The organism is Nostoc sp. UIC 10607, assembly GCF_047228265.1.
Classification (GTDB): Bacteria; Cyanobacteriota; Cyanobacteriia; order Cyanobacteriales; family Nostocaceae; genus Nostoc; species Nostoc foliaceum_A.
The window spans coordinates 1-49,027 of record NZ_JBIQNW010000047.1 but is presented as its reverse complement, the minus strand read 5'-3'; the positions used below and the strand labels follow the sequence as shown (position 1 = coordinate 49,027).

The window sequence follows — 49,027 nt, the reverse complement described above, 5'->3', positions numbered from 1 at the left end:
TTAATAAATCCTCAACATTTAAGAAACTGGTTTGCTATTTGTTGCTACTGTACCTCATAACAGCCGCAAATGCTGTATTGTTCTCGGGCCATGAAAACACTCGAATCTGACTGTTGCTGTTGTGGCTCCCAAAATGCATCACGTCCCTAGCACCCTGCGCGCATCGAAGTGAAAAGTTGTCGGTACTCTGGAAGTAGTTGTAGTTGAGTGCGCCGCCAGCAGCCAGGGAATCAAGAGGTAATCGAAGCACTACTGAACGGGTCCAATTATCACCCCTGAATACGTTCGTCGCTACGTACAGATAATTGTTGGACAAAGCTGCATGATTGTAATCAAACCACTCGCCCTGCCATTGCGAATTAACCTCCTGAGGTCGGAAGTCCCACCAGTACCATTCGTTGTTCCCTAAAGTGCCGCTCGTATTAACGGCTACACGAAGCGTATTCGTGCCGTTCTTCTCAACGTACTGTAGAAGCCAGAACATGAGGTCATGGCTATAGTCATATAGTACTGTCTGATCGCAGCAGAAGCCGTCGTCAACTGGCGGAAGCGCATTAAATGGACTGATGAAGTCCCAACTAACACCGTTGTCCAGAGATCTCGTTGCATACCAGTTTCCCGTTACAAAGATCCGCTGACCACTATTGGCAATACTGGGCTCACCTACGGTTGAGGTCTGTCCTCCTGTGGCTGCATCGGATAGTCCGATGTTTTGGAATATCAATAGCTCAGGCATTAAAATTTGCCTCCTCCATGGATCTAGTTTGCTAGCATGACCTAGTGGGAGTCAGATGGAGCATCTGCGCACTCTGTCGGCGGAACATCTGGAGGCGCAGCAGGAACTTCCTCGACTTCCTCAACGGATGGACCTCTTCGCTTTGCTCTCAGGTTAGACTGCCGCTCATCAAGACGCTGCTGTGTCAAAAGATTCGGAACTTCGGCTCGCGCCCGAACTGCATTGGGATCCATCCGTTGAGCCTGACCTGCAGAGGCTTGTTCAGCTTCTATATATGTTTCGTTGTTATCTGGAACATTGGCATTAGACATCTCAACCTCCTTGTCCAATTAGAATAAAGCTTCAGTAAGCTGTCCTCGATATTTCTTAATTTCATTTTGGTAGCTTAGGAGAAACCTAAATTTTTTGTAGAATAATTAATACCTACTCCTTCTTGACTCAAATAATTTAGACAAATTCTGAGCACAAAAATCAAAAATACCCCATGTAATTAAAAAAGCGAGGCATTCTAAAGCAAAGCTATGAAACTTGTAAAATTGATTGGCAATTATAAAAGCTGCTCCTCCTGAAAAGATTTGCTGTGGCATTAATTTATGTACCAAGGCGTGGCGAATTAATTCATACATGAGGAACTCCTTAGTAAATATTTAATTAACTTAATCAATATCTTTGCCAATTTACGAGTATTGATATAAAGAGAAACCTGGATGATGCACGTCTTTTTGCCGTTGAAATACCTATGCTTTTATTTCTAAACATAATTATCAAAAAATAAACCTCTCCTAAAGTTAGAAATTAATAAGTTAATTTTCTGACTTTTGACTTATGCCAGTTGGTAGGTTGATACTGAAGAGAGTATAGGAATCCTATTTAATTTTTGAATAAGCTCCGTACATCTGTAGAGTGTCAAAATCAAAGGTAGTGTTTCTAATAAACCACTCAAATATCCACTTTAAATGTGAAAATGAAGGATTGCTTGCGAAGCGGGTCATTTTTTGCCTGTTTCCTACCTCAAAGAATTCATAATACTTTGGGGTAGGAGAGTCATGTTATAGGCTATAAAGCTCTACCACAAGAGTTTTAGGGAGCTTAACTTCAAAAAGACTCTAGTTTTTAGCCAGAAAAATTGTAAATAAAGTTAATAAATACTTGTACATTTGTAGCCATACACACCAAAAATTTGCACTCTTGTGTGATTTATACTGAAAAGTTAGCCCTAAACTCTGACGCTCATTTGTCCTTGAGAATTTGTACTCTTAATGTCACAGTAATAGTAATTTTGGTTTTGGCTTGCTCGTTTCAATTAAAGTATCTAATGAACGAGTAAGCTTTTTCTACCTCCAAAAATTTTTGAAACATCTCTGCTTTCTGGCACTTTCCTTTCTGCTGCTTCTTTAAAATACATAAACGCGCTTATTTGTGCTAATTAATACTATTACTGTGGACTTGGGCATCCCAAGCCGTAGCCCTTATTCTGTAACACTTTGAGCTTTTCTTAGTGCCATTCATCCATAGACTGCATGGGCAAGCACTTTATTCCCAACTTGAAAGTTACCAAAATTATTTTTGAATTGCTCGAAATTGGCGATCGCAACGGGTGTATTAACTGCCGCTAGTACATAGGATTCTTCTACTGCTCCAGCAGTAGGTTTTATTGGCATCACGACTGCATTATCGACAATGCCAATAAAAGCAGCCGTACTCGTCCCCACACCTGTGATCGGGGGCGAACCGAGTTTTTCCTCAACATAAACGCCAGGGGCTAGGTATACGGGCATAATTTACTCCTTCATCTTTGCCAAATCAAGAAATGATTGCGATCGCGATTCAAGTTCAAGTCTCGATCTCTAAGTCGGCAGCGATATATCGTAAGCAGTTACGCTCTCACCAGGAACGATGATCGCTTTGGATCTGGCGGTAAATCCTACTTTGCTGACTTCTAGGGTATAGTTTCCTGCTGCTAAGTCAGAAAAGATAAATTGACCTTGAGCATTGGTTTTGACAATTTCATTTTTCTCTACCAGCTTCACTTGTGCTTCGTCGATCGCATTATTGGGATCGGCTGCTTCGGAAACTCTGCCACCGATATGAAACCAACGCTGTAAGCTGGCAGGTTTGTCAATTTCTAAGAGACGTATCTCGCTGGTGACAACGGGTAATCCTTCTGGTACAGCAACTCTTAAATCCATTGCGATCGCTACCACAAGATTAAAGGTAGGTCGAGGTGAAATTCCCAATGCAGTCCAGAATTCACCTGTGGCATTCTTATTACTATCGACTTGAGCAATCATCGTCGGCGGCGGAAAAGGTTGATTTGCCAAACTCCCTTGCAGATAATTGTTTGGAATTGTAGGAAAGCGACTGAGCCACAAAAGCGCTTGAGAGAGCAATAGATGTTCCTGTCTTACTTTTTCTGCCCTGGTTTGATCCGACCAGGCAGAGACGATGTAAGAGCAATCTACCCTGAGCGGGGGTTTTCGCCGAATAAATTCATCCCCAACCCTTTCGACAATCGGAACAGGATCGCGCAATTCTCGATTTTCTTTGACTTCATAAAGGAAGAGGTTGACCGTTAGTTGGCTGGACAGCGTATAGTTTTTATCGGGTGTCTCAAAGCTAACACCAGCACGGTTAAGTTCGGGAAGTTCGTTAGATGGAGCCTCGTTGAGAAGCTTTTCTAGGGTTTTGTCTAAGCTATCGAACATGACAGTTTGCCTGCTGCTGCGTCAGGATTGCAAAAACAGACGTTGAGATATGCGCCCATAGCATGATCGCTAATTTAAAGCGATCGCATTCAGTAACACATAACCATGCTAAATAAATACTGATTTGCACAGTTTAAATCTATTAGGATAGCTGGATTCAACTGTTTTATGCTTTCCTCTAAGGAAATATTTTGTCTCATTAAGATAGATTGTCGATTACACTTTATGTAAGTTAAAAATTCACCCAGCCCAGCAATATCAAAGATTTTAGCCTTCGCTTTAATCGTTAAATATCGCACTACGAACGAGACTATGTTATCTCAGCCTCCCGCTCACATAAGCCGTATATTTCTCAACAGAATTTATCTATTTTTAGCTTTACCACCCTAATTAAAAAATGGTTTCAGCAGTAACTTGGAAGAATTAACTTCTAATGTTAATTAAGACCTGAATTGAGTTTTAAAACTCTTATCATCTCGTAGGGAATAGTTTTAACAGCATAATTTTGAACAAGTCTCAAAATCCTATGCTAAAAAATATTTTTAATTCACATCAAGTGTAGATTGAGTACGAGCAGATTAGCGAACAAATTGGCAAGCAGATTATTGTTAACTAATTTAAATTTATGTTATATGGCAAATAAGAGAATTTATCTCCCTCTTGCGATAGATTTTATGTAAGCTTTAGAGGATCATTACGAAAATTTTTAACAGAAATAAATTCTCAGATTAACTCACTATATAAAGTAAAACAATGTTTTTCTTTTCTGATAATGATTAAACTAGAATAATGCTTTGAATGTAAAAAAATAGTCTAGTTTACAAGTAAATATTCTTACTAGAGTCTATCTTAATCAATACTGATTAGATGAGAAAATTTACAAAAAGACTGTTGCCCTTGCACGCACACTCACTCTCGAATTTTGCTAAAAGTGCTATTTTATTTTCTTTTTATCGGAAGATTTAGATTTTGGCTTTGGTTCGGGAGGCAATGGGCAGCCTGGATTAGATTTCATCGTTTTTTCTTTGGAAAGAAGCCAGGGCTTTGTTGGTGCTTTGCCACTAACGCTTATTTTGGTCTTTTTATTAACATTCAGGTTAATTCGTTTTGCCAACGCATCAGCTTGCGCTCCTTTGCCAACGCGAACGCATCCATGAGAACGGGGGTTTCCATCTGCCGTTTGACTGTTGTGAATACCGATGCCTCGTGAGGAAACAAACTCTACATACCAAGACATCGGATCTCCCTTACTGTTCTTATAGTCACCGTCTCCCTTCTTGCCAACAGAAAATTCTCCCGTCGGCGTGCAATAAAGGTTATCTCCACTCTCACATGGATTTTCTTTTGTATTGGGACATCCTTTGCCACTGGAAATAGTTATCGTCTCTAGTTTGCGATCGCCGCTCCAGATCAGCTTCATTCTTTGACTGCTTAGGTCAATCTCTATCTTTGTAATCCAAGGAGTTTCTTTCTTTTCTTTTTTCTCTTCTCCTTTTGAAGGAGATTTCTTGGCTTTTTTATCTGCGGCAGCAAGTAAGACAGTCTCGTTCTCTTCCTCAGCCTCACTCTTCTCAATAGCCATACTAAGCAAATCGCTTTCCAGTTGTACATCCGACTGTTCGCTAACTGCTACCGTGCTACCAGAAGGTGAGTCACCATCTCGTACGTCAAGGTCGTTCTCGTCTACTGATGCGACTATTTCTTCCTCAGTTTCCTCGTCAAAATCCATCTGACGTTGTAAAACCGAGGTGCTGGGCGTTTGTAATGATAATGTTTGCTCGGTTAACTCTGACATCGCTTTTCTAGCCATATCATCAGCTTCTTGTTCTTGCAAACTGTTAGGCGAACCCAAGATTAGCTTTGGCTGTATAGTGGTTTCCTGCTGCTGTACGACGTGCGTTAACTCATGTGCTAATAGTTGCTTCCCTTCATCGGTTGTCGGTGCATACTGCCCAGTTCCAAATACGATATTTTTCCCGACCGTGTAAGCTAGGGCATTCACTGCCCGCACAGACTCTGCTGCTTTAGAATCGGTATGTACTTGTACTTGGCTAAAGTCATGTCCAAGGCGAGATTCCATAAAGGCGCGAGTATCAGAGTTTAAGGGTTGCCCGGACGAACTCAATACCTCATGGACAATTGGCGGTACTTGAGAAGATTCGGATTCTCCAGTTCCATGACGTTGTAGAAGCGTCTCTTCTTCGCTGCATTTAGCACATTTTCCACTCGCTCCTGCCGCACCACCACAAGCGCATTTTCGTTGCAGAATAGCACCCGTGCCTAACGAGTTAAGCATCCCAGAGTGCATCATTTGTTCTACAGCACGATTACCCGCTATGCGTTGTAGGGAGAAAACTTTGCTGTAAGGATTTGATTGTTGGTTTTGTGCAGGCGATCGGTCCCTGGCAAAAGCAGCCTCTCTATCTTTTGAGGATTTGATGGATAAAACTCTAGCCATAAAACGATTCTCCTATAATATTAAGTTCCGTTCTTGATAACGTACTATTTTTTGTTAGTAGCTTTAGAAATCGGATTATCTGGTTATCTTTTGGAGATTTGGTGCGTTACGCTGAATGTTTACCACTTCTAAAAGTGTGATCGCGCTGGGTAGCTCAAGGAATAGGTTTTCTGGGTTGATGTCTGTATTATTCTTACTTCACTAATTTTTGTTTCATTTAATTAGTTTTAGCTTGTTGGGTCTCATGCTTCGACAACCTACAAGCGCGGCATCGCACTACAAGTAAGTGTTCGCTAAAGTTTCATGCGCTTTTCCATGAATGGTGTTTCGATCAGTAATTCAACGATACTGTATAGAGAGCTTCCGTATTGTATAGCGGGGATCGTGCTAAACTGAGCGGGCCAACTTCCGCCAAGTGGTAAACTAAGAGGTCGAAAAGTGCGATTTTGACGGAAAGCATAACCTTTATATGCTTGGAGCGACCGAGCAGCATCCCAGGCATCGCAAATTTGACGCACGTCGTCCTGGGAATAACCGTACGCTGCCCTGTAAAAACCGATGAGATTGGAGGGGAGATCCTCTTCTGAGAAAGAGGACTTCTTGATCCGATCCGTCCAGGACTGGAGGCTCTCAAAAACATAAGACTGGAACATAAAGATACCCAGTGCAACTTGCAGAACCTCTGTTTCGCTCAAGGAACGATTCAGTTGGATCGTTGGTGTTACACCACTTATAACGACACCAAACTTGCTTGATTTCATTTGTGGAAGAGTAACCCGTTCTGGTGCTGGGGTTGCTGGAGCAACATCGGGAACAAACTGGAGACGCACACCACGATTTACTCGTCTGCCCTGTCTTGTGGCATTGGATGCGAGATACTGATTCAGTGGGGCATCTCTAAACTCTACGAAAATCACTGGATCTGCCCCCTGAACCCTAGCGGAAGCAGTAGCCAGTCGAGCTGCAATTTCGTTGCTACGATTGCGACGCAGCTTTTGGTTTTGCGATTCTGCCCCGATGCAGTCTGAATATCCCGTTAGAATGACCTTGAACGGTTTGTTATGCATAAGCGTCCATGCCTGGAGCGTTGCTGGCAAAATGTCAGTGAAAGGCACAAACTTACTTGAATCATCGCTGTTTACGCCAAAACCTCCTAGCCAAATCACAACTAAACCGGAAGGGAATTCTTGTGTTGTCATGACTGGTTGCTCACGCGCCGAATCAGCTACCTCGTTTTTCTCGTAAGTACCCTTGCATTGAGCCTCAACAAATGGTGAGGGGGATTCGGCAGCAACTTGCTTGGTTAGAGCGGAGGCTTGTGCCGCTTGTTGGGTTGTTAGTGTAGACTCTTTACGAGCCATCCGTTGGGAGGCTTCCCGTACTATAGCAATCAAATTTCTAGCCAAACCTGGATTTGCATGTCCCCAGTCAATCCACCCGCAGTGAGTGGAATAAGAATAACTTCCATCTTCAATATACGATTTCTCTGGAACGCGCGAGATGCGGTTGCTATCAAACCTTGCCCTCTGTTGCTGTACAATATGGGTCAATTCATGGGCAATCAATTTTTTCCCTAAACTGCTCTCAGGTGCATACTGCCCCACCCCAAAAACAATGTCTTGCTGCACCGTGTAGGCAAGTGCTTTTACTGCTCGTGCTGACTCTGCTGCCTTAGTATCTGTATGCACCCGCACCTGACTAAAATCCTGCCCAAAATGGGATTCCATGAAGGTACAAGTTCCTGAATCAAGAGGTTGACCGGGAGAGTTGAGGACTTCGTGGACGATAGGCGGGACTTTGAGAGATTCTTGTTTTGTATTAAAAGGGGCAACTGGATTGCCCATCGCTTTCCTCTGAATCATCTCCTCGTCTTCCTCTTCAGGTTCAGTCTGACGTTGAACAGATGGCTCTGGAATTCGCATCACCTCGTCAGCAATGCGATCAGCTTCTTGTTCGTAGCGATCACCTGGCTCGCTAATCTTAAGTTTGGTTTGAATCCCCAGTTTTTCTTTACAACTCGGACAATCACCGCCACAAGCACATTTGCGCTGAAGAACTGCACCCTTACCTAGGATTTGCTCTACAGCCCGATTGCCAACAGTACGTTGTAGGGAAAAAACTCTACTGTAAGGATTGGGTTGTTGCTTTGATTGTGGCGATCGCGCTTTGGTAAAACCAGCTTTAATTTCTTTTGAGGACTTGGCAGATAAAGCTTTAGTCATAAAAATTATCTCCTTGTCTGGCGATCGCCAGATCTTTGCTCGGACGGAATAATAGCTGATATATCAGCTAAAAAATCTTCATTTCAGAGAGCATTTGATAGCTTTGTAAGAGTTTAATAGCATTAGGAAACTCTCCTTTTTGAATCCAATCTGAAAGCTTTCGCTTGCCTTTATATTTTTCTCATTGCTCTTTTCCTCCAAATTTTCCTGAATTAAAGTAAACATAAGTCCAATACACTAACTCATCATTAGTTGGAGTAGTATATTCGTTTTGTTTGGCATCTTCCAAAAATAATTTTCTCCGACGCTTCAGCATAGCAGCTAGGGCTTGTATTGCCATTTTTAAGTTAGGAAATTTCCCAGAGTGAACTACTCGTCCTTTTTCATTGGTTCTATCCAATGGACTCACTTGAGTCAGATCGAAGCCTCCTGGTAGAAATCTTCTAAGTGGTTCTCTAGAAGCATTGAGTTCGGTCATAAAATCGTCTAATCCCAGATAATCAAATCCTGAGATGGCTTTGTTAGACTGCACTCCTCTAAGTTGGGACAGACTCGGTTCATCTGTAGAAAACAAGCCAATTTCATTTCTGACATATTCAATTAGACCTTCTTTAGCTGCATAAGCGTATAGTTCCTCAACTGGCAGCGTCGCATCTGCTACATCATAGAGAATATCTACGACTTGTGGTGGTGTATTTTTTAGCCAAAACTTAGCCTGAGACTTCGGGTGTTGATCGCTAAGTTTGGTTAATGGGCTTTGCATTATCCTAAAAAAGGCTTGCTCTTTTGTTTGATAGGATTTCTTACCGCTATCTTTGCGATTGCGAACCAACCAAGCCCAATCAGTTTTTAAACCTGCCGTTGCCTTTGTAGTGAGTCCGAATATCTTGACAAGATTGTCAATTCGCTTGCCACCTTCTTTTTCATTAAAACTGATAGATTTTCCAGCTTTTATTTCCCACAATGCTGCTTTTAAAACATCAACTTCAGTTTTGATATTAGTATCTTTCAAAAGCCAGGACTGAGCTTGATTAAACATCTGCTCCCCTTTACTCGGTTGCCGATGTATCTGCGTGCCTGCATTAGAAGCAATCGGCGAAACAGTTTTGCCTAGAATCACGGCTTCTGCTGCTCAATCTGCCTCCTGTTCGTGCAATTCGTCAGGTTGAGAAATTTTTAAGGCTTCAAACGAGCCGATAGGAAGCTTTTTTTGCTGCAAAGTGTGGGCTAGTTCGTGAGCGAGCAAGCTCTTCCCTTTTAAGGTCTGCGGTTTATACTGTTCGGCTCCAAATACAATATCTCGTTCGACTGTATAGGCTGAGGCATCTAAGGCGCAAGTAGACTCGGTAGCGCGAACATCAGTATGCACTCGAACTTGACTAAAATTATGTCCGAAACGAGATTCCATGAACTGCTGAGTTTCAGGATCTAACGGTTGACCGGGCGATCGCAAAACATCTTTTACTACTGGCGGAATTTGTCCCTCAGAGTGCCTGTCGCTTCGCACCATTTGCTCTACAGCCCGATTGCCAGCCATGTGTTGCAGAGAGAATTTTGCTGTAAGGATTGGTTTGTTGCTCTTGTTGGGGCGATCGCTCTTTACCATGCTGCTCCCGCTTCTTACTCTGAGATTGTTTTGTTGCAACAGTTCTAGCCATTCTTTTCTTCCTCCAGACACTGGGGCCAATCTGGCTCGTTAATTTTGGGATTTACAACCCCATTATCAAAATCCAGCCAAATCCTTTTATCGTTGCGGCATCATAGCCCCGGCAAGGCAAGGGACGATGAGCATACACCGAACAGCATTTTTTTTCCCGATCTAAATGCTGGCAATACCCATCCTTGCTGTGAGCAATCAGATAAGGAGTAGAAAACTCCCAGCGCACAATCCCCTCTTCCACATCTTGCCGAGAGAGGGCAAAGGGAAGCTTACAACAAGCCGCATGACACAGATTAAGGCGATTTTCGCAATCAATCGCCACTCCATCTGTAAAGGCATATTTGTCTGCCTCTGGCTTTTGGTAGACTACGCCCATACCGCGATCTCTAAACTTTTCCTTTAAGTTAGCAGCCGCCTGCTGTTTGCGATTGTCTAATTCGGCAATATCTAATAAACCTTTTTCACTCAACAGGTTGATCGCTGCGTAGAGAAACGAGGCAATCTCCAACAACTTGCCCGTGTTGGCATTAGCCCGAAAGTGAGTATAGCAAAGACCTTCTTCTATCTCTTGACGAAACTCGGCTTGATCGTATTCATTATAATTCATGGCAACATTTCAGCATAGTTTCCAAAGTCGTTTTTGCTGATTGCTTGCCCTATTTTTTGAGATTCTCGCCAAGTTGCTCGTACTAGTTCCCTCATTGTAATACATCCACCTTCAGCCGCAGCGAAAAATGCTGCCTTTAGTACAATATTCTTAATGTTTCCCCCTGAAAACCGAAACTGTGTTGCCAAAAACTCATAATCAATTGCTTCGTCTTGTGGAGCTTCTTTTGGGATCAGAATTTCCCAAATTTGCCGCCGTCGCTCCTCATCGGGAAAGGGAAACTCAATGATAAACTGCAAGCGTCGCACAAAAGCATCATCGATATTTTGGCGCAGGTTGGTCGCCAGAATCGTAATGCCTTCATACTGCTCCATTCGCTGCAAAAGATAAGCAATTTCAATATTGGCATAGCGATCATGAGCATCACGCACCTCAGATCGTTTTCCAAATAGCGCATCTGCCTCATCAAAAAAGAGGATCGCATTAGCATTTTCTGCCGCTGTAAAAATCCGTTCTAAGTTTTTCTCCGTCTCACCGATATACTTGCTGACCACAGTAGATAAATTAATCTTGTAGAGATCCAGTTCCAGTGCCTTAGCAATAATCTCGGCAGACATAGTTTTACCCGTGCCCGAAGGGCCAGCAAACAGGGCGCTCACACCGCGACCATAAGCAAGCTTGCGTCCGAATCCCCATTCCTGCAAAACTTTATGGCGATGTACAACCCATTGATACATTTCCTGTAACTGAGTCTGAGTATCGTCGAGCAAAACTATATCATCCCAAGTGTAGAGTGGTTCGATTTTGTGTGCTAATCCTGCTAAGTCATGTCCTGATTGCGAGCGCGCTGCTGAAAATAAATCACTAAGCATCATCGAAGACGCGCTAGCATCTGAATTAGAAATCGCTGTTCGCCAACGCGATCGATTGCCAGCATCTACGATGGCAGTCGCAATTTGCCCTGGCATCAAACGAAAGCGATCAGCTAAAGTATTGATATTTCCTTGTGACAGTACGATATCGGCTTTATTTAAATGGCTCTGCCAACAAGTTAGTCGCTCAGAAAAGTTAAGACTAGTAAATGAAACAGCAATAACTCCGTTAGGGTCTTGCCCAGAGGCTATCCAGGGCTGCGTACCTGCAAGGACAACAATTCCTGCATAATAGTTTAGCTTACTTAGTAAATTCTGGTAAGAAAAAATCTTTTCATCACTGCGTAATACATCCATTCCTTCCAGATACAAAATTGCTCTTTGCAAACAAGCTTCTCGCACTAAAAGTCGCACGATTTGCTCAAATTCTTCTTTATTCGCTACAATCTGAGCCATATTTGCACTGATTAGTCTAGCTCCGACTTCTGAGGCCAGTGCTTGAACGGTCAAATCTTGATAGATATTGTCACTACCCTGAAAATACAGTCGTAATGCTTGGTGTGTCTGCCAGCTTTGTATGGTTAGAAATCGCAGTGCCTTTTTGATCTTGATATTTAAAGGTAGCTCATCTAGGGATATTGAAGGCTTAACCATTTGGCAGTACGGCAGTAGACGCAAGTCCAAACCTTCCTGTTCTAGTAACAAACGAATGATCTGCTCATCTAGCTTGAGGTAGTAAGCAAGGAGCGGCGGTTGACTTTGGTTGGTATCGGGAATCAGATGGAGTAGTTTGTGACGGATTAACGGTGCATTAGAGGAAAAATGAGCGCGGTGCAACAGCTTGGCTTCTGCTGACGAACAGAGTAAATTCAGTGCTAGGTCTACACTAGGACGTTTGCGGGTAACATCATCTTGAAGATAGGCATAGAGACGCTCGTAGCGCAGATCGATTTCAGGTGCTAAAGCGATGAAAATTACATCGATATCGAATTCTGAAAGGTCAAAAGTATCTTTCAACCAAGCCAAGGGACTGCTATTGCTAATTGATTCGAGAGAAACTTGCTCTAATGCTTTTTCCTCAACTTGCAGTGTAGGAATTCCTGGTTGGCGACTTAAAAGACGCTCCACTTCTTCTCGACTAATGTAAAGACCTCGATAAGCATCAGTTGCCGCCTCTACTCCATAAACAGTTGGCGCTGTAGCTACTGCTTGCGCGATGAGAATATCTAGTCTTTTCAAAGCATGAAGCAGATCGCCAAGACTTAAATTACTAGCTTCTGGCACTAGTCGCATAACCATATGAGATCAGGATTATAGTTAGATTAGATAAGCTGTTTCTATCCTTAACCGAACAAAATTTAAGCTTTCAAGAGTTAAATCGATTATGCATCAACGGGACATCAAAAAATTCAAAAGTACGAGTAAATAAGGGTTTCGGCGTATGTGATTCTAATGAAGAACAAATAGATTTTCATTTTAAACGGGTTTCTGGTATTGTGCCATCTCACCAAATTTTATAAACCATCGCTGAAAGTAGTTTTTCTCCCACAATGCTTGTATCGTTAGCAAGCAGCATCTTAAAGTGGTAATTTGCGTATTGGAGAAACTGTCCGTTTATGGCGGCTATAAAAGGACAGTTAGTTCACTTACCCAAGATTTGTAAACATTTTCAACAATTCACCTCAGTACCAAGATTGAGAAGCATTCTAGTGACACGCTAGCCAGATTTTCCCTAAAGTCACATACAATTTTGGGTGTTAGTTCCACACTGCTTCTAGGCGATCGCGATCAAGATGGTAAATAATCCTCAGTTTGACAACCTACCACCAATCAAGTTGATCCACATACAGGATCAAGCACCATCAACCCTACAGGGAGAATCTAGAAGCAGGGCAGGAAAAATAGCTGCACCCACTGATATCCGGTGGGTAAAAGTACTGGAATTTTTACGCAGCAACAATCTCGCACTCAATAGTCGCAAGCTTTATGAACGCGAACTGAAGCGGTTTTTGGTTTGGAGTGAGCTACACTATCATGAGCTACGCCCGCGTCACTTCGCACTATATAAAGAGTATCTGCGGGATGAACTGCGGACTGATGCAGGTAAACCGCTTTCAAAAAGCAGCATCAATGCCGGAGTTGCTGCACTCAAAAGCTTTTTTAAATGGATGTGCTATACGTATCCTGACATTATTGCTACTAATCCCACACTGGGGATTAAACTGGAAAAAGTACCTCTGCCACCAGCCCAGAGTTTAACGACTCAACAGATGGAGCAAGTATGGTCAGCATTAGAGTTATTGGGAGAAACAAAGCAACGGGATACAGCACTCGTTCACATTCTCAGTCATGGACTCCGGGCTGGGGAAGTTGTACAGCTAAATGTTGGGTCATTTGATGGCAAGCTGCTGTTTTTACCAGACACCAAAACCAATGAACCACGCTTAGTTCCACTGCGAAAAGAGAGTCGGGAAGTTTTAGCAGAGTATTTGCTTACGCGCATGAAACTGGGTGAAGAACTAAATAGCCTTAGTCCATTGATGATTTCACACCATGCTTCATACAAGGGTGAACGCTTGAGTTATCACGGTATTTACTTTGCTGTAGAAAAAATTGGTGAAATAGCTCACATTGAGGATTTACATCCTCACTCCTTTCGACATACTTACGCTACTGACTTATTGCTATTGGGAGTTGACCCCAGCCATGCCCGTAAGCTAACGGGACATCAAAGCGAGAAAGCGTTTCGACGGTATACCCTTCGTAGTGAGCAAGAAGCTGCGATCGCTGCTTATTATCGGGCAATCGGTGAGGAGGCAGAACAGTAGAGGATGTTTATCGGCTAGAGGGGTACGTTGAATTAAGGAAATACAAACTATGTCTAACTCTGAAAAAATTATTCACTTTGTACCAGAATTAGGGCATGATCTTGCTCATGTATTAAGTTTATGTGGTCAAACAATTAGTTGTTCAGATGCTTCCAATATGTTTACGAACTGTCCTATTTGTCAAGAAAAACTACGTAAGACAGTAGAAAAACGTATAGAACAATTTTATCCGCAACCAGATTTTAGTAGATACAACAAAAAGTGATATACTCGCATACCCAAGCCGCGCTATAGGTGTGGAAGTATGTTACCGAGGAATCAATAGACTAAACGATGCCCAAGCCGTTAGATCCTAAATGTCAGCTATGCGCCAAACTACCCGCAGCTAAGGCTAAGGTGCTGCATGGGCCAGAAGGTGATGGCTGCTGGAATCCGAAGGTTTGTCACAATCGCCGTTCGTTTTACCGCAACAAAAGTAAAGATGATTCGGCACAAATTGATGCAATCGCAGTCGAACCACCAGCAACATATTTTGCAGTACTGTATTTGTATAAAGAACCGGGGGATAAACCATTACACGCTATGTCAGCAGAACTCTGGCTGGGGCAAAAACCTGTTTGCCGCTTAGAACCAATTCACTGTTTTGGGCTAACGGCTGGCAAGATCCGCGCCTATACAGATCAGGTGTTGCAGGCTTTTGCAAAACAATATAGTGTTTCACTATATCAATATAAGGATATGTTTGAGATTACCTCAAGCTACTGCCCAGTGCGCCCTTGCCCCTTGCATCCAGAATCGTAGAGATGACCGAACAATTCGCACTCTTGCTAACGCCCCGCTCCGCTAACGCAGTGACGCTCGAAGACTCGCTAACGCAATTCGCAATTGTGAACGTAATTGATAATTGATTCATCTTTGGTGTCAGAGCAACTAATTTCAATTATGAAAAGAAACAAAACACGTAGTATCAATATTCAACGGAACGCATTCATGCGTGGGGTATTATTAATTGCGAATGGGCGAAAAAGCGAATTGCGAATTGGAAATGACCACATACCGCCAATTAACCATCTGGGATGTATTAGATGAGTTGTCTGGATCTCCACCAACTTCTTCCCTTGATGCTATGTGGGATTGTTTGGATGCCGAGCTAGAGAATTTACCCTTGGAGGCACAGTTATCAACCGCAGCGCTTGCCTTCAGTCAGATTGCGGATATTCTTAAGTCTCGCGCCGAAGTGCTGTTGCAAGATACCCGCGATCGCAATAGTCTTTTGGGGCCAATTGTTAGCACCGATCTTTTTGCTGGTCTAGTGCGGACAACAATGCACCTAGATTTAGGTGATTTGATTGAACCGGAAACACCACAAACCTTTAAACCACACGGCCCACACCAATTTTCATATTCTAACCAGGAGGGCGATTCTGTAGTAGCACCCGTTGAGAAAGCGAGTGTTTTGGCAATGCTCGATGAGGTGACAACTTTAGAAGATGTTCGCAATTTGGCATCAGATGAGGATGTGGAAAAATGGCAGAGTGCGATCGCTAACTATCTGATAAATGTCAAAGATGAGATTTCTTTAGTTAAACTGCAACGTGTGTTGCAAATGCCGATGGTAGAAGTATGGTTAGGACTATTGCTGGGTGGGTTTACGCTAGAACAACGTGGTGATTTTTATCACAACCAAAATGTCTGGGTGAAAAGCTCTCCTTCCTACTACCAATAACAATACATTCGCCATATAGGAGTGACAATAGTTTCAGTCAGATTATTACAGTTACGCCAACTTAGTCGCAGCAATCCTCAACTCTTGGCACAAGAGTACGTGCCTTCAACAGTTATCAGTTAAAAATTGTAAGTCAATTGAGAGTCAGAGTCCCCCACTTCTAAAAAGTGGTGTGTTTCAGTCGTAGTCAAATCCTAACTGTTACTGTGATAACTGATAACTGTTGACTATTCACTGATTTAATGATGTTAAAGGTGTTAGTTGCTCGTCTTAAGTTGACAAGTTGCGAGCTGACTCTGGGTGAATTCTTTTTAGCGATCGCTCGTTTGGGTGGTTTTCTTGGCCGCAAGTCCGATGGTCTACCTGGTTGGCAGACCTTATGGTGAGGTTAGTTGCGATTACAGGATATGTGTTGGGCTGCCGATTTTATCACCCAGTCACTCTAAAAGATGTTGGTAATGACAAGGGCTTCAGCCCGGAGAGTGTCAATTAGCAAGTTTTGAAAGGAAATATCTTTGTTCTTTCAAATATATCGTCCTGCAATTGATTAAAACAGGCAGCAATTGTTATGCTCTCCAAACTTAGCCTTAGCTTTTGAAAATGATGTCATACAATGACAGCAAAATTTCCACCACAATCAGAATTACCACATACCACTCCACTCGCTGGCTACTGCTATGCTGCATGAACTCCAGTACTGTTTGTGCGGTTTGGGTAATTAGCTCTAGTTTGCGTTCTAGGGCATAGTGACGCTCACGGATTTCGTATTCATCCTCCAAGCGCAGATATAAGTTTTCTAGCTGTGGGGATTCCCAGAGCAACTCTGGCTTATCGATAATCTCTACTCGACCCACAATCTTATGTTGAACTAATAGGGTAGTCCCAAGTTGACGCAGTAATTCCCGGCTCTGGCGTCTTCCCCTGTTTTCACGCTGGAGACTAGCTGCAAACGGTTCAATTTGATCAAATACAGTCGCTAGGCTGGTTTCATAGTGAGACAGTACAACACTCTTGGCGAGAATATCAGCCACTATCTGCAAGCGTTCTATGCTAAATTCATGCAGCAAAATTTTTCCTTCCTTAGCTCGTTCACTCTCTGCAACTTTGAGATGAACTTCCACTTCTTCTGTTTCCGGATCGGCAAAAGTGCCACTAACTTGAGAGGATAGTTTGGTTAAGAAGGCTACCTTTTCCACAGGCTCAAGGTTAAACAGCACAACTGCACCATAGTTCAGTAATACCGCACAGCCGTGTTTCCCAACTGAAACCATTAGCGGCATAGTCGCCAAGCAAACGTAATTCTTCAATGTTTGTAAGTTAATATCCTCACCAAGGAATAGGGCCTGTACTCTAAAATTATCTCTGTCATTAAAAAGGAGTTTTTGCATTGTCACCCTATTTGCTTTTATACCTGCTGAACTATGGGGGTAGTGATAGCAACCAATGCCTGTTATCGGAGATCACTACAATCTCAGCTTATCAATAAAGCTATCCAGCAATCTCAGCGCAGAGAGCTATTCCATTGATTGCTGAATAAAGTTAGAGTCATCAATTTTAATTTACTTGTGTAAAATTAAAAATGTAGCAGTTTTAATTCATGCATAGCAAGCTTTATAGCAATTATTTCCGCTGAAAACGCATATTAGAGGTGAAGCCGTGATTTCTGAAAATGATGATTCAATCGATGCAGTCAATGAACTGTTGAGGAAAATATTTAATTTTAGAAACTCAGCTAAAAATAGCCCAAGAGTCGAATCTCATTCAGACTGCTGAAGCGTTAGAAAATCAACTATCTAAATTGCGACAAGAATTAGGGGCTATTACGGTAGCGAGAATTACTAAATTTTTCTCTTTACTCCCCCTGCTTAAGAACAGCCTATTTCACGAGGATCTCATCTCACTTTTCGGGTTGCCCCCATCCGATGTATGTCTCTCGTAAATAGCCCAAAATATGATACATATTGGTTATGAATAAAACAGCTTCACCTTTGGGTGTTCAAACTTACTCCCAAGGTAAAATCACAATTGACCTAGAACCATGCATCTATGAGCAATTACAGAAACAATCTGTCAGCCCTTCTGAATTCATCCGCAGGTTAGTTCATTTCATTGCTACGCTAGAAAACAATAAAGAGAAATACAATATCAATCCTTACACCGAGAAATTCCATAGAGGAATCCACATCTTAGGTTGCCATGATTCTAAACTAGGAGTTTTTCCTGATTCAAATCTAGCATTGAAATGTTCAGAAGGTCGCCTTGGTGCGGAAAATCCCAAAAAACAATTTTTTAGGAGCATACGATTAGCCTGGGAATTTGAAACCAAGTTAAACGAGCAAGAGAAAGTGCTACTCCAGATTTGTCCCGCTTACTTGCATTTCCAAACTGACGTCAGGAGTGCCTTTTTTAAACGAGTACTTTTTATGCCAAAAATTGAGGGTATTCCGTTGGGGAAAACAGAAACTGGATTTAGTCCTGAATTCTGTCAGACATTCAACATTCCTGAGCTTCAGGAAATCCTTTGCAAATTCAGGTTCTCGCTACATCGTTTCGTCGATCACGAACAAAAACGTCAACTGCTCAAAATTCAGACTACATACTTATTTCAACGTCTTTTTCAAAGAGGAATTAAAATTTTTAGTTTGAATCAGAAAAACATTCTAACCACATTAAATATTACTGCTAACTCTGCTCAATACGTAATTATCGATCCGATCGCAGATTATTGTTTACCAATTTCTCCTGTCTATAATCTCTTAACAGCCCAACTGTGCAAATTTAATTAACTTTACTTTTGGAGCAGAGGTGTACTGTTGTAGAAGTGATAACTTACCTATATCTCAATACAGTTCAGATAAGACCAAAAAACTTGTAGAGACGGCGATTTATCGCGTCTCAAAAAACCAAAATTTTTGCCATTAGCCCTTAACCCAAGCGTATTGACCTATGTCTTTGTTGCATTAAGTTATTGTTTCCTAGCTGTATCGTCACTTCTGCTGTCTCCAAACTCCAAACAAGCTTGTACTCTGGTTCGACAGCCCTCAGCAGTTTCGCCTGCAACGATGAAAGATAGGGTTTGGCAAAATCCCCAATCCCTGCAACTGCAAAATGCTTGAAACCCTTGGTTTATCGTTACAATAGTATTAGAAATTAATAACCCCCAGAGGGTTAGTCTGAGCGCTATTGAGCTTACTCGTCGTCAGGAGATTCCTTATCTTCTTCGTCATCCTTGTCAAAATCTGTATTGTTGAGGGGACTTATGGGTGAATCGCAACGCCGAAAGGCAATATTAGGCAATCACTATGGTTTGCCTAATATTTTCAATGAAGTCCAATCAATGTGGAGGCAGATTAATTTCTCGATCAAGCGAGTCAAAGATTCTGATAATGCATGTTTACTTGTTCAGTGTTCTAACAACGACCGAGGATTCCATCAAGACACTATTGCCCAACTTCAAAAAGAAATAGAAAATTGGAAATGTGATTTGGATATTCCTATCTTGATCCAAGTTCTCCCAAGGGGAGTTCAAAATTCAGAAACTAAACTTTTTGATGGGTTCGTTACCATTTGGTGCAATTGTCCGGAATTTGAATTGTGGCGAGAAATATTTGAAACTAAACGAGTTTAGTGAACTTTGTTGGATTAACCTCTTGTTTCCTAGCTATATCATCACTTTGGCTGCTTCCAAACAAGGTTGTACTCTCTCTCAACAGCCGCCAGCAGCTTTGCCTGCAACGAAGATAAATAAGGTTTAGCTTGTTTCCCCAACCCCTGTAACAGCCAATCCACAGCCTCGTCACGGGTGGCCACTTGATTTAACTGCCGTAACCTCACACATAACTGTTGCATGAATCTACAATCTTCATCAAATAGTTCCAGTAATTTCAGGTGTTCGAGTTTTACAGTGTAGTCGCCGTCCCATGTCTGGAGTGTACAACTGTATTCGCCAACATGAGTTACCACGCCCCAATAACCTGTTTTACCTCTCAAGTCGGGGTCATCTTTGGGCAGAAGAATGCATATTTCCCCGATGTGGTAAGGATTGGGTACTTTCGGACTTTCGCGTATCCTATCCACTACGTCTTTCACTATGCGACCAGATGGAATCTTATTGCCAGCTTGCTCTACTGCCTGCTGCCAGACATCCGCTTGCACAGCCGGTTCCAACTCGGCTTTCGCCAAAAAGCGCAGTTGTCGTTCGTTGGTCGGCATTGGAATTTGCCGACCATTGGTCGGCAAAAACTTTTGAAGATTCTCATAAACCACAGTAGCCGAAATCTTCAAGTACGCCGCATCACGACTATAATTGAAGCGATCTCGGCAGTATTCTTCAAAAGTACGGTGCGTGGAACGGTACAGCCGTCTGTCTCTCAACTCCATCAGCGCCTGACCTGCTGACAAAAATGCCCTTTCTACCTGACGTTCCAATTGCAAGCGTAAGCTTTGTTCTTGGTCGGTCAACTCTCTTACTTCAACAGCCGTAACCGTGATAGTTGCTGAAGCTGGGTTTTCGTGCAAAGAAGTATTTTCCTGAGCAGGGTCGGTTGCTAGCTTTGGTTCCTCAGATGTCGCAGGGGTAATTTTCTTGCGTCTAGATGGTGGTTTGTTCATTATTCCACCTCCAAGACAAATTGGCTTTTAGCAATATTGAGTTGTGTCATCATAAAAATAGAGTTTTTCATTTATACCCCCATCCTTCAAGTAGGCTGGGGTTTTTCGTTGCTTTTTATATTTTGCAGTTTTAAAGCACTATTAAATATGAAATATCTAAAAAGAGAACCCCCTAAACCTGGAGTCGCCCTACCCTAGTAGTTCGCTTTCGTGACGAAAGCGGGGTAAAGGGAAAAGGGAAAGGGGGAAAGGTTTTTAATTCTTTACCCCTTTCCCCAGCCCTCACAAGCGCATCTTTGGGTTGGCAGACTACTAGAGTTTTAAAAGCGTTCGCTGCCGAGAATTTCTGTTAGTGATTCCAGCCAGACAAATAATCGTAAAATCTATCGGATTTGCAAATAATTTGCTGTATCGTAAAATATCCCTTCCTTATAGCAACTAAGTAATTCCTATGGATATGCGAGAACTCATTCAGAAAAGGTCTAAGCTAATTCGCAAAAAAATAGATGTTACCCCATCCTCTACTGAATCAATTGCCCACGCAAAGGTTCAAGAAACAGAATCAGTGATTGAGTCCAGCCCATCTTACAAAATATCCGAATCTGACTCTATAAAAGAACACTATCGCCCTCTACGTTCCGTTGGTAACTCCGGTTGGCAACCGTCTGATGTTTGGCGCGAGTTGAGAGTTGATGATTTTTGCGGGTAAATTAAGCTCTGACTGAATAAAAATTAATATATCAAGTTGATTGCTAGTTGTAATATATCTTCGTCACAACAGTGTAGACCCGAATCTGCATGAATCTAAAACTTGCGTGGACAGTAGGACTATTAACAGTAGCGATCGCTATCGCTGGTTTAGCTTCGGTATCTGCCCAGCATCCTTACACAACTCAATCAAAAGAACAAGAGAAAATATTTTTCGTTCCCCGCGACCGTCCTAAGTCTGGAGTCGGCTGGGAAATTACTACCACTTCTGGCGAAGCAGAGATAGCGCTGGCACAGCATCTGGTGAACATTGGAGCAAAGGAATATGTCGCATGGTGGTGTCCCCACTGTCATGAACAGAAGTTGCTCTTTGGTAAGCAAGCATATCAAATTATCAGCGATAGTATTAAGTTTGAGTGCGACAACAGAGGTGTTAATGCTCAACCTGATTTATGCGAAGCCGCAAATGTCTCTGCTTATCCCACTTGGGTCATCAATGGCAATCAATATAGTGGTGTACAAAATCTCAAAGACTTAGCGAGAATCTCTGGTTATAAAGGTAGTAATAATTTCAAGTATGTTCATGTGCCTCGATTTTTTTTAGCGGCTCAATGCCCCATACATAAAACTTGAAATGTGCAAAGAGCAGGTTAAACGTTATTAATGCCAATCTTTTACTATCTCTTTTCGATAGCCTGATTGTATGGTGTTAGCGTTACCCACGTCAGAACATGACCAACTGCATAATTGTAAATAATTTGTTTATTTTTATCATTCTCCCAAAAACTTAAATCTCTATCAATCAGTTTTTGACTATTTTCTTCAGATTTTTTATCTATGACTAATTCGGTTCCATCTTCACCTTCTAAGCCTAATAATATCCCTTGATATAAGTATTCGGTAATGCAGTAGGTAGCTAGCGTAAACAGGCGAATACATATTTCCCAAGAAGACTTAGATTCTCTAATAAATTTTAAAACATCTGAGCAGATTAAGCAGTGTAGTTTTCGGTTTAATTGACCTGTTACTTGTTCAATAAAATGCTTTTGGATACTAGAATTGGGCAATATTCGCCGCTTGTCTCCTAAATATATATGAGTTAACCAGACTGGCACTCCACTAAAAACGTAATCGATGATCTGAAAAATTTGTGAAGTGTAATCTTCTTCTAAACGAAAGCTAGTAGCAAATAATTCCCCAATCTCTCTGTATTTGGGATCTAATGTTTCCAGAATCTCATTCATATGAAAATTGGATACTTCGCAATGGTAGTTAGCCATTAACCTCCAAAATTCTCGGCGGATATATCGTGAACGAGCTTCTGTAATACTCTTTTGCAAATTCTTAACTTTTGCGCTACTATATCTACTCACTCGTTTCTCACAATACATCGCCAATTTCTTATCTACACTCCGCGGATGGCGAAAATGCGCTGACCTTTTTCTTAATGCCTCCGGTGAATTGGCAGGTATCCAATCTACAAAATTTCCGCACTCTATGCATTGACATACTAAGTCACTTAAATCACTTGCATCTACATCGATAGCTTGCAATAACTCTTGGTATTGATTATGCCTGAATACCCGCAGCGCTATATCCATACTTACCCTTGATACATTTCAATTTTTTTGTTATTGCAGTGAAATACTTCACCAACCAAGCCAAATGCTCAACTCACTTCAAACGATCTTGCTCCCAGAAAATTAACCTTGGCAAATCTATTCTTTCATGATCTAGCAAGTTTAATATGGTCTTCAAAAAGCGTTGTACTGAATAGAAAATAAAACCCCGTTCTCCTGCCAAGTTCTTACGTCTGAATCTACCCTAATCAACGGAATACCCCAGTCCAAACGCGCACTGAAGTTTTCGCCTCCACGCCACTGCAAACCTAATCCCACGCTAGCCAACATATTCGATTCGGGATTTTCTGTACCTGCGTTCCACCCAAATCTGAAGTCTGCAAAGGGAATCATTTGCAAAGTACCGCCAGCACGCAGAACAGTTGCACTTCAGCCGAGGCGATTGCCGCAGGAATCTGAAGCAAAAACGTGATTTTAAAGTTTTTTTAGCCTTTAAGCGTTTAATATCAAGCAAATAACTATCATTAACTTAAGTTCAAGGTTAAAATCATGATTTTAACTTGAGAAGGAAGTCCTAAATTAGTAATTATGGGAAAAGACTAGTCTAAAGTTTTTGAAAAGCTTTTTAACTATTAAATACTAGCCTTTTAATTACTAGTACTTTTGAATAATAGAGCAAATGGTCTAATCAAACTGATAAATCAAACCCTATTATTAAATGTCAAAAGCTAAGTTCTTGTAGCGATTGTTAATTTTGAATTATTAATTGTTGATTATGACAATTTATCTTTATCCTTACGAACCATCTTATTAAAATGATGCGTCCGCTCTGGGGCAATCACTGCTGGTTGTAAAATGTAAGTCATTTTGACAATTAACTGTTTTGACATATCTTAACCTGAAACAAAATTATTTAAATATTGTTAATTATCACCACAAGGGCTTATGGCGCGCATCTATAGCACTATCCGGATACAAAGACCAATTGAGCAAGTTTTTAACTATGTAACTACACCAAATTATTGGACAGAATGGCATCCCTCATCACTCGGTGTTAGCGGTGCAAAAGACCATTCATTAGATGTGGACGAGCAGGTAGAAGAAGAGTTTTTAGTAGCTGGACGTCGTGGACGCGTTATATGGACAGTACGTGAGCGAAAACCTCCGCACCAATGGGTAATTGATGGTGAAGTAGGAGCAGGGGGTAGGGGAACAATTACTTACACACTTACACCTTATTCAAATGAAGAAACAACCTTTGAGCGCGAGTTTACTTACTTCACTCCCAATTTGCTGGCAAAGATGCTCGATTGGCTAGTGCTGAGTCGCCGGATTCGATCAGAGTCTGAAGAGTCATTGAGACGTTTAAAGGAAGCAATCGAAAGAAAAGCATGATGCTTAGATATTAACAACAGTCCTTGTATAAGAATGAAACTTAACCATAAGACGAAACTTAAAATCAAATGGCAGACAAGGATCTCCTGGATTTTTAAAGTTAGCGCACTATACTGCTTATCATTCTCAAGCCCAATCGCTGCGCAAATTGTTCCTGACTCTACTCTCCCTAATAATTCTCGCGTTACAACTCAAGACAGTACCAATACAATCAAAATCAATGGGGGAACTAAAGCAGGAAACAATTTGTTCCACAGCTTCAAAGAGTTCTCTGTTCCAACCCATACTACAGCTTTCTTCGACAATACCCTGAATCTTCAAAATATTATTAGCAGAGTTACTGGGAAGTCGGTTTCTAATATCGATGGATTAATCCGAACTAACGGTGCAGCCAACCTATTTCTCATTAATCCAAATGGAATTATTTTTGGTTCTAACGCTCGACTAAATGTTGGTGGTTCTTTTTTAGCAAGTACTGCTAGCACAGTCAAGTTCCCAAATAACTTAGAGTTTAGTGCTACAAACCCTCAACCTTCATCATTGCTAAGTATAAATACACCACTAGGCTTGCAATACGGAAAAAATCCTAGTGCAATTCAGGCTTTAGGCGATGGTCAGGGAACAAGGAGAACATCTGAACTGATTGATACAGCAAATGCTTTACGGGTGCAATCAAATCAGACCTTAGCGTTAGTGGGCGGCGATATGAGCTTGGAAGGAGCAACACTCAAAACTACTGGAGGCCGGATAGAGTTAGGTAGTGTTATAGAAGAAAGTTTAGTCAGACTTATCCCTATAGACAAAGGTTTTGCTTTAAATTATGATGCCGCTGCACAAAATCTTGGGAAGATTGAATTATCTCAACAAGCAACAGTGGATGCTAGTGGCGAGGGAAGTGGAGACATTCAAATTCGAGCCAGGCAAATAACTATACGAGATGGTTCTCAAATTGAAGCTAGTGCCTTGGGAGTAAAGCCAGGAGGAAAAATGGAGGTGAGTGCTACAAACTCCATAGAACTGAGTGGCACTTCAGCAAACGGTCGAGTTCGCAGCGGCATTGCTTCTACCGTCTATCCAGGTGTTAAAGGTAGCAGTGGTAATTTAATTTTGGAGACTAGGCAGTTGAATGTTCGCGAAGGAGCATTGCTAGGAGCATTCACATTTGGTGCAGGACGAGGAGGCGATTTGATAATAAAAGCTTCCGACTCTACAGAGGTGACTGGTTTTTCATCCATTAATCCTCGGACTATCAGCACCATTTCTACTGTGACTTCTGGTACTGGAAATGGCGGTAATTTTATATTATCAACAGGGAAATTAACTATTAAAGATGGAGCAACCTTAGGCGTTGCAATTTTTGGCGTAGGACAAGGAGGGGACGTAACCGTAAATGCAACTAATTCTATTGAAGTTACTGGAGTTTCATCAAGATTCTCCCCTAGTTCTTTGTCTAACACAACTTTCTCTATTGGAAATGCAGGTAATTTGAAAATCGATACTCCAAAGTTAATAATTATGGATGGAGGTTCAGTTAATACCTCTACTTTAGGGACAGGTAATGCTGGAAACCTTTTCGTTAATGCCTCTGATTATATAAAAATAAGTGGCGAGGTACAAAGATCTGAATCGCCCATTGTGAGTAATCTATCATCATCGGGAGTCATTACAACTTCTCCTATTCAACAAGTGTTTAATGTATCTCCCCTTGCGTCTGGTGACTCTGGAGAAATCAGAGTGAATACTAAAACAATAAATATTGCAAATGGTGGTATTTTTAGTATTAGAAATGACGGTTTAGGTGATGCAAAATCTCTTCAAATTAATGTAGAATCTATCAGTCTAAATAACAGAGGTCGCATTACAGCATCAACGGCTTCCGGTGAGGGCGGGAATATTGTTACAAATGCACGAATCATACATTTACAGGATCACAGCACCATTACTACAACTGCTGGCAATAACGGCAACGGCGGAAATATCAATATTAATACAAACATCTTAATTGTTCAAAGAAATAGCCATATCAGCGCAAACGCTTTTGGAGGGCGTGGTGGAAATATCCAAATAAATGCTCGTGATGGATTCTTCTTCTCCCGTGATAGCGGAGCTGATGCAAGCTCACAGTTTGGAGTCAACGGTACAGTTCAGATCAATGGGAATTCCATTGATTCTATGAGTATTAAAGCATTGCCAGGAATCATTCAGGAAACTCCAACATTTGCTTCTGCTTGTGAGGGAGGTTCCGGTGCAGTTGCAAGTTTTGTCAAGACTGGAACTGGTGGTATTCCACGTAGCCCTAATGACATGCTTTCTAGTAAATCTGTCTGGCATGACAATTCTGTTTCAGTCCAAGATAGGAATTCAGAACAACCTAAATTATCAACTAAGCAAACAACACAAATTGTAGAAGCACAAGCTTTGGTAATAGATTCTAAGGGGAACTTCGTGTTGACAGCAGAAGTTAACTCACCAACGCCTTACGTTGTGTCGTCCTCTAATCTATGTTCGTAAGATTGTCAAACACAATACATGTGTCAGTCGTCAGAATTCAGAATTTACCTTTCGCTACTGGCTGATGAATAAATGGTGAGACACTACACTAAATCTTTAATGAGCGGTGCTCAACAAGAAAGCACAAAGTCTCTTACCGATCTTAGGCGATAGCGCGCAAGTCTCTTCTCTACGAGAGGCTTGTCTGCGACACACTTTTGCGAACGCCTAAAAGTCCGTGAGCGTCTGGCTTTGCTTTACTCCAAAGTCGAACAAAACTTTCTAAGAGAGTGGTGGTTCTAAATCTCTCGCTGATTGATTCTGAAGCCTTGGCGGAGCTTTCCTTACTCCGCTCCTATATTCTGACAAATGTATTCTTCTTCAAGTATCAAAAAATACTGTATCCACTAGCCCCCAGCAATGATTAAACGTCGAGATTGCTTTAAGTATCTATTATCAAGCGCTCTAGGGCTGTTTGCGGCTGTAGGTAAACCATCTCTTCTAGCCCAAGCTGCAAGCAAAGAAGCACAAAAACGGAGTCAGGCACAACTGTTGACCCAAATAGGAGAGAAATATTTCAATCAAGGGCAAGCATTGCAGGCTCTTGAGTCCTGGCAATCAGCTACTAAAATTTATCGCCAACTTGGTTATCAAGAAGGTATTACAGGCAGCTTAACAAACGAAAGCCTTGCCTTACAAGATTTAGGCTTGTACCCTCGTGCTTGCAGCACACTTGTTGAAGCTTTAAAGCTGAATGGGGATTCTTCAATTTGTGCCACCTTACTAGAACCATTTACTGACTCTGAGGCTATTACAATATCGTTGACAACAGCCATTGATAAACAAAAACCAATGCAAGCTTACTTGCTTGGATTGCAGAATCTAGGAGATGTCTTGAGGCTAATTGGTAAACTAGATATTTCTTATGCTGTATTAAAAAAAGCCTTTGAACTTCTTAAAAAACTTCCTCCAGAATTAAAAGCCTCAAATGTTAAAAACCAATTATTATTAAGTCTAGCTAATACAGAAAGATCGCTCTATTATCAAGCTAAAAATAAATATCAATTAACAGATGAGCCTAGTAGTAAGCAGAATGCACTTTTAATAGCCCAATCAAAACTTACATCTGCTCTGACAATTTATCAAGATTTGAGTACAGCAGGGGCAAATGGAACCGATATTCTAGCGCAGGTAAATCTCATAAGTTTATTATTAGAAATAAAAAAATGGTCAGATTTAACAAATGGCAGTACTCAAGTGATTACAACAGAGCAATCACTGCAAATTTTAGTCGAAGAGTTATTGATTGGACAAGGAAAATTTCAGCAGTTATCACCAATTGAATCTGTTTATATTCAACTTAATCTTGCTCAAGCTTTAATACAAATTAATCAAGACGATCAATTAAAACAACTTCTATTCTCTGGAGGTAATTCATTATTAGCAGCTCTGTCCATTGCTAAAGCAGCCTCATTTTTAGCTCAAGAATTAGATAATAAACGAGCAAAATCATACGCTTTAGGAACTCTCGGCAATATCTATAACTATTTGGGACAAACACTAGAGGCAAAACAATATCTGGAAGCAGCTATGAGACTAGCTCAATCAGTACAAGCCTGGGATATCGCTTACCAGTGGCAATGGCAACTAGGACGCTTATACCAGCAAATACAGGAGTCCAATAAAGCAATACAATCATACGCGGCTGCTATCAATAGCCTTAACCAAGTTCGAGGTAGTATTCTTGCAGTTAATCCAGAGATTCAGTTGGAGTTTAAAGAAAAAATTGAACCTGTATACCAAGAATATATGGAACTACTTTTATCTCAAGATCAACCAATTTTTAAACAAGTAGTCAAACTTCAAGAACAACTTAAATTAGTTGAATTGGAAAATTTTTTACAATGCGGTCAATTTTCAAAAATCTCTTTAATTAATAGTGAGAAACTAACAGAGTTACCATCTATAATATATTTAATCAAATTAAAAAATCGAGTAGAGATAATTGTCCGAACTTTACAGGGTACTTTTCATAAAAATACAGTTGAGTTCTCGTTAGTTAGTGATATTATCGATAGTTTAGTCGCTGGCACACAAAAGCAGGAATTTACTGGAATTCGAGAATCTAATTTACTAATTCAGACCCAAAGCCTTTACAATTCCCTATTTGCACCCATTAAAAAGCATCTACCAGATTCAGGAAATTTAGTGTTTATACTAGATACTTATTTTCAAAATTTACCTCTCTCTATACTGCACGATGGAGAGAATTATTTACTAAAGCATTACAGTATTTCAATATCTTTAAGCTCTGACCTTTGGCAAAGTCAATCTTTAAACCCTAAAACTTTAAAAGCTTTAGTTGCAGGAATTTCTGAGATACCTCCTAGTTTTAAAAATTCATTAGTCACTAAAAATTTTGAGGCATTGCCCGAAGTCAAAACGGAAATCGCAAACATTAAAACAAAAACTGCTCCTGGATCAAAATTACTACTCAATGCTGAATTTACTAGTGACAACTTTCGACAAAACATGGAGGACGATCAAATTACGATTATCCACCTTAGTACTCACGGTCAGTTTAGCTCAGATGCCGAAAAAACTTTTGTTTTAGCTTGGAATGTTCCGCTAATTGCTAAAGAATTAAAATTCTTGTTAAAAACCGAACGTTCTGGAATCGATCTACTCGTCCTAAGTGCCTGCCAAACAGCAAAAGGAGATCGGCGTTCGGCATTAGGAATTGCTGGCATAGCAGCACAGGCAGGTGCGGGCAGTATACTTGCCAGCCTTTGGTTAGTAGAAGCAAATTCTACTGGTTTGCTAATGAGCGAATTTTATAAAGGTTTGATAAATGGCATGACTAAAGCAGAAGCATTGAGACAAGCACAATTAAAATTGATATCTAATCCTAAATATTCTCATCCTTATTTTTGGGCAGGGTTTATTCTCGTCGGTAATTGGCTTTGACGTGACAATTCTAATCCCGTTTGCGCCTTAGCTAATTCAACTGAATTACCTCTAAGTTTTGAATATTGAATCGCTATTTTATATTTATGACTTGCCTCTATTGGTAGACCTACTTCCAGATAGCGATCGCCTAGTAATCGATAAATTGTTGGATTTTTAGTTTTTGCTTGAATTCGCTCTTTCAAAACCTCAATCGCCTCAGAAAACAAATCTTCTGCTTTGTATATATGAGTAAGATCCACAGCTAAGGAGTCTGGAGATAAATTAAGACTTTGAACACGCTCAATAACAGCTTTGGTACGCTGTGCTTTAAGAGAGGGCATTACCATCAAGATAGAAGATTTGGGAATAAACTTTTGTTCCGCCATCTTGGCAAGTACATTTACCTGATAGATAATCCCAGGTTGCATAGCTGGTTGTTCTTGAGGGTAAAGTAATGAAGTTGAATTGACATCCATAGACCAATCAACTCTTGGTCCTTTAATTTGTACTATATAGCCCATAGCACCCATAGCATTAGAAACAGGAGTCCAAGACAGTACAGGACGTGGATTCAAGATTAAGGGACTATAGGGAGTAATCAGTGTTGGTACATTTTCATCTTCGCCTGGGCCTTTTACCTTAAAGCAACTAAATCTATTTTCACGGATACAAACCTGAGCTTGATTATTGGATCTCTGCAAGCATCGTTCATTGATAGCGCCATTCTTCAGTTGTAAAATTTTTCCGCTTTCATAACATAAAACCTCAACTGTAGAATCGTTTGCCGATTGCAGATAATCTTCTTTGCAGACTTCTTTCCCTGCTGCCAAGCGAATATCACCACTAATAATACGAGCTACAAACTCACATGCACCTGTTTGCCCTGCTCTTGCTGCTGGTCGGGATTGTCCTAATGCACTGCCAAGGTTTGAGAAAACAAGTACTGATGCTATTGCTGCAATTTGGATTTGAAAGGCTTTTCTTTCTATTTTGGTTGTTGATTCTGTTACAATCAGCATAAAACTTATCAAGCTACTTAAAATTTAGTTGACAGCATAACGAAAATGACGTGCCTAGGTCAATTTTTCTGAAGTAGTCGTCGTAACACTTGCTGTCTCCATTCTTGTACCTCTGGCAAACTAGATGTTGCTAGTAGGCATACTTCCCAATATATTTTGGCTTTGCTCAAGTTGCCTAATGCCTCGTATGTTTGTGCTAGCAAACAGTAAGCATCTACTCTTTCCGAGTCTAGCTTCACTGACTTTTGCAAGTAATCTTCTGCTTCTACATAACGCTGCTGTTTGAATCTTGCCCAACCTAAATTTTTATATAACCCAGCTTGCCATTCACGATTTTGAGTCCGATTTAAACCTTGAAGTGCTAATGCTGCCGCCTCAGAGTATTTTTCTTGCAAGTTCTTTAGTCGCGCTAAATTGCTAACAGCATTCATTGCTTGGTTATTACTGTACTTAATCGCTAATCTATATTGCTGCTCTGCTAGATCGTATCTCCCTTGCTCTTCATAAAAATTTCCTAGTCCATATCGCGCTTCCCAGGTATCAGGCTTAAGCTTGAAAGCCTTATCATAGTTTTCAGTTACACATTTGATATCTCCAAGTTGTTGACAAGCTAATGCTAAATTACTAAACGCAGCTACATCTTTTTGATTATACTTAATTGCTGATTCATAATATTTTTTAGCTACTTTAAGATCATCTAAGTTACGGGAAGCTTCATTAAAGTAGTAATTAAACAAGAGCAAATTATACCCTTTATAAGTTCCATAAATTCCTAGTAATAATAAACTAGATAAACCAAATCCAAATAATTTTGATTTAACTATCCGATTAATCTTTAATTTAAATGGTAAGCGTTCTAACCGCTGCAGAATTACTTCTGTTGTTTGCGGACGTCGCCCTGGAGAAAGAGACATTAAATCATCGAGTAAATCAGCAAAGGGCTTGTCAATCTGCCGTGCTTTATCTCTCCAAATTAGTCGTTCTGTTTTTTTATCTGTTGGCAATTGCATTAAAGGAATTCCAGTAACTAGACGAACAAAAGTTCGACCTAAAGCATAAAAATCGGATTGAGGGACAGCTTTACCATAAATTTGTTCTAATGGAGTGTAATAATGAGAGACTACAGTTGTAATTTCATAATTTCCTACTCTTGTATCAGTTCCTCCACTTGCACTAACTTTAGCTAAATACGTATCAGTTATTCGTCGTGCAGTTCCAAAATCAATTAACGCAAGTTCCCCTTTTGGTTGAAGAATTATGTTTGCAGGTTTAATATCTCTATGGAAAAATTCAGTATGGTGTACTACATCAAGTATTTCAACTAATTGGCGTAGCCATTCTAATGCTTGAGCTTGGGAAATCGGTTCATTCTCTTTTATCCATTCTTCTAAGTTTTGTCCCTCAATTTTATCCATTACTAAGCAACGTAGTTCTAGAGGGCTATTATTAGGCACAAAACTGAAAAAATCTTCAACATCACATTGAGGAATATTTGGATGTTGGATTAGCCGTAAAGCACCGAATTCCCGCTTAATTAACTCACGAAGCCTAGTCGAATTCCATTTGAGAACTTTCATGACTCTTCGCTCACGAACCGGATGCCATTTCGTACCAGCGTCATCTACCTCAAAAACTTCAAAGTAGCTTCGAGGGTCATAAGTAAGCTCTCTCAATGGCTTAAGCAGTCGAATACGGTTATTAATCAGCAACGGACTACCACAAGATAGACATGTTTCAGTATTGTCAGGATTTTTACGTTGCTCACAAAGGGGGTTTATACAATAAAACGACATGCTTGCCAAGTATAAATTTATGCCTTAGGCAGTTGGTAAAGAGTGTTTATGTCTTACTGCCTGAATACAGATACAAGTAACCATGACAATTTATGCTAATTACTCTCCCTTTACATTGCTTGAATTTTTGTGATTTGTAAAAAATTTTTTGAACACACGGATGCAATTTAAAAATTCCCCCCTCGCTTTGCCAAAAGGCAGGGGGTTTTCATACGAAAAAAGAAAAATAAATACATAAGTCTTGATTTCTCGTTTAGCATAGCTTTTTACCCCGCTTTCATTCCTCTTCCTGAAGTGGAGAGAGGCTTTGAAACCCAGTTTTAGTTTTTCCCTGGTTGTATGAAAACACCCTGCCTCTCGCTTTACCAAAAGGGGCTACAGCGCCAATATCTGTATGATTGGGAGTTTTTTCGAGAGCTAACGCCAAACAGACATGAGTGCTTTCCTGTCCACCAAGAACGCAGCAACTACGGGGAGAGGTAGCTTTAGACCCGTATCATAATAATACTTTTAGTACTTTGGATGAAAAGCAAGTTACTATAACTTCGTGGCTCTTATCTTTCCGTAGATGCCCTAAATTCAAGCAAACCTATATAATGTTTAACTTAGTACTTTTTTGAAAAATTAACCATAAATAGTAAGATAAGGTATGATTGATTACAATTTAACATACTCTAAAAACTAAACCTCATTAGCGGAGAGCCTCTTAACGAGCATTCACTGTATCAGAGGTACTAGCATAGCTATGGATTTTACTGCTGAACCGGAACTTCAATCTCCTCTTTCTTCTTCTGTCACTTTTAGAGAGCAGGAACTTTCATTGGAACAATCATCATCTCAAGGCATATTTCCAATAACAGAGACTTTTAGGCTACCGCTGGTCGTAGTAAATGACTTAGTTTTTGCCAAAAGAGGCAAGTACTTATCTGAAACTGAAATGCTCGTTATCAAAGGGGCATTGAATGATCGAGAATATGAGGAGATAGCAAGCCACTCAACTTACAGCTTAAACTACATACAGCGCACAGTAGCACCTCGCCTATGGGACATACTTTCAGAAACCATAGGGGATGGCGAACGAGTGGGTAAAAAGAAGCTTTGGTATTTTTTAGAACAAGTTAACAAAAAGTATCATATTCAATCCGCGTCAGGCGAAAAAGAAAGACTTACTGTCAATAATTTGACACCAATCATTAGGGGAAAACTACCTGAGATATCTAGCTTTTATGGACGAACACAGGAACTAAACTCATTAAAAGAATTGATAAGTAACGAGCGTTGCATATCCTTAATAGGAATTGCAGGTATCGGTAAAAGTGCATTGGTTGCAAAATTGATAAAAGAAGTCAGTGGAAGGAAAGAATCAACATTTAATAGCTTAATCTGGAAAACAATTATTCATGCACCGTTACTTCAAGATTTAGTAGCCGAGCTGATAGAACTAACGCAACCTTGTAAGCCTGATTTAGGTTTACCTGAATATACTCAGGGAATGATTTCAGTATTAATTAAACACTTGCAATCACGCCGTTGTCTGCTGGTACTAGATGGTTTTGATTCTTTATTTCAGAAAAAAAGCTTTCAGCAAAGGCTTGAATACGGAGCCTTCTTTCACCGATTGATAGAAGAAGAACATAAAAGCTGCATACTCTTAACTGGTCGAGCTTGGCCTGATGAACTTGATGATGTTATAACAACAAAACAACATCTTCATTTCTTAAAAATCCAAGGTTTAGACGTAGATGCTGCAATGCAACTTTTATCTAGCAAAGGATTGACGGATAAAGAAAAGTGTAACCAATTAATTCAAACGTATCGCGGAAATCCTTCAGAACTCGAAGCAGTAGCTAATCGAATTAACCACTTCTTTGGTGGTAATACCCAAATGTTTTTTGAGAATCCAACTACGCTTGTTAGCAGTAATTTTGAGGTAATCCTTAATCAACTGTTTGGAGAATCATTAAGCAGTACTCAGCGAGAAATTTTAATTTATATAGCAGAAGAGATATTCGGAAATCAACAATCAATTAGTTTTACTAAACTCTTGTCGGGTATTAAACATAAAAGTCCAGAATGTGTATCAACTTTAGAGTTAATCAAAGCGTTAGAAAAACTTGAAAATCAGTCATTAATTGAAAGTATCAAAGACCCAGTTACTAAAGAAATCAGTTTTACTCTCCAACCAGTTATTAAAAAATACATAAAGACAGATCCACAAGGGTTGGTGCATACATCTCATGGTTCACCATTAGCGTTCGCATCTTAACAGAGGTATGTATGATTTCAGGAAAGCTAGAAGTAACAATCAAAATCAATAAACTACCTGAAGCAAAAACGGCAGAGAACAACTGGCAAGAGTTCGAGATTGACTGTGATGAACGCATCATTAACATCACAGTCAAGCCTAAGATTTGGAAGAAACTGACCGATGGTGCCAGTAATTACCCCCAGTGGGTAGCAGCAATCGCTGGTAAACTCGGTCAGCAAACAGAAAATGGGTTCATGTTAAAGGAACCCAGCATACAATTTTTCGAGCGCAAGCCCAAGGCAGAAACGACCTCTGCGTTAGGTGCTGCTTCTTGAAAAAGTGATTACCCAATCAGGGTAAGCTAGAACGAAGACTGGTAAATATGGAGGAGTCAAACAAAGAAAAATCAGAATCTCGTTAGATACCGAAAGACCACGAGTTATGTAAAATCAAGCTAATTGATAGGAGGTATGGAGGTGAAGATACAACAGTACGAAAATTTAACGCACAAAGCGCCACTAAGGAGTAGCGCTTTGTGCGGGTCTTAAATTCCATATAACCTCAGAGCGGGGTTATCTCACGAAAACCAAAGCAGTGGTACTTAAAGTTTGACCGCTTTTATCCACTGACTGGTAAGACGAGATTTAATCCGCTGCTTCTCGTATTATACGAGAAGCCGCACGAAACTCACCAGTTTTGTGTGGCAATTTTTGTTGTTGAAATTCATAAGTTTCTGTAAAGTTAAGTTTGATTAAGAAATATCCCGAATTTTGTAGCAAAAAATAGTAGCAGCGCGAATAACAGTTATCAGTTGGAATTCACAGTCCTTGATAATTGTCAACTGTTGACTGATAACTGATGCAACCCCCTCTGAGCTTGTCAACCAAGTAACCAGGGGAAAAGATCGTGATAAATAGCAAACCCAAGAACACTTACGTTCAGTCCTTGGGATCAGAAAGTGTAGCTTTCCCACGGCAACTTAGTGCTGTGGCATCGTGGAATTTCAGGAATATCCTGCCTAGTAGTTCGCCAAGGAAACTTGGCGGGGTAAAGGGCAAGAGAGAAAGGGAAAAGATGTTTATTCCTTTAACCATTAACATGAACCCTTTTCCCAGCCCTCACCTAACAATTTTGGGTTGGCAGACTACTAGTGGTCTACCAACTCAAAAATGCTGGGTGAGGATTGGGGAAAGGTTAAAGGGAAAAGGGAAAGGTATTTTATCCCTTTCCCCTTTACCCCTGCCCCTTTACCCAGCCAAGGTAACTTGGCTAACTACTAGAGCAACAGATTTGTTGCTGCTGATTTCTCCAGCGTTGCTTTTGGGCATCGACATTACTTTAAACCCATCTCTCTCCAAGGAATTCCAAGGGGAGAGCCGATGAATAGCACGACAATTGAATATCCCAACAACCTCACGGCTGGTGAATACCATGAGCTAACAGTTAGTAGCGCCATTCATCCAGCGCTGGTCGAGAGCAACTTCTTCCACATTGAGGGAGAAACAATTTATGACTACCTGTTTATCTCTAATAAAATCCCTCGGAAAAATGCCGGTCGAGTCACGGATGGATACATCAAAATGTATCAGCATCTATTACTGGGTGGGACGTGGATTCAATCACTTGACCCCTTTAAAAACTGGCAACCAATGGAATGGGGAAGGATTAAGCCAAACTTCCCGCGCTTTGATTGGCACTCCTGTAAACCAGTAAAATACGAGTCACCGCCCAAAACCCCCAACCGCGTTACCTACTTTGATGTCGCTAACCCCATCTGGGACAAAGTTGCAAAGCGTTATTTAATTAAGCGCTATCATTCACTTTTAGCATTGCGCTTACTGGATCAACTTAATCCACTAATATTCTGGGAGTGGGTTCGGCAGCATCCAGAGATTCCGATTATCTTATGCGAGGGTGAGAAGAAAGCCGCTTGCTTGCTGAGTTTAGGGTTTGTAGCGATCGCACTCCCTGGAATCTGGAACGGGCGCGTGGGCAAACAGGATTTTGATGAACGGTTGCATCCTGACTTAGTACCAATGGCTCAGGCGGGGCGCAAGTTCATAATTCTTTTTGACTACGAAACCTCTTCTAAAACCAGGTGGTCGGTGTTTCAAGCCACTGTTCGCACTGCAAAAGCAATCGAATCGGCTGGTTGCTTATGTGAAGTTGCATTACTGCCGGGGCCAGAAAAAGGCGTTGATGATTTTGTAGTTAGTCGCAGTGAAGATGCCAATGCTCTGCTGACTGCAATTATAGACGATGCCAAATCACTCAAAGATTACCAACGCTCGTATCGGGCTAAGAAATGGGGACTTAGCAAATACAAACCGGATGTCACTATTAATGTCAAGTATCTCTCTGAAGCTTTGTGCATTCCTGAACTTGAAGAAAAATGCAATTTGCCTGAGCTTTATGAGCTTGAAAAGGAACAACTTTTCACGCCATCTATAAAAGGACATTCTCGAAACAAGGAGTCTACGGATTCTGGCGGAGTTGATTCAGACAAATCGAAGAAATCCCCTAGCTTCAATTTCCCAAAATCAGGACTAGTCGTACTCTGGAGCGACATGGGCACTGGTAAAACTGAACTTATGCGCTGGTGGCGTGACCAAAACCCCGACGCGCGGTTCCTCAACAATGGGCATCGCGTAAATTTGCTGAAAAATCTTGCCGAACGCTTGCGGACGGCGATGTATTCAGACTTGGGTTACACAGGTTTAGCCCAGGCCCAAGCCCTTAGTATTACTATTGACAGCTTGCACAAACTCAATACCCAGTCTCTCACTTACGGCTGCATATTTATAGATGAAGCCTGCCAATACCTCACCCACCTACTGCACAGTAATACTTGCAAACAGCACCGTGCCGCCATTTTGGAGGTACTGGAATATATAGTATACAATGCGCCACTGGTCGTCATCGCTGATGCACACATGGATGATTTAACGGTAAACTTCTTTCTTGCAATGCGACCAAAAGGTGAAGTACCTTACATTATCAAAAACGAGTGGCGAAACGGTTCACGCACAATTTATTGGTACGAGGGGGATAATTCTAGCGCCCTAGTCGCCCAAATCTCGGCAGCGCTGATGCTTGGTGAGAAAGTCATGGTTGCCAGCGACAGTAAGCGTTTTATCAAAAAACTCGACAAATCCTTTACAATCAACTACGAAGAATCTAACTCCGAAAAATCACATACACCAAAAAAATGGCGTATATGGTCGGTTCACTCTGACAATTCTGGCAGTGATGAGAATGTAGCTTTCATCAAAGATATCACCAACGCCGTCAAAAACTTTGATGCCTTGTTCACCTCTCCCAGTCTCGGTACTGGTGTCGATATTTCTGAGTATCATTTTGACTTAGTGTTCGGGGTGTTTCACGGCGTTTCCCAAACTGCTACTGAGTGTGCCCAACAACTGTACCGCTATCGCCCGAAAGTTCCGTTTCATATTTGGGTGGCCCCGCGTCCTCCCTTTGGTTACAAGGATACAAACGCATCCAAGATTAAAGAGCGCTTGCTCCAAACCAATGAAATGACTGCTTTTCTGTTGCGGATTGACCGTCAAACAGGCAAACGCGGAGCCGAGAAAGATTGGGCGCTTGAGGCTTACTGCCAAATTATGGCTAACCGCCACTATTCTCTCAATAATCTGCGTGATGATTTGCGATCGCTCCTCACCGAAATGGGCAATACATTTATATATGTGGGCAGTGATTCAGATCCTCAGTCTCTCGAAAGTCTTAAAGCAGCAGCACAAGCTTTGGATCGTGCCCACAATTCGGCTGTTGCCAAGGCCAAGAATATTACTTTGAGCGAGTACCGTGCCCGTCAGAGCAAAGATTACCTTGACCCTAATGAAATTTTTGAATGCGAAAAATTCCGCATTTCTGATTCTTACGGCATCGAAGTAACCGAATCACTCATAGAAATGGATAAAGGTGGTCGCTTAATTAGAGCAATTGCTGGACTTGAGGCCATTTTAGCCCCACCCGAAGAATCGTTTACTGACCCTAAAACCGGGCAAAGTTATCCTACACCACCAACAATTGTCACCCAAAAAGACCGCACCGAGCGCGACAATCTACCTTTGTGCATCGACTGGGGCAATTACTCGGCACGGTGGTTGGCTAGATTTAACCTGGGACTGCATCAAATTCTCACTTCTTTAGTTGCAGGTGAGGAAGTTACTGCCGACGATTCCACCTTACTCAAGATGACGGAGATCGCTATACATTGTGCTGCTCACGTCAAAGCAATTCTTGGGTTTACTATTCCCAGTGACTGTAAACCTATTTGGTTGCTAGCCACAATGCTAGAGCAGCTGGGGCTAAAACTGACTTTCCGCAAGCAGGGCAAGCGCGGTCAACAAGTGAAACTTTTTTCTTTAGATAAAGAGCAATTGGAATTTGCAATGCATGTAATTGCTCATCGTGAAACGAAGCGTAATCAAAAAGAAAATCGAACCTATTATGCTGCCGAAACCCCTGCTGTGTATAGTGCAAACCCAAATCACCAGCCCGTATCCATCCCCCCCCTTGATGCTATAGGGAACTCCCATTGCCAAGGGGAGGATACTACCGAATTTGAGTCGCCTCCGACCGATCGCATTACGCTACTCCATTGTGTGGAAATGCTACGCTCTGGCATTAAGCAGGGGGTGGACGCGATTAAGGGCATCCTTAAGCGATGGGTTGAGGATTTGCGCTGGGATACGGTGCTGGAACTTGAAGCGATCGCAGCGAATGAGCTGCGGCGAGTCGAGGCTCAAGTCCCGGAATTTTATGCCTTGCTCTCTGAAGATGTGTTGCCTGTTGAGGGGTAAAGTCAGCATCACATGCACGCAATTATGAGACAATTACTTATTAGAATCTAGCAAGCGAGAATTGCTGTTCTGATAAGTAAATGCCTCAAACCATTGAAAACACCGCACCCTCTCCTCTCGCTCTGCCTTCTCCCATCCCGCTAGTCGAACATCCGGCTGCGGTCTATTTGGCAACCCTTTCCCCTGGTTCCCGCCCCACAATGCGCCAAGCTTTAAATGCGATCGCGCGATTGTTAACCAACTCAAGTTGTGATGCGATGACCCTGAACTGGGCAGCACTGCGCTACAAACATACGGCGGCAGTCCGCTCTGTGTTGAGCGAAAAATATGCACCAGCTTATGTCAACAAAGTGCTGTGTGCTTTGCGGCGAGTTTTAAAAGAAGCCTTGCGGTTAGAGATAATGGATGCTGTTGATTTTGCTCGTGCTGTAGACATTCCCAACGTTAAAGTCACCAAGCAATTGCGGGGACGTGTTCTCACGGCAGAAGAAATCGCCCAATTGATGCAAACTTGCTTTGATGACCCTACCCCCACTGGTTATAGAGATGCTGCAATATTTGCAATACTCCGAGGTTCTGGAGTCCGCCGCTCTGAAGTGGTGAATTTAGACTTGAGCAACCTTGACCTGAGTACTGGGGCAATAGAAGTGCGCGGTGGCAAAGGTGGTAAAGACCGAACTGTGTACTTACCCGATGCTGCTCTTACTGTCGTCTTGGACTGGTTATCGCTTCGAGGCTACGAGGCAGGCCCTTTACTATGTCATGTCAACAGAGGCTCAAGGATAGTGCGGCGACGACTTACCTCTCAAGCAGTGCTGTTCATCTTGCAAAAACGTGGTTTAGAGGCGGGAGTAACTAATTTCTCCGCTCACGATTTCCGTAGAACTTTCATCTCTGATCTGCTCGATGCTGGTGAAGATATTTCTACAGTTCAAAGGTTAGCTGGACACACGAACAGTGACCAGACTGCCAGATATGACCGTCGCGGTGAAGAAACTAAACGCCGTGCTGTCCAAAAGTTGATTATTCCAGGACAGAGGAAGAAATCTCCTCTACGCTGATGTAGTTTCTACACTTTTTCTACACGTTCCTGGCTCTGAAATGCGATCGCTCTTCTTTTCGGTTTAGTGATCTGTATGGGTATTTTCAGCAATTAGCGTCATCACTGAGGATATTTAATACTCAGTCTCTGGCGAAGAAGGTTGATGCTGGAATTTCTACGGGGTGATGTCTATATTTATTTGCTCCCAGCGTAACCGCTATGAAGAGATGCTATCGCCAATGGTAGCTATTGGCGATAGCATTTCTTCATAAAAGGCATTGCTTGAGGAATGCGCTGAGGCATTTGGCGATGATACTATCAAGGTAATTCATCATGACAAATTACACGATTTAATAAGCGTGGACAGTCCGAGTTTACCTAGATGACACGTGAACATGAGCAAGACAGGGCGTAATAAAAAACTGGCATCTTTCAACTGCGATCAAAGGATTTGGGAGCAATTTATCGCCCGATGCAAATCGAAAGGCACAACAGCAACAGCCACGCTGCTCGAATTTATCGAACTCTACTTAGACGATTCTCAAGATCAGCTTGATGCAATAGGTGGTAATAATTTAGACAAACGCTTAGATTCTCAGATTAAGGCAAGTGTTGAGAAGTACTTAGTTACGAGTAACAATAGTAACGCCAGTCCGACCAACGAAACAATAATAGCTATTTGCGAAAGACTTGATAAGCTGGAGTCAGAGTTTTCAAATGAATCTAATGGATCTAATAGCAACCAAACCACAGTAATTGATAATCTCGCCAATTTAGAACAAAAAATTGAAAAGATGACAGCCCGAATGACACAGTTGGCTGAGGCGATCATTAAAATTCAAGACTATCTCAACAACCAACAAAAGCGGGGACAGAAATCGCACTACAATAATTCATCATTCAAAGTGCATACTCCCAGAATGCAACCGTTAACTGAAGAAGGTTTGGCCAAGAGGCTTGGTGTAAGTGAAGAAAGTGTACGCAAGGAGCGAATTAAACTCCCCCCACCGCTTTTTGTAGCATGGTGTAAGGGCAAAGATAGATCCGGTATTGGGTGGGAATTTAACGAAAATACGGGATTTTATCATCCGGTAAGTTAGTAATTTTATTCTTTTCAAGAATTTCGGAATTTACACTGACTCGCCCGCCGAATAGAGTGATTGCAGATAATGACAATTAGGAGCTTTAGGTGCAGCGAAAAATCGAATTAAAAAGGGGTTTTGATAATACAACTGTTGAAGCATATTTGGTTGATTTAGAACAAAGACATGTTGATGATTATGTTAATGAGTGGGTCGAAAAATTAAGGTTATTTAGTCAAGAAGATAAATACTGGGACTGGATATTTAAATTAAGATATATTGGCAATCAACAAAATCTTGAAGGTTACGCAGTTGAGTGCGAAAACAAAACTCAAGGATTGATGATAATAGAAACACAAATGCACGGTTCTCGGTTGAATATTGGTAAGAGGTTAGTTTATATTGATGGCATTGCCACTGCCCCCATTAACCGAATCGAGATTCAACGCCCACCTCAATTCAAAGGTGTTGGTCAAGCACTGTTAAATTTCGCAAGAATTAGAAGTGTTGAGTTAGGGTATGAAGGTAGAGTTGGATTGCATTCCTTACCAAGGTCTGAAGGATTTTACGAAAAACAAAACATGTTGAACTGCGGTTCGGAAGAAGAATATGAGAATTTAGTTTACTTTGAGTATGGTGTATTGAGACGAAGATAAAGTTCGAGCGGGTAAAAATTTATGAATCATCAACAGCAAAAGGATAATTTTGAGGCAAACGAGTCAATAACAACCCAAGAAGCTATAGATTTACTTTTTGGTGAAGGATGGCTCGAAGAGGCTGTTTGCATCGAAGATGAAGCAAATTGCACTATTGGCGCTGGTTTGGATTGGGGTAATGCATTACCACCTTTAATGCTCAACCTTCCTTTATTTGGTCGCCTATCAACGCTGCGTGTATCTCTCAACCGCGAAGTCAGGCTAATAATTGAAACATGGGATTTAGGTATAGGTACAACTTCTGCAACAGAAACTGCAAGGGCACGCATTAAAGAGCGGTTGCTATCCCCTTCGTCTGAGCTAATACCTCACTTGGAAGCTACTTTGTTGCAAGATGATTTATACAATGAAGAGTTTATATCTAACCGAGAAGCTCTAAAATCCTTACTTGCAGTAGTTCTTACTGATTCTGATAGAGAAGAAATTGCAGAGAAGGCTGCGAATTCAATACGCACACAAGTTATGTCTCAAGTGGATTTTTCCGGAAAACTTTCTGCGTAAATATAATCACAATAATATCGTGTCAAATTCAATCAAATTTATCAAAGGGGCGAACGCGGGAGCAGAGGTTACTCTACATTGGTCTTAGCCGCATTACTCTTATTCAATAGCTGGGAATTAAATGGCAACGCATTTTTATAATGAGGAAACGCCAAGAGTGAATCCTAACCTGAAAGTTTTAAAAGTTGAATTTCAATAATTTTGCACAAGTCTTTATAAAAATCATATAACATCAGTCATGTTAGAAAATGTTACTGTTTGGGAACCCTAAAATAGTTTTGCCATGAGGCTATTGATGGGATGTGGGCGCAATGAATCTTACTAGCAATTCTAGGGTTATGGGGCGGCTTTTACAGGAACTATCGTGGGTTGGTAGTACGATTAAAGAATATCGAGATGGTGGACGAGGGTTTGAAAACGTTCTCACTGCTGAAGTATTTCTTGCATTAGACTTTCTTCCTCGTCAATTTTTCTTGGGTGCTGTACTTGAAGCATCGCATGGTGCTACAAAAGTGCGTACTCTACTTCAACGAGAGATTGAACAAGCTGAGTTTACTCTTTTACCAGGCAACTTCTACCTAACCCCAAGTGGTAGAGTGCATCAAAAAGAACTTGCAGTACAGCCCGACGGAGTAATCAAAACACCAAGTTGTTTTGGGCTGATTGAGGCAAAACGTATTAAACCAAGTTCATTTCAGCCAGAGCAACTCTCCCGCGAGTTTGTACTGGTGATGCAAGAGGCGTTAAATCGAAACCAAGAGCCAGTACTATGGCTTGTTCTAGGTGAAGAACCTCCTGTATCAGTTCAACGGCATGGGCGGTTAAATCCTATAGATGCAATTGAGCTTTATCTTGAATCCGTGTTAAAGCGTACCGAGAACCATAATTTTGAAAAATCAGTACTTCTACAACAGGTTCATGAAGTGGTTTGTTGGACTACTTGGCAAACCATAAAAGAAGTAGTTCACAAGCAAGTTTGCGACATTACTATTCCTGAACCGTCGGCGAAGGGGTGTGTACAGAGGCTTGCGAATTCAGTTGTTCAATCGATTACTTGGCACTCATAAAGAACTGACCAGACACCACTAAAGTAATTCTTCTAATTACCTTTCTTCCACTCATCAAATGATTGACAAGCTTTCCCTGTAGGAATTAGCCCATTGGAGGATACACCAAAATTTGTAAGAGTTGCATTTTCTATTTGTGCATTTGCGACAGCATCTCGCAATATATTCTCTTTTTCCTGTTTTGGCACGATTTCTATTTTCGCATCTTTAGGTTGAGGATTACTGCCTTTCTTTAGTGGAAATTCTCTGACAACATATAATTGCTCTTGTTTAGCAGTACCTGATGCAAGACATCCCCTAGATTTGACAAAAAGAGTTGAGTCCGATGAAATATCAGCAAAGAAGCTAGGCTTAGTGATAAACTTTATTTCTCCAGCAGGGCCCCATACATAAATGGGTGTTTGGAAACCTTGAGTAGGAATATCTTTAGTTTCATCACAGCCCAAATTTATTTTTCTATTTAAATCTACGCCAGCATTCCCACAAACTTTCCAAGTTACTTTGTATAAATCAGGCGTACTCTCGACAAACTGTTTGAACTTTTGCTCTCGCTCTGCTTCGACTGCTTTTTGAGCATAAACAGCTTTTTGTTTTGGTGATTGGCATGAAGACGCTCCCAAACTTAACAGTAAAGCAAGTACATAAATCTGGTTTTTGTTAAGATTGAATCTCATAAAAACACCCAATACAGCATAATTTTTCGTCACTATTTTAGCAGTTAACTAAGGTTAAAAATCAATTTCATTAAATATATTTACTTGATTTATGGATAGATATAGCAAATAGTAAATATGAAAAAAAAGTTGAGATTTAAATAGTAATATAAATTGCAGTTTACTGATCATATAGCAGTGAATTTAAGTAAAATTGCTCACTTAGACAATGCGGATAAGTTAAGAAAGAATGGCATATTGTAGTCAAAAAGCAAGAGGTAAAAGTACTGTATTTTTCAATACTTTTATCTGTAGAAAGAATTTTTCACAACTTTTATGATCTGGATGAACTTCACCTAAAAAACTGATGAATACTGGGCTGATAGAGCAAGTGTTTGAGCTGATAAAACTAAACAATCCTTTGATTGCGGTAGAATCTCCACTGCAAGAGAGGCTTAGATTTTTAACAAATCTGGCGAGGATGTGTGCTTACCAGAATATTAACTGTTATTTGTGGACACTGGAAGATGACCATCTGCATCAGTTGCTTTGCAATGGGCAAGACTTAAACCTTTTGCCAGTAGCTGAATATCAAGCCAACGCTAAAAATAGGCGAGAAGATTATTTTGAGATTTTGCGGTTCTGGAAAACTACCCACTTAGAAGGAATTTTGATAGTAGAGGGTATATTTCCCTGGATTGGTACAGGAACAAGCGATCCTGATTTCTTTTTGACTAGCGAGTGGATCAAGTCTGCCTTGATTAATTTAAAGCTTTATAACACCAGTTCAAACAAAACAGCCCTATTACTGGGGTCAAATGCCAGCCTGTCATCTGACATTGCAGCACTTGCGCCGACAATAGTTCAACAACTGCCAACAGAGGAGGAAATCAGCGATTACTTTGCATCAATACTTTCCACAGAGGTAAGCGAAGAGGAAATCAAGGAAATAGCTCAAGCATCTGTAGGGATGTATATAGCAGATATTGAGTTTCTGATCAAAAGCGTGAGTAGGCTAGATAGTGAAAGTCATGGTCAAGAGTTGGTTAAAAAACTGTCTGCCTACAAAATCAACTTACTTAAGCGAGTTTACAACATAGAATTTTTGCAACCAGTGACAATTGCAGTCGGGGGTTTAGAACTGATGCAAGAAGCATTTAAGAAATACAAGCGGCTGCTCTCACCACTGGCGAGAGCTTATAATTTGCGATTACCCAAGGGAGTGTTATTAATCGGGCCACCAGGCACAGGTAAATCTCACTCAGCTAAAGCTTGTTCCCAGCAGATGGGAATACCATTAATGATCGTAGAGTGGGGTAACTTTCGCAGTTACGGCAACATGGCGGAATACAAACTCAAAAAATTATTGGCACTGGCAGATAGGATTAATCGTATAATATTATACTTTGACGACTTCGATAAGGGATTTGCGGGAGATGATGATTTATCACGAAGACTAGCGGGGATGCTGTTAACCTGGATGCAAGAAAGGACTAGTGATGTATTAATTATTGCTTCTGCCAACAACATTGAATGGCTACCACCAGAACTGACCAGAAGCGGGAGATTTGACGACATTTTTAAGGTGGATTTACCCAATAATGGGGAGCGACACTCAATTTTTAAAATTCACCTTGCCAGATTTGATTATCGGTTCCGTGATAGAGATGGGTTCAGTGATGAAGAATGGCGTAGACTGCTCAAAGCGACCCATCGCTGTGTGGGTGCGGAAATCCAAGCAATTGTGGAAAGGGCGGCTATCTCTACTTTTTGCCTGATGTTCACAGACGATGTTCCACCTGTGGGTGAACTGCCGCCGCTAGAAATTAGACTTGAAGCATTATTATCAGCGAGAAATAATATGAATCCTCTAGCAATCCGGGAAGCTGAACGGATTGAGGGTATGCGAAACAAAGCTGATTTACAAGGTTTACCATCTAGTCAGCTTGACTCAAGTGTATATAGTGTCGGCAATGTCAATATTTTCGGATAAGGAATTTTATTGAAACAGAATACATGCGTCAGTCGCCAGAATACAGGAAAGGTATTTTGAACTTCATAGTGGATGAATCCAGGGCGTTTTTGCACCCCCACTAAATTTGCATATTTAGTGGTCAATAAGACAGTGGCGGGTCTAAATTCTCCACTGATTCATTCTGACTTCTGAATTCTGACTTCTGAATTATTCTTCAATTCTTGGATCTTCCTAATTATGCAGTTAATAAAAATTCCTAACCAAAATGACTTATATATTGCGGGTTTGAAATTCTTAAACATCCTTGGGCCAATTGCGGGAATATCAATTATTGTTGCTTCAACAACTATTGCCTACTTGCAAACTCGTCCCCAGGATTTACCCATAACCCAGACCCTCACTTACAACAATCGCACATTCAAGTTAGAAGTAGCTACTACACCTGATGAATTAAAGAAGGGGTTGAAGTTTCGCGATCATTTGCCCAGCGATCGCGGGATGTTGTTTAATTTGGGCAAGGAATATAAAGCTGTCCCCTTCTGGATGGAGGGGGTTAAAATTCCTTTGGACATCATTTTTATAAAAGACAATGTGGTGACGACAGTTATTTACAAGGCTCCACCCTGTGCAAAAAATCCTTGTCCAATTTACAAGGGTAGTGTTGCTACTCAGGTTTTAGAACTGCCCTCTGGTACTGTTAAAATTCAAGTCGGCGACAAGCTCAACATCCAGCCGTTATCGGTTCCATACTGATGAGAAAACCAACAAAGGGAAAAAAGTCAATAGGCAATCTGGTGCTTATTTCTCTAAATTTCATTAATGAATATAAAATTGTATACCTATATAATTTTAAATACTGATAATAAACAGCTGTAACATCTATATAAGCAGTCTACTTGCTAGATTTGCTGTGAAGCAGATTGTATTAAATATTCTATGTAGGCAAAGGTACGGTTTTTTTTAGTACTTTGGTTTGTAGGTTTTGTGGGTGAAAACCCGAATAATATGCGTATCGTTTCAGGAGAACGAAATGCATACTTACCACGACGAGACTGAAAGCTTTGTCAATAATGTTGCTGTACTGACTTCAGGAAAAAAGAACAGCACGATAACAAATAGCACACTAGCGCTAATGGGAGCGACGGGTACGGCAATGATCGTGTCGATGTCAGTCCATAACATCCTCTTAGGTGGATTGATGATTGCTACGGCGATCGCCATAGCACTACCAAAGCAATCTCAAGCTCTGTTGACTAATTTTGAGCAGATACAACGCAAGTATGGAGTCAATCTTTATGCGGTGTTGTTTACGATTTTGACGGTTGTTTGTCTACTTGACTTTGCTTCCTCGCCAGCCGATGCACAGTTTTTTAACACTGCTCAAACCTGGATGACTAATACCTTTGGTAATGCTGGGAACGGACAAACACAAGCAGTTGTAGCATTGTTCTTCAACGTATTAAGGGGTCTGTTCTTACTCTACGTAGGCATCAGCCTAGTCCGGGTTGTTCAAGCAGCCCGGAATGATGAAGATTGGCAAACATTAGCCAGAACTCCATTAATTATAGTACTTGCAGTCTTTGTAGGAGATTTAGTTACTGGCTTGATTGTTGGTGGAGGTGCGGCATAACCAACAGTAAACAGTTATCAGTAGAGAGTGATGTATTTATCTGCATCGTCAGAGTCCCCCATTTCTCACTCATTAGTAGGTAACAGTTAGGGTCAAACTATTTGACTGAAACTGTGATAACTGATAACTGATTTAATACAGTCTTTTCATGCTGAAATAGTTTGAGATCATGAAAAATGAAAATAAATTTCGGACTGTAAATAGAATTTTGGGAGACAGACCCAGATTAGGCCCATTTCCCGCCGACCAAATTTTTCCTTGGTCAGTAATAGGAGTAGTGAATGTATTTGTTGTTTCTTATACATTTCAAGCTGGATGGTTAGCAACTGGATTAAGTATTGCTTGGGGATGGGCAACATGGTGGGTAGTTTCTACGAATAAAGATTTTTTGGGAAAATTTATCGGCGTACCACGAATTAGTAGAGGTTATATGCCTTTTAAAACATTGAAAAAGAATACAAAAATCAGAATTAAAAGGGAATAGGGAACAGGCAACAGAGGAATCCCCAGAATTAAAGAAGTAGGTTGAGAGTCAAAATTCACTCCGTCAAGGGCGATGCCCTGAGCTTGTCGTAAAGCCTGCGGCATAGCTACGCTTAGGGCGTAGCCTCTCCAAGAGTTGGGTCATAATTCAGGAATGTAATAGACCGAAAAAGCGGTGCTTCGTAGCATCTCCGGCTCTGCTCCTGAATTCTTCTTGAATCTCTCATTTTCTACCGTTCCCACTTAAGAGTTAAGAGTTCCCTGTTTTGTAACAGTAAATAATTTGAATCATCCACCAATCGTAGATAATTTGTGCCTTCATAATGAAAACTCCGAAACAATCTAAATATCCAGATAAATTAGGTAAGAAAACGTAAGGATTCAGGCCTAATATTTAGGAAGCAAAGACGGGCGAGACTGAGAATCAGCCAGTAGTGCTTGTACA

At 41.1% G+C, this 49,027-nt stretch carries 42 protein-coding genes; 24 read left to right on the top strand and 18 right to left on the bottom strand.

The genetic code is table 11. From position 1 onward, the window contains the following. Nucleotides 1-429: 429 nt before the first annotated feature. The 11 genes from ACEYW6_RS27145 to ACEYW6_RS27095 all read right to left on the bottom strand — a co-directional run bounded on the left by ACEYW6_RS27145 (nt 430) and on the right by ACEYW6_RS27095 (nt 12,559). Complete coding sequence (locus ACEYW6_RS27145; RefSeq protein ID WP_412982198.1) at nt 430-609, bottom strand: hypothetical protein; 180 nt, start codon at nt 607-609, stop codon at nt 430-432. A 168-nt stretch (nt 610-777) separates the two neighbouring features. Beyond that, nucleotides 778-1,047: a hypothetical protein gene (locus ACEYW6_RS27140; protein WP_412982197.1), complete on the bottom strand. Its 270-nt coding sequence runs from the start codon at nt 1,045-1,047 to the stop codon at nt 778-780. A gap of 1,194 nt (nt 1,048-2,241) precedes the next feature. After that, nucleotides 2,242-2,514: a hypothetical protein gene (locus ACEYW6_RS27135; protein WP_412982196.1), complete on the bottom strand. Its 273-nt coding sequence runs from the start codon at nt 2,512-2,514 to the stop codon at nt 2,242-2,244. A 69-nt stretch (nt 2,515-2,583) separates the two neighbouring features. Then, entirely contained in the window at nt 2,584-3,441 is an 858-nt protein-coding gene (locus ACEYW6_RS27130) for a Pvc16 family protein (protein ID WP_412982195.1), read from the bottom strand. Nucleotides 3,442-4,375: 934 nt separating this feature from the next. Further along, nucleotides 4,376-5,899, bottom strand: a complete 1,524-nt coding sequence (locus ACEYW6_RS27125) for a DUF4157 domain-containing protein (protein ID WP_412982194.1) — start codon at nt 5,897-5,899, stop codon at nt 4,376-4,378. 293 nt (nt 5,900-6,192) lie between these two features. After that, nucleotides 6,193-8,121, bottom strand: a complete 1,929-nt coding sequence (locus tag ACEYW6_RS27120) for a DUF4157 domain-containing protein (RefSeq protein ID WP_412982193.1) — start codon at nt 8,119-8,121, stop codon at nt 6,193-6,195. A gap of 181 nt (nt 8,122-8,302) precedes the next feature. Continuing rightward, on the bottom strand, nt 8,303-9,241 hold the full coding sequence (locus tag ACEYW6_RS27115; RefSeq protein ID WP_412982192.1) for a hypothetical protein: 939 nt from the start codon (nt 9,239-9,241) through the stop codon (nt 8,303-8,305). Nucleotides 9,242-9,253: 12 nt separating this feature from the next. After that, complete coding sequence (locus ACEYW6_RS27110) at nt 9,254-9,631, bottom strand: DUF4157 domain-containing protein (protein WP_412982191.1); 378 nt, start codon at nt 9,629-9,631, stop codon at nt 9,254-9,256. Continuing rightward, on the bottom strand, nt 9,606-9,779 hold the full coding sequence (locus ACEYW6_RS27105) for a hypothetical protein (RefSeq protein WP_412982190.1): 174 nt from the start codon (nt 9,777-9,779) through the stop codon (nt 9,606-9,608). Before ACEYW6_RS27105 ends, ACEYW6_RS27110 begins: the two co-directional genes overlap by 26 nt. 51 nt (nt 9,780-9,830) lie before the next feature. After that, nucleotides 9,831-10,388: a YkgJ family cysteine cluster protein gene (locus tag ACEYW6_RS27100; protein ID WP_412982189.1), complete on the bottom strand. Its 558-nt coding sequence runs from the start codon at nt 10,386-10,388 to the stop codon at nt 9,831-9,833. Further along, complete coding sequence (locus tag ACEYW6_RS27095) at nt 10,385-12,559, bottom strand: ATP-binding protein (RefSeq protein WP_412982188.1); 2,175 nt, start codon at nt 12,557-12,559, stop codon at nt 10,385-10,387. The genes ACEYW6_RS27100 and ACEYW6_RS27095 overlap by 4 nt, the downstream gene beginning before the upstream one ends. 494 nt (nt 12,560-13,053) lie before the next feature. On the opposite strand from ACEYW6_RS27095, the gene ACEYW6_RS27090 reads away from it, so the two are divergent. The 5 genes from ACEYW6_RS27090 (at nt 13,054) to ACEYW6_RS27070 (ending at nt 16,200) form a co-directional block, all read left to right on the top strand. After that, a complete protein-coding gene (locus ACEYW6_RS27090; RefSeq protein WP_412982187.1) occupies nt 13,054-14,088 on the top strand; it encodes a tyrosine-type recombinase/integrase in 1,035 nt (344 codons plus the stop codon). 49 nt (nt 14,089-14,137) lie between these two features. Further along, entirely contained in the window at nt 14,138-14,353 is a 216-nt protein-coding gene (locus ACEYW6_RS27085; protein WP_104899570.1) for a hypothetical protein, read from the top strand. Nucleotides 14,354-14,421: 68 nt separating this feature from the next. Continuing rightward, nucleotides 14,422-14,889, top strand: a complete 468-nt coding sequence (locus tag ACEYW6_RS27080; RefSeq protein WP_412982186.1) for a hypothetical protein — start codon at nt 14,422-14,424, stop codon at nt 14,887-14,889. 244 nt (nt 14,890-15,133) lie between these two features. Further along, on the top strand, nt 15,134-15,814 hold the full coding sequence (locus tag ACEYW6_RS27075) for a hypothetical protein (protein ID WP_412982185.1): 681 nt from the start codon (nt 15,134-15,136) through the stop codon (nt 15,812-15,814). A 242-nt stretch (nt 15,815-16,056) separates the two neighbouring features. Then, on the top strand, nt 16,057-16,200 hold the full coding sequence (locus tag ACEYW6_RS27070; RefSeq protein WP_412982184.1) for an IS4 family transposase: 144 nt from the start codon (nt 16,057-16,059) through the stop codon (nt 16,198-16,200). A 201-nt stretch (nt 16,201-16,401) separates the two neighbouring features. Here the strand turns inward: ACEYW6_RS27070 and ACEYW6_RS27065 are convergent, their stop codons facing one another. Continuing rightward, nucleotides 16,402-17,202 carry an RMD1 family protein gene (locus tag ACEYW6_RS27065; protein ID WP_412982183.1) on the bottom strand — a complete coding sequence of 267 codons (801 nt, stop codon included), beginning with the start codon at nt 17,200-17,202 and terminating at the stop codon, nt 16,402-16,404. A gap of 579 nt (nt 17,203-17,781) precedes the next feature. Here ACEYW6_RS27065 and ACEYW6_RS27060 point away from each other — a divergent pair. Further along, the gene (locus ACEYW6_RS27060; RefSeq protein ID WP_412982182.1) at nt 17,782-18,600 is read left to right on the top strand and encodes a hypothetical protein; all 819 of its coding nucleotides are present in this window, start codon (nt 17,782-17,784) and stop codon (nt 18,598-18,600) included. A gap of 883 nt (nt 18,601-19,483) precedes the next feature. On the opposite strand, the gene ACEYW6_RS27055 is transcribed toward ACEYW6_RS27060, so the two are convergent. After that, nucleotides 19,484-20,425 carry a hypothetical protein gene (locus tag ACEYW6_RS27055; protein WP_412982181.1) on the bottom strand — a complete coding sequence of 314 codons (942 nt, stop codon included), beginning with the start codon at nt 20,423-20,425 and terminating at the stop codon, nt 19,484-19,486. Between the two features lie 457 nt (nt 20,426-20,882). Between ACEYW6_RS27055 and ACEYW6_RS27050 the strand changes: the two genes are divergently transcribed. Next, the gene (locus ACEYW6_RS27050) at nt 20,883-21,134 is read left to right on the top strand and encodes a hypothetical protein (protein WP_412982180.1); all 252 of its coding nucleotides are present in this window, start codon (nt 20,883-20,885) and stop codon (nt 21,132-21,134) included. Nucleotides 21,135-21,223: 89 nt separating this feature from the next. Next, a complete protein-coding gene (locus ACEYW6_RS27045) occupies nt 21,224-21,766 on the top strand; it encodes a hypothetical protein (RefSeq protein WP_412982179.1) in 543 nt (180 codons plus the stop codon). Nucleotides 21,767-21,810: 44 nt separating this feature from the next. Here the strand turns inward: ACEYW6_RS27045 and ACEYW6_RS27040 are convergent, their stop codons facing one another. Together ACEYW6_RS27040 and ACEYW6_RS27035 are read right to left on the bottom strand one after the other, a co-directional pair. Continuing rightward, nucleotides 21,811-22,734: a hypothetical protein gene (locus tag ACEYW6_RS27040; protein WP_412982178.1), complete on the bottom strand. Its 924-nt coding sequence runs from the start codon at nt 22,732-22,734 to the stop codon at nt 21,811-21,813. Between the two features lie 153 nt (nt 22,735-22,887). Then, the gene (locus ACEYW6_RS27035; protein WP_412982177.1) at nt 22,888-23,106 is read right to left on the bottom strand and encodes a hypothetical protein; all 219 of its coding nucleotides are present in this window, start codon (nt 23,104-23,106) and stop codon (nt 22,888-22,890) included. A gap of 552 nt (nt 23,107-23,658) precedes the next feature. On the opposite strand from ACEYW6_RS27035, the gene ACEYW6_RS27030 reads away from it, so the two are divergent. The 3 genes from ACEYW6_RS27030 to ACEYW6_RS27020 all read left to right on the top strand — a co-directional run bounded on the left by ACEYW6_RS27030 (nt 23,659) and on the right by ACEYW6_RS27020 (nt 29,565). Next, on the top strand, nt 23,659-24,108 hold the full coding sequence (locus ACEYW6_RS27030) for an SRPBCC family protein (protein ID WP_190898250.1): 450 nt from the start codon (nt 23,659-23,661) through the stop codon (nt 24,106-24,108). Between the two features lie 33 nt (nt 24,109-24,141). Further along, entirely contained in the window at nt 24,142-26,619 is a 2,478-nt protein-coding gene (locus ACEYW6_RS27025) for a filamentous hemagglutinin N-terminal domain-containing protein (protein ID WP_412982176.1), read from the top strand. An 801-nt stretch (nt 26,620-27,420) separates the two neighbouring features. Then, nucleotides 27,421-29,565, top strand: a complete 2,145-nt coding sequence (locus ACEYW6_RS27020) for a CHAT domain-containing protein (RefSeq protein WP_412982175.1) — start codon at nt 27,421-27,423, stop codon at nt 29,563-29,565. Here ACEYW6_RS27020 and ACEYW6_RS27015 read toward each other — a convergent pair. Both ACEYW6_RS27015 and ACEYW6_RS27010 read right to left on the bottom strand, forming a co-directional pair. Further along, nucleotides 29,523-30,566, bottom strand: a complete 1,044-nt coding sequence (locus ACEYW6_RS27015; RefSeq protein WP_412982174.1) for a tetratricopeptide repeat protein — start codon at nt 30,564-30,566, stop codon at nt 29,523-29,525. The genes ACEYW6_RS27020 and ACEYW6_RS27015 overlap by 43 nt on opposite strands. A gap of 59 nt (nt 30,567-30,625) precedes the next feature. Beyond that, nucleotides 30,626-32,359, bottom strand: a complete 1,734-nt coding sequence (locus ACEYW6_RS27010; protein ID WP_412982173.1) for a protein kinase domain-containing protein — start codon at nt 32,357-32,359, stop codon at nt 30,626-30,628. A gap of 745 nt (nt 32,360-33,104) precedes the next feature. On the opposite strand from ACEYW6_RS27010, the gene ACEYW6_RS27005 reads away from it, so the two are divergent. The 9 genes from ACEYW6_RS27005 (at nt 33,105) to ACEYW6_RS26965 (ending at nt 43,841) form a co-directional block, all read left to right on the top strand. Next, nucleotides 33,105-34,625: an AAA family ATPase gene (locus ACEYW6_RS27005; RefSeq protein WP_412982172.1), complete on the top strand. Its 1,521-nt coding sequence runs from the start codon at nt 33,105-33,107 to the stop codon at nt 34,623-34,625. Between the two features lie 11 nt (nt 34,626-34,636). Further along, nucleotides 34,637-34,942: a fertility inhibition FinO-like protein gene (locus ACEYW6_RS27000; protein WP_190898195.1), complete on the top strand. Its 306-nt coding sequence runs from the start codon at nt 34,637-34,639 to the stop codon at nt 34,940-34,942. Nucleotides 34,943-35,513: 571 nt separating this feature from the next. Continuing rightward, nucleotides 35,514-35,990, top strand: a complete 477-nt coding sequence (locus tag ACEYW6_RS26995; RefSeq protein ID WP_412982171.1) for a hypothetical protein — start codon at nt 35,514-35,516, stop codon at nt 35,988-35,990. Further along, nucleotides 35,987-39,433, top strand: coding sequence for a plasmid replication protein, CyRepA1 family (locus ACEYW6_RS26990; protein ID WP_412982170.1), 3,447 nt, complete (start codon nt 35,987-35,989; stop codon nt 39,431-39,433). Before ACEYW6_RS26995 ends, ACEYW6_RS26990 begins: the two co-directional genes overlap by 4 nt. Before the next feature lie 80 nt (nt 39,434-39,513). Then, the gene (locus ACEYW6_RS26985; protein ID WP_412982169.1) at nt 39,514-40,494 is read left to right on the top strand and encodes a tyrosine-type recombinase/integrase; all 981 of its coding nucleotides are present in this window, start codon (nt 39,514-39,516) and stop codon (nt 40,492-40,494) included. A gap of 376 nt (nt 40,495-40,870) precedes the next feature. Further along, nucleotides 40,871-41,575, top strand: coding sequence for a hypothetical protein (locus tag ACEYW6_RS26980; RefSeq protein WP_412982168.1), 705 nt, complete (start codon nt 40,871-40,873; stop codon nt 41,573-41,575). Between the two features lie 89 nt (nt 41,576-41,664). Next, complete coding sequence (locus ACEYW6_RS26975; RefSeq protein WP_069068818.1) at nt 41,665-42,213, top strand: GNAT family N-acetyltransferase; 549 nt, start codon at nt 41,665-41,667, stop codon at nt 42,211-42,213. Between the two features lie 21 nt (nt 42,214-42,234). Then, complete coding sequence (locus ACEYW6_RS26970; RefSeq protein WP_069068817.1) at nt 42,235-42,774, top strand: hypothetical protein; 540 nt, start codon at nt 42,235-42,237, stop codon at nt 42,772-42,774. A gap of 311 nt (nt 42,775-43,085) precedes the next feature. Next, nucleotides 43,086-43,841 carry a hypothetical protein gene (locus ACEYW6_RS26965; protein ID WP_193950900.1) on the top strand — a complete coding sequence of 252 codons (756 nt, stop codon included), beginning with the start codon at nt 43,086-43,088 and terminating at the stop codon, nt 43,839-43,841. Nucleotides 43,842-43,873: 32 nt separating this feature from the next. Here ACEYW6_RS26965 and ACEYW6_RS26960 read toward each other — a convergent pair whose 3' ends face one another. Further along, nucleotides 43,874-44,515, bottom strand: a complete 642-nt coding sequence (locus ACEYW6_RS26960) for a hypothetical protein (RefSeq protein WP_412982167.1) — start codon at nt 44,513-44,515, stop codon at nt 43,874-43,876. Nucleotides 44,516-44,861: 346 nt separating this feature from the next. Here ACEYW6_RS26960 and ACEYW6_RS26955 point away from each other — a divergent pair, with 346 nt between their 5' ends. From ACEYW6_RS26955 to ACEYW6_RS26940, 4 genes are all read left to right on the top strand, one after another. Further along, complete coding sequence (locus ACEYW6_RS26955; protein WP_412982166.1) at nt 44,862-46,487, top strand: ATP-binding protein; 1,626 nt, start codon at nt 44,862-44,864, stop codon at nt 46,485-46,487. Nucleotides 46,488-46,706: 219 nt separating this feature from the next. Continuing rightward, nucleotides 46,707-47,222, top strand: coding sequence for a DUF192 domain-containing protein (locus tag ACEYW6_RS26950; RefSeq protein ID WP_412982165.1), 516 nt, complete (start codon nt 46,707-46,709; stop codon nt 47,220-47,222). Nucleotides 47,223-47,499: 277 nt separating this feature from the next. Beyond that, nucleotides 47,500-48,099, top strand: a complete 600-nt coding sequence (locus ACEYW6_RS26945) for a hypothetical protein (protein WP_412982164.1) — start codon at nt 47,500-47,502, stop codon at nt 48,097-48,099. 169 nt (nt 48,100-48,268) lie between these two features. Continuing rightward, nucleotides 48,269-48,583 (top strand): hypothetical protein, encoded by a 315-nt coding sequence (locus ACEYW6_RS26940; protein ID WP_069074926.1) that lies wholly within the window; start codon nt 48,269-48,271, stop codon nt 48,581-48,583. Nucleotides 48,584-49,027 lie beyond the last annotated feature (444 nt).

What these genes read in the sequence shown, in the direction of transcription:
- ACEYW6_RS27145 (WP_412982198.1), bottom strand. Translation starts at nt 609, where the DNA reads ATGCAACGAGATCTCTGGACAACGGTGTTAGTTGGGACTTCATCAGTC.
- ACEYW6_RS27140 (WP_412982197.1), bottom strand. Translation starts at nt 1,047, where the DNA reads ATGTCTAATGCCAATGTTCCAGATAACAACGAAACATATATAGAAGCT.
- ACEYW6_RS27135 (WP_412982196.1), bottom strand. Translation starts at nt 2,514, where the DNA reads ATGCCCGTATACCTAGCCCCTGGCGTTTATGTTGAGGAAAAACTCGGT.
- ACEYW6_RS27130 (WP_412982195.1), bottom strand. Translation starts at nt 3,441, where the DNA reads ATGTTCGATAGCTTAGACAAAACCCTAGAAAAGCTTCTCAACGAGGCT.
- ACEYW6_RS27125 (WP_412982194.1), bottom strand. Translation starts at nt 5,899, where the DNA reads ATGGCTAGAGTTTTATCCATCAAATCCTCAAAAGATAGAGAGGCTGCT.
- ACEYW6_RS27120 (WP_412982193.1), bottom strand. Translation starts at nt 8,121, where the DNA reads ATGACTAAAGCTTTATCTGCCAAGTCCTCAAAAGAAATTAAAGCTGGT.
- ACEYW6_RS27110 (WP_412982191.1), bottom strand. Translation starts at nt 9,631, where the DNA reads ATGGTGCGAAGCGACAGGCACTCTGAGGGACAAATTCCGCCAGTAGTA.
- ACEYW6_RS27105 (WP_412982190.1), bottom strand. Translation starts at nt 9,779, where the DNA reads ATGGCTAGAACTGTTGCAACAAAACAATCTCAGAGTAAGAAGCGGGAG.
- ACEYW6_RS27100 (WP_412982189.1), bottom strand. Translation starts at nt 10,388, where the DNA reads ATGAATTATAATGAATACGATCAAGCCGAGTTTCGTCAAGAGATAGAA.
- ACEYW6_RS27095 (WP_412982188.1), bottom strand. Translation starts at nt 12,559, where the DNA reads ATGGTTATGCGACTAGTGCCAGAAGCTAGTAATTTAAGTCTTGGCGAT.
- ACEYW6_RS27090 (WP_412982187.1), top strand. Translation starts at nt 13,054, where the DNA reads ATGGTAAATAATCCTCAGTTTGACAACCTACCACCAATCAAGTTGATC.
- ACEYW6_RS27085 (WP_104899570.1), top strand. Translation starts at nt 14,138, where the DNA reads ATGTCTAACTCTGAAAAAATTATTCACTTTGTACCAGAATTAGGGCAT.
- ACEYW6_RS27080 (WP_412982186.1), top strand. Translation starts at nt 14,422, where the DNA reads ATGCCCAAGCCGTTAGATCCTAAATGTCAGCTATGCGCCAAACTACCC.
- ACEYW6_RS27075 (WP_412982185.1), top strand. Translation starts at nt 15,134, where the DNA reads ATGACCACATACCGCCAATTAACCATCTGGGATGTATTAGATGAGTTG.
- ACEYW6_RS27070 (WP_412982184.1), top strand. Translation starts at nt 16,057, where the DNA reads ATGATGTTAAAGGTGTTAGTTGCTCGTCTTAAGTTGACAAGTTGCGAG.
- ACEYW6_RS27065 (WP_412982183.1), bottom strand. Translation starts at nt 17,202, where the DNA reads ATGCAAAAACTCCTTTTTAATGACAGAGATAATTTTAGAGTACAGGCC.
- ACEYW6_RS27060 (WP_412982182.1), top strand. Translation starts at nt 17,782, where the DNA reads ATGAATAAAACAGCTTCACCTTTGGGTGTTCAAACTTACTCCCAAGGT.
- ACEYW6_RS27055 (WP_412982181.1), bottom strand. Translation starts at nt 20,425, where the DNA reads ATGAACAAACCACCATCTAGACGCAAGAAAATTACCCCTGCGACATCT.
- ACEYW6_RS27050 (WP_412982180.1), top strand. Translation starts at nt 20,883, where the DNA reads ATGCGAGAACTCATTCAGAAAAGGTCTAAGCTAATTCGCAAAAAAATA.
- ACEYW6_RS27045 (WP_412982179.1), top strand. Translation starts at nt 21,224, where the DNA reads ATGAATCTAAAACTTGCGTGGACAGTAGGACTATTAACAGTAGCGATC.
- ACEYW6_RS27040 (WP_412982178.1), bottom strand. Translation starts at nt 22,734, where the DNA reads ATGGATATAGCGCTGCGGGTATTCAGGCATAATCAATACCAAGAGTTA.
- ACEYW6_RS27035 (WP_412982177.1), bottom strand. Translation starts at nt 23,106, where the DNA reads ATGATTCCCTTTGCAGACTTCAGATTTGGGTGGAACGCAGGTACAGAA.
- ACEYW6_RS27030 (WP_190898250.1), top strand. Translation starts at nt 23,659, where the DNA reads ATGGCGCGCATCTATAGCACTATCCGGATACAAAGACCAATTGAGCAA.
- ACEYW6_RS27025 (WP_412982176.1), top strand. Translation starts at nt 24,142, where the DNA reads ATGAAACTTAACCATAAGACGAAACTTAAAATCAAATGGCAGACAAGG.
- ACEYW6_RS27015 (WP_412982174.1), bottom strand. Translation starts at nt 30,566, where the DNA reads ATGCTGATTGTAACAGAATCAACAACCAAAATAGAAAGAAAAGCCTTT.
- ACEYW6_RS27010 (WP_412982173.1), bottom strand. Translation starts at nt 32,359, where the DNA reads ATGTCGTTTTATTGTATAAACCCCCTTTGTGAGCAACGTAAAAATCCT.
- ACEYW6_RS27005 (WP_412982172.1), top strand. Translation starts at nt 33,105, where the DNA reads ATGGATTTTACTGCTGAACCGGAACTTCAATCTCCTCTTTCTTCTTCT.
- ACEYW6_RS27000 (WP_190898195.1), top strand. Translation starts at nt 34,637, where the DNA reads ATGATTTCAGGAAAGCTAGAAGTAACAATCAAAATCAATAAACTACCT.
- ACEYW6_RS26990 (WP_412982170.1), top strand. Translation starts at nt 35,987, where the DNA reads ATGAATAGCACGACAATTGAATATCCCAACAACCTCACGGCTGGTGAA.
- ACEYW6_RS26985 (WP_412982169.1), top strand. Translation starts at nt 39,514, where the DNA reads ATGCCTCAAACCATTGAAAACACCGCACCCTCTCCTCTCGCTCTGCCT.
- ACEYW6_RS26980 (WP_412982168.1), top strand. Translation starts at nt 40,871, where the DNA reads ATGAGCAAGACAGGGCGTAATAAAAAACTGGCATCTTTCAACTGCGAT.
- ACEYW6_RS26970 (WP_069068817.1), top strand. Translation starts at nt 42,235, where the DNA reads ATGAATCATCAACAGCAAAAGGATAATTTTGAGGCAAACGAGTCAATA.
- ACEYW6_RS26965 (WP_193950900.1), top strand. Translation starts at nt 43,086, where the DNA reads ATGAATCTTACTAGCAATTCTAGGGTTATGGGGCGGCTTTTACAGGAA.
- ACEYW6_RS26960 (WP_412982167.1), bottom strand. Translation starts at nt 44,515, where the DNA reads ATGAGATTCAATCTTAACAAAAACCAGATTTATGTACTTGCTTTACTG.
- ACEYW6_RS26955 (WP_412982166.1), top strand. Translation starts at nt 44,862, where the DNA reads ATGAATACTGGGCTGATAGAGCAAGTGTTTGAGCTGATAAAACTAAAC.
- ACEYW6_RS26950 (WP_412982165.1), top strand. Translation starts at nt 46,707, where the DNA reads ATGCAGTTAATAAAAATTCCTAACCAAAATGACTTATATATTGCGGGT.
- ACEYW6_RS26945 (WP_412982164.1), top strand. Translation starts at nt 47,500, where the DNA reads ATGCATACTTACCACGACGAGACTGAAAGCTTTGTCAATAATGTTGCT.
- ACEYW6_RS26940 (WP_069074926.1), top strand. Translation starts at nt 48,269, where the DNA reads ATGAAAAATGAAAATAAATTTCGGACTGTAAATAGAATTTTGGGAGAC.